The following is a 57,671-nucleotide window of genomic DNA, read 5'->3' on the forward strand; positions in this document are numbered from 1 at the left end:
CAAGATGAGATTTCCCATAGCGTAAGCTAGTAAGATCCCTGAAAGATGATCAGGTTGATAGGTTCGAGGTGGAAGCATGGTGACATGTGGAGCTGACGAATACTAATAGATCGAGGACTTAACCATATAATATGTAGCAAATGTTATCTAGTTTTGAAGGAATATATATTAAAATTTCTTCTTGACATTTCGAAAGAAATGTTTATAATGATAAAAGTCTGGTAATGATGGCAGAGAGGTCACACCCGTTCCCATACCGAACACGGAAGTTAAGCTCTCTAGCGCCGATGGTAGTTGGGACCTTGTCCCTGTGAGAGTAGGACGTTGCCAGGCTAATATTATTCCGCAGTAGCTCAGTGGTAGAGCTATCGGCTGTTAACCGATCGGTCGTAGGTTCGAGTCCTACCTGCGGAGCCATTATGCTTCCATAGCTCAGCTGGTAGAGCACTTCCATGGTAAGGAAGAGGTCACCGGTTCAAGCCCGGTTGGAAGCTTGGGAATAGGTTTAAAACTTTTTTGGCCCGTTGGTCAAGTGGTTAAGACACCGCCCTTTCACGGCGGTAACACGGGTTCGAATCCCGTACGGGTCACCACTTTTGGAGGATTAGCTCAGCTGGGAGAGCACCTGCCTTACAAGCAGGGGGTCGGCGGTTCGATCCCGTCATCCTCCACCATATATATTTAAAATGTCGGAGGGGTAGCGAAGTGGCTAAACGCGGCGGACTGTAAATCCGCTCCTTCGGGTTCGGCAGTTCGAATCTGCCCCCCTCCACCATTTTCTTTAAAATAACCTGAGAGGGTTTATTTTTTTGAAAAGATAACCATACTAGTAAATATTAATGGGCTATAGCCAAGCGGTAAGGCAACGGACTTTGACTCCGTCATGCGCTGGTTCGAATCCAGCTAGCCCAGCCATTTACGAGCCATTAGCTCAGTTGGTAGAGCATCTGACTTTTAATCAGAGGGTCGAAGGTTCGAGTCCTTCATGGCTCATCATTTTTGCGGAAGTAGTTCAGTGGTAGAATACAACCTTGCCAAGGTTGGGGTCGCGGGTTCGAATCCCGTCTTCCGCTTAATTAATAAGGGGCCTTAGCTCAGCTGGGAGAGCGCCTGCCTTGCACGCAGGAGGTCAGCGGTTCGATCCCGCTAGGCTCCATCTAAATAAAAAAGCTTATATCATACGATGTAAGCTTTTTTTGTGTTTAAAAAGACAACTTTTATACTTGTCGTTTAAAATGAAGAAAACGTAAAAATAAGGGATGGGGAGATAATTGTGAAAGTTGTTATTGCATCTGATTCATATAAAGAAAGCCTAAAAGCTATAGAAGTATGTGGAGCTATTGAAAGAGGTTTTAGAGCAATTTTTCCTAATGCAGAGTATGTGAAAATACCAATTGGAGATGGAGGAGAAGGGACGGTTGAATCACTTGTTGATGCTACAGGGGGGAGAATTATATCAATTAGTGTGACAGGACCGCTTAGAGAAGGTATACAAGCTTTTTATGGCATTTCTAAAGATAAAAAGACAGCGTTTATTGAAATGGCAGCAGCATCAGGATTACAGCACGTTCCAGTTGAAAAGCGCAACCCACTTATTACAACGACAAAAGGAACAGGAGAACTTATATTACATGCGCTAGATCAAGGAGTGGAGTACATAATTTTAGGACTTGGAGGAAGTGCTACAAATGATGGCGGGGCAGGTATGTTAGCGGCTTTAGGAGTAAGGTTTATAAATGGTAAGGGTGAAGTAATAGATCCATCTGGAGGCACATTACACTCGATTGTTACTATTGATTTTTCACGAATGGACCCACGCTTAAAGGGGGTAAAGATAGAAGCGGCATGTGATGTGGATAATCCATTAGTCGGAATGCAGGGAGCATCTTTCGTATTTGGGAGACAAAAGGGTGCAAATATAGAGATGATGAAAGAGCTAGATGAGAATTTACAACATTATGCGAATATGCTTAAACGATATGTATCTTTTGATGTATCTGAAATACCTGGTGCAGGGGCAGCGGGAGGAATGGGAGCGGCTGTTATTTCAGTGTTAAAGGGAGACTTGCGTAGGGGCATTGAAATTGTATTAGATTATACAAATTTCGATAAACATATAGAAGATGCACATCTTATTATAACTGGTGAAGGTAGAATAGATAAACAAACTGCATATGGAAAGGCTCCTGTGGGTGTTGCGGGGCGTGCAAAACGTTTTTCTGTGCCTGTAATTGCTATTGGAGGGTCTGTATCATCTGATTATTCAGCTGTGTACGAGAAAGGAATAGATGCGGTATTTAGTATCACAACGAGACCGATGACACTAGAAGAAGCATATAAAGTAGCAGAAGAAAATATTGAAATGACAACGAAGAATATTGCAACAGTATGGAAAATAGCATCAGAAAAACACTTCTAAATATAGGAGTGTTTTATTATTATTATTTAATAATAGTGATTGCGATTGTTTCATTAAGTTAACTTTATACATAGAATAGTCTTAAAATTTGGTTTTCAACGTGAATATAAGTGAATAAATTGTATATCCATACAGAAAAATGTCGAGTTGAGTCAGACTATATAAAAGATTTAAAATATTTAGTGAAGGCATAAAAGGGGGATACTATCTATGAAAAAAGAAATCTCAGTTATTGGAGTTCCAATGGATTTAGGACAGATGCGTCGTGGAGTTGATATGGGACCGAGCGCGATCCGTTATGCAGGGGTAATTGAAAGAATTGAAGAAATTGGATATGACGTTAAAGATATGGGAGATATATGTATAGAGAGAGAAAAAGAGATAGATGAAAATACAAAATTAAGAAACCTTACACAAGTTGCAACTGTATGTAATGAATTAGCAAGTAAGGTGGATCATATTATAGAAGAAGGTCGTTTTCCACTTGTATTAGGTGGTGACCATAGTATTGCTATCGGTACATTAGCTGGTGTAGCAAAACATTATAAAAACTTAGGCGTTATTTGGTATGATGCACACGGTGATTTAAATACAGAGGAAACTTCACCATCTGGAAATATTCATGGTATGTCACTTGCAGCAAGTTTAGGTTATGGACATTCTTCACTTGTAGATTTATACGGAGCATATCCAAAGGTGAAAAAAGAGAATGTCGTAATTATCGGTGCGCGTGCATTGGATGAAGGAGAAAAAGACTTCATTCGCAATGAAGGTATTAAAGTGTTCTCAATGCATGAAATTGATCGTATGGGGATGACGGCTGTGATGGAAGAAACAATCGCATATTTATCTCATACCGATGGTGTACACTTATCATTAGATTTAGATGGTCTTGATCCTCATGATGCACCAGGTGTTGGAACGCCTGTAATTGGCGGTCTATCTTATCGTGAAAGTCATTTGGCGATGGAAATGTTAGCAGAAGCTGATATTATCACATCTGCTGAATTTGTTGAGGTAAATACGATTTTAGATGAGAGAAATAGAACGGCAACAACAGCAGTTGCTTTAATGGGTTCTTTATTCGGTGAAAAACTAAAATAAATGTAAGAAAAGCAACTGAGAAGTTGCTTTTTTTATTTGAAAATAAGCGTATAATAATGATTTATATTATACTGTACAATAAAAATGTTTGACATCTTACCAATTTGAGCTAAAGGGGGTTGTTTGTAATTGTCGTTTGTTTCATGTATGGTATAATTAACTAGTTGTTGGAAATACATACAGATAGAGCATAAAACAATATTTCAATATATGGATAGAATTGCTCGTAAGTAGGAGGAAGGGATAGCATGCCTTTTGAAGATACGACCATTTTGAAATATCTTAGTACGGCATTAGATATTGCCATTGTATGGTTTATTATATATAAGCTAATTCTTATAATCCGAGGGACGAAAGCTGTTCAACTTTTAAAAGGGATTACAGTTATTATCGTCGTTAAGATGATCAGTATTTTCCTTGAATTGCGTACGCTATCTTGGCTAACTGAACAAGTATTAACGTGGGGATTTTTAGCCGTTATTATTATCTTTCAGCCAGAATTGCGAAGAGCACTTGAGCAGCTAGGGCGCGGGAGTTTATTTTCGCGTGTTGGAACGCATGAGGATGATGAACCTGAAATGGTTGCAACAGCGATAGCAAAAGCAACCGAATATATGGGGAAACGTAGAATTGGTGCATTAATTACTTTGTCAAAAGAGACCGGTATGGGTGATTATGTGGAAACGGGTATTCCGCTTAATGCAAACGTATCATCGGAATTACTTATTAATATTTTTATTCCAAATACACCTCTTCATGACGGAGCGGTAATTATGCAAGGAAGTACAATTAAAGCAGCAGCATGCTATCTTCCATTATCAGAAAGTCCGTTTATTTCTAAAGAATTAGGAACTAGACATCGTGCTGCAATGGGAGTTAGTGAAGTTACTGATAGTATTACAGTAGTTGTGTCTGAAGAAACTGGTCAAATTTCTTTAACGAAAAATGGTAAGTTGCATCGTGATTTGAAGACAGAACAGCTGAAAGATATGTTATTAGCTGAATTTAGTGGAAACGAAAAAACGACTTCTTCGTCTTTATGGAATTGGAGGAGAAAGCGTCATGGATAAGTTAATGGAGAATCATTGGTTTTTAAAAGGGATCTCATTACTATTGGCGTGTATGCTTTTTATGTCAGCGACGTTAACTGAAAAAAATACGACATCAGGTATATTACCTTTTGCAAATGATACGAAAGAAACATTAACTAATTATGCTATTAATCTTAAGTATGATGAGGAGAAATATATTGTAAGTGGTATTCCGGCAGAGGGCGTTAAAGTAAAATTAGAAGGCCCAAAAGCATCAGTTGCTACAGCAAAAGCAAAAAAACAATTTGACATACCGGTTGATTTGCGAGATAGTCCAAAAGGAACTTATGAGATTTCTTTAAAAACGAACGGGCTTCCAGATGATGTGAAAGGAACAGTTCAGCCATCAACAATTAAAGTTACTCTTCATGAAAAGGCGAGAAAATATGTTCATGTAGATCTGAAATTATCAAATGAGGATCAGATGCCAGCGGGGGCTACTCTAGAAAAATCAAGCCTTAAACCGGATACTGTTGAGGTAGTTGGGACGAAAGAAGAAATTGAAAGCATTTCCTCTGCCAAAGCGTATGTTGATTTAAAAGGTGTTAATAAAACTGTTACAAAAACGCCCGAAGTTACATTATACAATAAAGAAGGAAAACGTTTAAATGTAAGAACAAGTCCATCTAAGATTAGTGTAACGTTGAATGTGGCAACGCAAACTACAGCCAATAATACTGAAAAAACTGTTCCTGTAACGTATACGAAGAAGGGGAGTTTAGCAGAAGGATTGGCGGTTACAAATATCAGTGTTGAACCGAGAGAAGTAACGATAGCTGGTCCAAAAGATATTTTGGATAATATACAATCGCTAGAGGGGGTCGAAGTAGATCTTAGTCAATTGACAGAGTCTACAACATTCGATGCCTCTGTTTTATTACCCAAGGGTGTAACAAGTGCAAAACCGAATCAAGTGAAGGTTTCGGTGGGAGTGCAAAAAACAAAACAAACGAAAACAAAAACGATTGATGGTATCCCAATCCAGAAAAATGGACTGTCTAAAGATGTTACTGCTCAGCTACTTTCGCCGCAAGATGGAAAGATAAGTGTTGATATTTCAGGAGAAGCAAGTATAGTAGATAAAATAACAGCTGCTCAAATAACAGCGGTAATTAATCTGCAAAATGTATCCTCAGGGACGAAAGATATTTCCATTCAAGTGAGCGGTCCTGGTAATATTTCAATAGAGCCAAAACAAAAAAGTGCTAAAGTTACTATTGTGAAGAAAGAAAAACCAGATAAAGAAGTACAGGGTAACGGTCAACAACCGGATTCAAATACGGATCAAGAAAATCAAAATGAGAAACCAAAAAATCCTGAACCTGATTCAGAAAAAGAACAGGAAAAGAATCAAAACCAAAATCAAAATCAAGATAAAGATAAAGAAACGAGTCAAGAACCAACAGTAGATAATCAAAAAGAGCAAGAAAAAGGAGCGAATCATAATGGGTAAATATTTTGGTACAGATGGAGTACGCGGAGTTGCAAATAAGGAGTTAACACCTGAATTAGCTTTCAAAATTGGACGTTTTGGTGGTTATGTATTAACAAAAGATACAGATCGTCCAAAAGTAATTATCGGTCGTGATACACGTGTATCTGGTCATATGTTAGAAGGAGCTTTAGTAGCAGGTCTATTATCAACTGGAGCAGAAGTAATGCGCCTTGGCGTTATTTCTACACCGGGCGTTGCTTATTTAACAAAAGCACTAGATGCACAAGCGGGTGTTATGATTTCTGCATCTCATAATCCAGTACAAGATAACGGTATTAAATTCTTTGGTTCAGACGGCTTTAAATTAACAGATGAGCAAGAAGCTGAGATTGAAGCTTTATTAGACAAAGAAGTTGATGAACTACCACGTCCGACAGGTACTAATCTTGGACAAGTGAGCGATTACTTTGAAGGTGGACAAAAATATTTACAGTACATTAAACAAACTGTTGAAGAAGATTTCTCTGGCCTACATATCGCTTTAGATTGTGCACATGGTGCAACTTCTTCTCTAGCTCCATACTTATTTGCAGACCTAGAAGCTGATATTTCAACAATGGGAACTTCTCCAAACGGTATGAATATTAATGAGGGTGTAGGATCTACACATCCAGAAGGCTTAGCTGAATTGGTAAAAGAAAAAGGTGCGGATATCGGACTTGCTTTTGATGGCGATGGCGACCGTTTAATTGCTGTAGACGAAAAAGGAAACATCGTTGACGGTGATCAAATTATGTTCATTTGTGCGAAATATATGAAAGAAACTGGTCAATTAAAACATAATACAGTTGTTTCAACTGTTATGAGTAACTTAGGTTTCTACAAGGCACTTGAAGCAAATAATATTACAAGTGATAAAACAGCAGTTGGTGACCGCTACGTTATGGAAGAAATGAAGCGTGGAGGTTACAATCTAGGTGGAGAACAATCAGGCCATATTATCTTACTTGATTACATTACAACTGGTGATGGAATGTTAAGTGCACTTCAACTTGTAAACATCATGAAAATGACGAAAAAGCCATTATCTGAGCTTGCAGGAGAAATGACGAAATTCCCACAATTGTTAGTAAACGTTCGTGTAACAGATAAAAAATTAGCATTAGAAAATGAAAAAATTAAAGAAATTATTCGTGTTGTAGAGGAAGAAATGAACGGTGATGGCCGTATTCTTGTTCGTCCATCTGGAACAGAGCCACTTATTCGTGTAATGGCAGAAGCACCAACACAAGAAGTTTGTGATGCATATGTACATCGCATTGTAGAAGTTGTGAAAGCTGAAGTTGGCGCTGAATAATTAGCTGAATTTATATGAAAAAGGAGCACAAAAAGTGCTCCTTTTTCATATGTTTTATAGACGATGAAAAAAATTTCATTGACGGTTTATCCATGTTTGTTATAAGATGGTCTTGTTCTTTTTCTCAAAGGAAATATTGTAAATTATAAAAGCGCCAGAACTACAAATAGTGTAGTTGACGAGGTGGGGTTTATCGAGATTTCGGCGGATGACTCCCGGTTGTTCATCACAACCGCAAGCTTTTACTTAAATCATTAAGGTGACTTAGTGGACAAAGGTGAAAGTGTGATGAGAGAAGAGGAACGGATGAAAACTAGCTGTATAAGTATATACGGACTTAAACCCAATCGAGAGGAAGGTGAAAGCCGTTACAAGCTTACAGGGCTAGCAATATGTAATCCGTTTTTTAGTATAAATAAAAATGGTATCGGACTATGTCGTTACATGTTCGCAGAGCAGTGTAAGCATTTGTAACGGCGACTAAACATGTGTGGAATCGTAGGATTTATTGGAGAGCAAGATGCAAAGGAAATTTTATTAAAAGGTTTAGAAAAGCTAGAATATCGTGGATATGATTCAGCAGGTATTGCAGTACAAGCAGAGAACGGTGTTGTTGTATACAAAGAAAAAGGCCGTATCGCAAAACTTCGTGAAATCGTAGATGAGAACGTAGCAGCAAGCGTGGGTATCGGACACACACGCTGGGCTACACACGGTGTTCCAAGTAAAGTAAACGCGCATCCGCATCAAAGTACATCAAAACGCTTTACATTAGTTCATAACGGTGTAATTGAAAACTATGAATTAGTGAAAAAGGAATATTTACAAGATGTAACGTTCGTAAGTGAAACAGATACAGAGGTTATCGTACAGCTTATGGAACAACAAGTGAGCACAGGATTAAGTGTAGAAGAAGCGTTCCGTAATACGCTATCTCTTTTACATGGCTCTTATGCAATCGGATTACTTGATGCTGAAAATCCAAACATGATTTATGTTGCTAAAAACAAAAGCCCGCTATTAGTAGGTGTTGGTGACAACTTTAATGTTGTGGCAAGCGACGCTATGGCGATGTTACAAGTTACAGATCAATTTATTGAGTTAATGGATAAAGAAATCGTAATCGTAACGAAAGAAAGTATTACAATTAAAAACTTACAAGGTGAAACGATTGAACGTGCACCGTTTACAGCGGAATTAGACGCAAGTGATATTGAAAAGGGAACATATCCTCATTTCATGCTTAAAGAAATCGATGAGCAACCACTTGTAATCCGTAATATAATTCAAAAGTATCAAGATGAAAATGGCGAAATTGAATTAAATCAAGACATCCGCAATGCGATCTTAGATAGCGATCGTATTTACATCATTGCATGTGGAACGAGTTATCATGCAGGTCTTGTTGGAAAACAATTTATCGAGAAGTTTGCAAAAATGCCAGTTGAAGTACACGTGGCAAGTGAATTCTCTTACAACATGCCATTATTAACAGAAAGACCATTCTTCATTTACATTTCACAAAGTGGTGAAACAGCTGATAGCCGTGCAGTACTTGTGCAAACAAATGAAATGGGCCATAAAGCATTAACAATTACAAACGTGCCTGGTTCTACGCTTTCTCGTGAAGCTGATTATACACTTCCGTTATACGCTGGACCAGAAATTGCAGTTGCATCAACGAAAGCTTACACAGCACAGCTTGCAGTACTTTCAATTTTAGCGGCTGATATTGCTAAAGCAAAAGGTGAAGTTCTTGATTTCGATTTAACACACGAACTAGGACTTGTAGCAAATGCAATGATAGAACTTTGTGATCAAAAAGAAGAAATGGACGCATTAGCAAAACAATTTTTAGCGACAACGCGTAACTGTTTCTTCATCGGACGTAGCGTAGACTTCTACGTAGGATTAGAAGGTGCGTTAAAACTAAAAGAAATCTCTTACATCCAAGCAGAAGGATTCGCTGGAGGAGAGTTAAAACACGGTACAATCGCTTTAATCGAAAATGGTACACCAGTTATCGCACTTGCTACACAAGAGCACGTAAACCTTGGAATTCGCGGCAACGTGAAAGAGGTAGTAGCACGCGGAGCTAACCCATGTATCATCTCAATGAAAGGCTTAGAAATGGAAGGAGACAGCTTCGTATTACCAGCTGTACACGAAGCGCTAGCACCGCTAGTAGCAGTTATTCCATTACAACTTATCTCATACTACGCAGCACTTCACCGCGAGTGTGACGTTGATAAGCCACGTAACTTAGCTAAGTCTGTTACTGTTGAGTAGGAGATTGGTAGGTTAATAAGTATAGTTATACGTTTGAAATAAATTAAAACTAAGAAAAAACTCTGTAAAAATCATTTTACAGAGTTTTTTTAGTTATTTATTGTTTTACATAACAAATTGTTACTTGTTCGTCTATGTGGAAAATCTGTAACACTTTACCATCTAAATTTTTAACCTCATATGATGAATAAATAGGTCTTTCCAATTTCACTTCTTGACCATTTTGAGTTCCTTTTTCCACCATTAGCGTTAACTGATGGGAAGAAACGTCTGCTTGGTATGTTCCTGTTAAGTAATTATCTTTATTTGGATAAGAACCATTTGCATATGTTTCAAATGTCTTATCTGCTTTTAGGACTAACGTAGTTTTGACTCCGTCTCCGTAATCAATACCCCAATTACCTACAAGCTCTGTACCGTCTTTATAGTTGTTCTGTACATTCTTAAACTTAGCGGAATCCTCGTCTGGTGTATCAATTTTTCCTTTGAATATACCAGTTTTATCTTGGGTACTGTATGTTTTAACTGTATTACCACTAGATAAACTCGGTGAGTTAGAAGAACTAGTACCACTTGTTGTAGAAGTAGTTGTTGAACCACCCTTAGCTTCCGCTTTTAACTTATTAAATACAGGTTTCCAAATGCGTTTTGCTTCATCTAATTTATTGTTTGCTTTATCTATGATTGCATCATCCGTATCTTTAAGTGTTTTAGAGTAATCAAATAACTTCGATACTTCTTTGAAAGATTCTTTTAACTTTTGAACAGCTTTTACAATTTCCTTATGATCTTCCTTGTATTTTCCTGGTGCATCTATACGCTCTATTTTATTAAATACTTTATCTAAGTCTTTAATACTATCTCGTACCTCTTCATTTGACTTACTTCCCTTTTTATTATCCCTCACAGAAGCATCATAGTAATCTAGACGTCTTAATAAGTCTTCTTCAATGTCTACCATAAGTTGTGGGTAATCCTCAGGCAAAACCATAATCATCTTAACATCTTTACTTTCTTCTTTTGAGTTAGTTGATTTTTCCTTTGTTTCAGATGATTTACCTTCTGTCTTAGTTTCTTTACTTTCTTGTTTACCAGATTCAGCATTTGTTTTTTCTTTTTCTCCAAATAAATTTGTTACACTACAAGCTGACATAGAAACTACTAATCCAGATGCTAGTAAAATTTTACCTGTACTCTTTTTGAAATTCTTCATATGATTTTTCAATTCTCCCTTTCAAAACATAAAATAGATGTGCTTTAGCCCCTTTAAAACTAAAAAACATACCCCTTCTATATTTATTTTATAATACCTTTCTATGTATAATATTTTACAATTAATTACAGATACGGTCAAAATTTATCTTAGTTTAACGATGTTCACAAAAAAGATGCGAAGCTTTATTCCTTCAAGTAAAGATTCTAAGTGAGTTTTGATTAAAATTTTTTTATAAAAATCTCATACTTAGTTAAAAAGAGTGATTCTATTTTGATCAATCGTTTTTTCAAAATGAATTTTTTTGTTGTTAAATAAAGATTTGTGACTTCATTTTTATCAAATTTTATTCCAAACCAATATATAGTTATAGCTTTAAAATAAATTTACAAATTTGTATCTAAAAGGGGTGTTTTTGTGTCGAAAAAGAACATTTAGAATTGGTAAGTGGATAGAACTCCATAAATTAAAGTTTTACTTTATCGACTTCACTTTTACTTATCTGAATTTTCCGTTATCATTTTAAGTATTCGTGAACAATTTCCTTTATTACGGCAAAAAGAGACGAGAGATTTATGGACATTTCAAGGGGGGATATTGATGAAAGTGAATGAAAAAACATATCTAAGTATAGAAGAGATTATTTCATTGCCAACCGTATCAAGTACAAACATAAGTGATGATGGTAAAAACGTAGCATTTGTTAAGAAGACGGCTGATTGGAAAGACAATACATATAGGAATCATGTATGGATATATGAAAAAGATAAGAAGCAGAGTTACCCATTATCAAATGGTGATATAGATAGTACACACCCATTATGGTCTCCAGATGCTAGGTGTATCGCATATCTTAGTCCAGTTGGTGATGGGAAAAATCAGATATTTGTTAAGTCACTAGATGGTTATAGAGAGGTTCAAATTACCGATGAGAAAGAAGGAGTCAGTACATTCAAATGGGGTCCTACTGGCAAGGGTCTTTATTATGTTACGCAGTCAAAAGAATGTGAGGAGATAAAGAAATGTAAGGATCTATATGGAGATTTTCAACATATAGGTAAGGAACACCAGAATAATTGTTTATATTACATTGAAATAGAGAAGGTGATACAAAGTGATACAGATGAACACGAGAACAGAGTTGTTTATCAATTAACGGATGGTAAGGATTTTCATATCCATGAATTTGATATTTCAAATGATGGTAAAAAGGTTGTATTTATGGCGACACCAAGCTCAAATATGGCAGATTATATAAATGGAGATCTATACATACTCCATATTAAAGCTGGAGAGCTACAAAAGCTGAATGTGGATAAGTTGTTGGGAGGGAGTGTTTGCTTTTCTCCTGACGGCAGTGAAATATGTTACACAGCAAGCATAAGAGAGAAGGGTTACTATAGAAACCATATACAAGATAGTACGTTAGAGATATATGATATAAATACCGGAGAGCTAATTCAACCTTTAACAGATTTTGATAGTACGGTTATGCCATTACAGTGGGCAGCTAAAGGGGTTTTAATTAGGTGGCAGAATAAAACGAATTATCTTATTGGATTGCTAGCCGAAGATGGCACTGTGGAAATATTAAGCGAAAAAGTAGATGGCTTTATAATGGATGCTTCTATAACAAAGGATGGCAAACATATATCCTACAATAAGGCTATAACAAATGAAACCTTTGAAATCTATTTAGACGATAAAAAAATAACGGATGAAAATAGCTTTTTCAAAGGGAAACTTAGAAGTAACAGGGAAATCATCTCATGGAAAAGTAGCGATGGTCTTGAAATAGAAGGTGTTTTATCAACGCCAGTAGAGTTGGACACTAATAAAAAATATCCTTTATTAGTAGTAATTCACGGCGGTCCGGCTTGGGCATCTTTTCCGATATTTTCAGACTGCTTCAATGAGAAATATCCGATTGAACAGTTTGTTGAAAAAGGCTTTATCGTTTTAGAACCAAATTACAGAGGAAGTTCAGGTTATGGTAATGAATTTTTAAAAGCTAACTATAGAAAACAGGGGATTGCTGACTACGATGATGTTATATCTGGAGTGGATGAACTAGTAGAAAAAGGGATGGTAGACAAGGATAGAGTAGGAGTTATGGGATGGAGCAACGGTGGATATGTATCAGCTTTCTGTTCTACGTTTAGTAGTCGGTTTAAAGCTATTTCAGTTGGCGGTGGAATAACTAACTGGAGTACCCATTATGTAAATACAGATATACCTTACTTTATTAGAATGTATTTAGGAAATACTCCATGGAATGATCCAGAGATATATACGAAGACATCACCTATGACGTATATTAAATCAGCTTGTACGCCTACCTTAATTCAACATGGGGAAAAGGATGCAAGAATTCCAATTACAAATGCATATGATCTATATCAAGGATTAATGGATATGGAAGTTGATACAGAATTAATTATATTTAAAGGAATGGCATATAGTTCTGACCAACCAGGAGTTCATGTGGCTATTATGAAGCAGAACTTGATGTGGTTTTCACACTATATTCTTGGAGAGAGTATGGAGGGTTTTAGGACTTTGTAAGGGATGTTTGTACAAGACATAAGGTTGAAACGGTCTTCATATTGAGATGATTTATTATAAAATATATACTTAAACTACTATCAGTACATACATCAGGGAGGACTAATATGACAGGAAATAAAAATGACTTACTAGTAGAAAAACGTGAAGAGTTATTGAAAGTATTGCAAGCTCGTTTTGAGAAAAACATGAACCGCCATGAAGGTCTTGAATGGGCTAAAGTTGAAGCGAAGCTGACTACTAATAATGAAAAAATGTGGTCACTTAACGAAATGGAAGTAACTGGTGGTGAACCGGATGTTGTTGGTTATGATGAAGAAAAGGACGAATATACTTTCTATGATTGTTCAAAGGAGAGTCCTAAAGGCCGCAGAAGTCTTTGTTATGATCTTGAAGCGTTAGAATCAAGAAAAAAACATAAACCAGAAAATAACGCTATTGATGTGGCGGCCGCTATGGGTATTGAGTTATTAACGGAAGAACAATATCGAGAGTTACAAAAACTTGGAGATTTTGATATGAAATCATCGAGTTGGGTACAAACACCTTCAGATATTAGAGAGCTTGGTGGTGCTCTATTTTGCGATTATCGCTTTGGCCATGTTTTCGTGTACCACAATGGAGCAGACTCTTACTATGCTGCCAGAGGTTTTCGTGGCTCGTTAAAAGTTTAAATTAGGAGAAATAAGAAAAAGAGCCTATATTCAGGCTCTTTTTCTTATTTATATTTTAAAAGTAAACTGTTACTACGCAGTTTTACTTAATTTATATGTTCCGTGGTTGTTTTTACGGAAAAGTTTAGGGAAAACATAGCCATCTAATCCAATACGTCCAGCGTTCTGCCCTGCAACTAAAATGAACATAGTCAAAATAAGCAGGTTTGGGTTTACACTAACAGTTCCACTTAATAAAAATGAAAGATTCATTATGATTCCGAAAAATGCAGCTGTTTTTGTTAATCCGCCTAAAATTAAACCTAGACCTACTAAAATTTCTCCCCATTGAACTAAAAAGCTAAATAGGTCTGCGTTTGGAAGGACAAAATGTTGAAGAAAATCTGCCCACCAACTTTGTACTGCAGGGTGGTCACCTGATGCTTGAGCAATAGCACCCTTTAGAAAGCCACTTGCGTCAAAAGATTGTCCGAAGACTTTGCCTATCCCAGCAGCGAGCCATGTATACCCTATGTAAAGCCGTAAAAGTAATAATATGAAAGTAGCACGTTTATCAGTTCTTAAAAAATTGATAACCATTGAAATCCCTCCAATATTGTATTTACAAGTTTATTATATATCCATTGTGAATAAATTCACAATGGATATAATGTGAACAAGTTTATGATTTTTTATTTGTAAAATTGTACATAAAGCATTTTGAAATTTATTTTTGGAAGGTGAAGAATAAATGTGGTATGGGAGCTATCTATTTTAGTAGAGAGCTCCCATAGTAAACAGATTCATGTAGTTTTTTTAGTGTATCTGGGCATTACGTATTATTTCTCTGGCTTTATATAAGGAACAACTTGCGCAGTCACCCCTACAGAAGCACCGCGAATAAAATCTTGGTTTTCTAATGCTTTAAAGTTTTCCGTTTTTCCTGTTAGCATAACACCTAAAATTTTCACTTGATCAAATGGTTTGTTTTTGTTTGCTTTTAAAAACTTCTGTATATCTTCGTCATGTCCATCGTCATCGTATTGATTAAGTGAATCAATGAACTCTTTGTACGCTTCTTTAGGAGACTTGTCTGGATTGAATCCGTAAACAGGCATACCAGCAGGTCCTTTACTTTCATCTCTGATTGGTGAGGTCATATATAGCCATACGATATTTAAGTTATCTGGTATTTTTGTTTGAACCTCTTTTAATGTATAGGGTTGATTGAAAGAGATGGCAACTTCGGCAACATAGTTGTTCATTTGTGAAACTTCACCTAATTCATTTTGCACACCATCGTGATAATCTTTAATAGCCGGATTATAAAATGTCGCAAATTTATTCTTTGTTTGTTTATCATACTCATAGAAATTTGTATCTGACCAATAAAAGCCAGGTGTTAACTCATTGAAGTCAATATGAGTCAGGAACCAACCATAAGAACTTGTTAATGTGTTCCATGGGACTACATAACCGTTAATGTTTTTGGAACGGTTTGATATAATATTGCCGCCAAACATAGATGAATTACTTGTTACTTGAGAATCAATTTGTACATTCGGTTCTGCAATTGCGTTATGTAAAAAGAGATGTTCGTGAAGTTTCGTAGAGCTTTTCGCTGCGAAGTAATTGCCAACTTTATAAATGATAGGGATAAGCATCATGACAACGATAATAGAGGTAATGATGATTTTAAGCAACTGTTTCCTTTTAGCCTTTTTTAAAGCATCTTTTAAAGAAGTATCCATTAATTTTTTCCTCCTACTTTAGAATGAATTGTCTTACGTGCACGATGTAATTTTTGTTTGACGCTGTTTACTTGAATATCTAGTATTAGAGCGATTTCTTCGTATGTAAAATTGTAATAATATTTTAAAAAGAAGGCTTCTTTATATTCTAATTTTATATCTTTTAATAAATAGAAAATCTCATCTTTATTTAAAACTGTATCCAATTCTCGGTCTGTATATTGAAGTTTTGAATAGATTTCTTCAGTTAAGCAGATGTTTTGCTGTTCTTTTTTGCGTTTTAAATCAATGTATTCATTTAATGCGACTCTGAAAAACCATGGACGTATGTTACTCTCGGTTAGATTATCTAGCAATGTGTATACTTTATAGAAGGTATTTTGGATGATGTCTTCTGCATCTTCTTTTATAGCCCCTTTCGCTAGTAGTAGTTTGAACACTTCCTCCCCTAGATTGATAAGATAGGAGGTAAATATATTTTCTTTTCCCATCACTTTTCCTCCCTACACTTATACAACGAATAGGTAATGATAAATGTATACACTTAAATTTAAATTAGTTATTCACTATGGTTTATAGTACACGGTACTTTATAAATAGGAGTGGTTCTTTTATTTTTTGAAATATTAAATCTTTAGTGCTAAAATAAAATTTGGAGATATATGTAAAGGAGACAAAGACTCAATATGTGGATGAACTTGTAATGATTAGAAACTAGATAGATGAATTTTGCTCTCATAAGCGAGGGTTTATTTAGTCATCTGTAAATCATTCAAGGAATGCATATTTGGATTGTACATCCCTTTTATAAGGATAGGTGCCTATTTTATGTATCTGTCTTTTTTTTGGGAAAGTTTATATCTCTTATATAAAATATGCGTCCTTTAAACTTGGAGGAGTATATGATGAACCAATTAAAAAATAAAGTAGCAGTTATTACAGGGGTAAGTCGTCTAGATGGTATAGGCGCAGCGGTTTGTAAAGAATTAGCTGAATCAGGATACGATATATTTTTTACGTATTGGACAGCTTACGATAAAGAGATGCCTTGGGGCGTTGATAAAAATGAACAAATACAATTAAAAGAAGAGTTACTAAAAAACGGTGTTAAAGTCTCAAGTATGGAGTTAGATTTAACTCAGAATGATGCACCGAAAGAGCTTATAAATAAAGTTACTGAACAATTAGGGTACCCTCATATATTAATTAATAATGCAGCATATTCTACGAATAATGATTTCTCTACGTTGACTGCTGAAGAATTAGATAAGCATTATATGGTGAATATTCGTGCGACTACATTGCTCAGTAGTCAATTTGCCCGAGGATTTGATAAAAAATCTGGTGGTAGAATTGTGAATATGACTTCGGGGCAATTTCAAGGTCCTATGGTAGGAGAACTAGCGTATGCAACAACGAAGGGAGCTATTGATGCTCTTACTAGTACGTTGTCAGCAGAGGTAGCTCATTTAGGAATAACAGTGAATGCAATTAATCCAGGACCAACTGATACAGGATGGATGACTGAAGAGATAAAACAAGGGTTAAAGCCGATGTTTCCTTTTGGCAGAATTGGTGAGCCAAAGGATGCAGCTAGACTCATTAAATTTTTAGTAAGTGAAGAAGCTGAGTGGATTACTGGGCAAGTTATTCATTCAGAAGGTGGATTTAAAAGATAAAAAAGAAGGTATCTCACCTTAGTGAGATACCTTCTTTTTTAATCTTTCTTCAACCTTCGTGCAATACCATTCCCTAAAGACTGTAATCCTTGAACGAGGATAATTAAAATAAAGACAGTTGCATACATTACTTCAGGTTCATAGCGTAAATGTCCGAAGCGATATGCTAAGTCCCCTAGCCCACCAGCGCCTACAAGACCAGCCATTGCTGTTGCGCCGATTAAGCCAATCGTTGCAATTGTTAATCCAAGTACAAGGGAGGGACGAGCTTCTTTCACCATAACGTGCCAAATAATTTTTATAGTAGAAACGCCCATCGCTTGATAGGCTTCAATAACGCCGCGATCTACTTCTAATAAAGCAGTTTCCATTAATCGTGCAATATAAGGGGCCGTGAATACGACAAGCGGTACGATTACGCCTTGTACACCAATGGAGGTTCCCATTAGAAACTTTGTAAAAGGTAAAATGAAGAATAATAGAATGATAAATGGAAGAGAGCGAATGATATTAATAATTGTATTAAGAATTGGGTAAATGATTTTATTTTCGTGCTGCCCACCAGGTCTTGTTAAAACAAGTGTGACACCAAGTGGTAGTGCAATAAGGATAGAGATGAATAGTGAAATAGATGTCATTTGAAATGTTTGAATGGTTGCTTCCCATATGACTTTACCCCATTCATCCAAAAAGGACTTGTTTCCCATAATCTGTTCTACCCCCTTCTACGATGATTCCTTGCTCTTGTAAAAATGATAAAGCGTGGTTGATTTCATTTTGTTCCCCTTGCATATGAATGACAAGTTTCCCGTATGCCTCATGTTTTAACTGTGTAATATTACCGGATAAAATATTTGGATACACTTGGAAACGTTTTGTAGCGATAGCTAACGCTGGTTCACCAGAAGAATTTCCTATAAATGAAAGTGTTACGATTTCTCCGGTTCTTTGTAGTTCTTTTTGTACTTCAGCTGGGATTTTTGCTGCAAATGCACTATTTACAAATTTCTTCGTTGTTACATGTTGTGGGTTTGTGAAGATCTCCTTCACAGTCCCGCTTTCAATTACTGCTCCATGTTCCATAACAGCAACTCGGTCGCATATACGTTGGATGACATTCATTTCATGTGTAATTAATAAAATTGTAATCCCGATTTCCTCATTAATCTTTAATAATAGGTCAAGAATAGAATCAGTTGTTTCTGGATCTAAAGCACTCGTTGCTTCGTCGCTTAATAACACTTCCGGTTCATGTGATAGTGCACGTGCAATGGCAACACGTTGTTTCTGGCCACCAGAAAGTTCACTCGGATAGGCATCTTTTCGATTAAAAAGATCGACAATACGTAAATACTTTTCTACCCTTTTTTCAATTTCTAATTTTGGAACGCCAGCAAGGCGTAACGGTAATGCGATATTTTCATAAACGGTAACAGTTTTGAGCAAATTGAATCCTTGAAAAATCATCCCGATTTTTTGTCTCGCTTTTGCTAGTTCTTTTGTAGACAGTGTTGTTAAATCTTGCTCGTTTACAATAATATTTCCTGTCGTTGGTTTTTCTAATAAATTTACACAGCGAATTAATGTACTTTTGCCAGCGCCACTATATCCAATGATTCCAAATACTTCGCCCTTTTTTACTTGGAGGGAAGTGGACTTAAGAGCTTCCACATTCCCCTTTTTTGTTGTAAATACTTTGGATACATTTTTTAATTCAATCATTATCGTCAGCTCCTACCAAGACGGTAAAACAGAACCATCAAATTTTTTCTCGATAAATTCTTTTACTTCTTTAGATTGATAAGCTTTCTTTAATTTATTTACAACAACATCATCTTTATTTTCAGTACGAACAACGACCCAGTTCACATAAGGCGAATCTTTGCCTTCACGGAAAATGGAATCTTTCGCAGGGCTTAATTTTGCACCTAATGCAAAGTTTGTATTAATTGCAGCTGCTTTTACTTCACTTAGTTGTGTTGGTAATTGAGATGCCTCTAACTCAACAATCTTTAATTTTTTTGGATTTTCAATTACATCTTTCGCAGTCGCTTTTTCTGTCGCTTTTGGATCCACTTTTAAAACCCCTGCTTTTTCAAATAACTTTAAAGCACGAAGTTCATTCGTTGGGTCATTTGGGACAGCGATTGCGTCGCCCTCTTTTAATTCTTTTACATCTTTTATGTCTTTAGAATAGACGCCCATAGGGAATGTTACTGTTGAAAATACTTCGGTTAATTTCATATTACGTTCAGCTTTAAATACGTCTAAATATGATTTCGTTTGATAGCTATTTACATCAAGGCTTTTTTCATCGAGGGATACGTTTGGTGCTACATAATCATTAAATACTTTTATATCAATTTCGAGACCATCTTTCGCTGCCACTTCTTTTACCTTTTCAAAAATCTGCTCATGCGGCCCGCCTGTTACACCGACAGTAATCTTTTTCTCATCTAACGCTTTTACTTGTTTATCTGAACCTGCGCTACATGCGCCTAATAATAGTACCGCTCCGCTTACAATGCTTAATAATACTTTCTTCATCTATGATTCCCCCTTCATATACGTTCCAAAATAAAAAGCACCTCTCAAAATAAGAGAGGTGCCGAATAGACGAAATAGGTTCCTCTCTTATCTTCCAAAACGAAAACTCGTTTTGCAGGAATTAGCACCTTAGCTTATACGTCATAAGCTCGGTTGCCGGGCATCATCGGGCCAGTCCCTCCGCCACTCTTGATAAGAGTATGTGTATGTAGTTTTTTAGTATGGTACTAATAGTAAATCTTACAAAAAGAATTGTCAATATTGTTTTCTGAATATATTTTATTTTAAGGTAATCGAAATGTTTCCTTTTTTATGCCCTTTTTCCACATACATATGAGCTTCAGCAATTTCTTCTAATCGGTAAGTTCTATCAATAACAGGTTTTAAATGTTCTGTTTCAGTTAGTCTTTTTAGTAGAATCATATCCTCTTTACTTACTTTTGCCATCATTCCATTCACAGATACATATTTTCCATTAGGCGCTAATACTTGTTTACAAAGGGATTTTTTATGCTTCCCAACTGCATCAAATATAATATCGTAACGCTCGCGCCGCTTAGTAAAATCTTCTTTCGTATAATCAATCACTTTATCCGCTCCTAAAGATTGCACTAGTTCAAAATTTGAATTACTACAAACAGCTGTAACGATCGCACCAAAATATTTAGCGAGTTGTATGGCAGCTGTTCCTACTGATCCAGAGGCACCATATATGAGAACTTGTTGCCCCTTTTTTATTCGGCCTTTTCTCAGAAAATGCAACGCTGAAGTTCCACCAAAAGGAATAACTGCCGCTTCTTCATACGTTACATTGGTAGGTTTTAATGTTATTAATCCACTTTCATGCACGCATGTGTATTCGGCATAACCACCAAGATTTAGTTCTGTTAATGCAAAAATTTGATCTCCTTTTTTAAATTGAGTTACATCTGTCCCGATCTCCTCTATCTCTCCTGCTAATTCTACGCCAAGTATAGGGTTTCTCGGTTTTCTAAGTCCTAATATAAGTCGCATAGGAATCCAAAATAATAGAGGGCTATTAAATCCGCGTATTCTACAATCTCCAGTCGATACACTTGTTGCGTGAATTTTAACTAATACTTCGTTCTTTTTAGGTATAGGTTTCTCTATATTTTGAAGCTGAAGAACGTTAGGTGGTCCATACTGTGTGCAAATGATCGCCTTCATAATGTCCTCCTGAAATGAGTTGTCTTTATTTACATCATATTTAAGATCTTTATTAAACATGTCGCTATATAGTGAGTATAGATTAAAAATTATATAGATTTCATAGGAAAAGAGGTGATATTATTTTGGGAAAGGGGGCAACAGTATGAAAAAAATTATTTTTGTTTCAAGTTTAGTACTTGCAATCAGTCTAGGGGTAGGGTGTAGTAATGAGAAAACAGCAAAGACGGATGAGCCGAAAAAAGAATCCGTTCAAAAAGAAAAGGAATTAACGGCGAAAGATGTTTTCAAGAAAACGAATGAAGCTTTTAAAAATGAAGAACATGTAACGATGACATATGGTGTAGGGGTAAAAGCTGAGGGAACAGAGATGGATATATTAAAGGCTAAGATGCAATTAGAGCCAAAGACAAAGAATTCTCGTTCTGAAATGAATATTTCCGGTACAGATGTTGTAGTGTATACTGTGGATGGTAAAGTTGCTGGTGAGGTAAAAAACCCTAATACAGGAGAAGTTGTAACCGTACCAGAGGAGCAATTAAACGCTGGTGGAATGAAAGCGACTCAAGATATTATAGATAAATTAGAAGTACCGGAAGTAGTTTTAGATAAAATGAAGCTGGAGAAAAGCGGAGATAAATATAAACTGAAATTTACATTAAAAGGGCAAGAAACAGAAAGTATGTTAACTAGCATGGATGAAACGCAGAAGAAAATGTTACAAGCACAAAATGCGAAGATAGAAGAAGTGGATGCAGAATATATCATTACAAAAGATTTTAAATATGAATCAGCAAAGATAGACATGATTATGAGTAGCAATGGCAAGGATAAAGCACACATTATTACGAACGCAAAATATACGTCGTATGAAAAGTTTGACCCAATACAATTGCCAGCAGCAAAGTAACAGTTTTGATAAGGAGGGACCTAAAATAAGGTCCCTCTTTTTTGTATTCTTTCTTCATAGGAAAATAGGTACAATATAAAGAGGAAAAGATGTAGAAGAGGAGAGTGTCATTTGAAAAAAGGAAAGATAGCGGCGGTCATTGTTGCATATACGGTTTTGCTTGCAACGTCTGTACATACGTATAAAAAACAAATTGATCATCCTATTATGAGTGATGTAGGTAAATTGCTTCCGACAAAAATAAAACGTGTTGAAAGTGCTACGGAAGAGCGCTCGTTAATAAAATTAGTGCGAGATGCAAAAGTTTCAGGAGAGAAAATTTCCATTGCAGGCATGCAACATAGCCAAGGAGGACAGACATATTATCCAAATGGCACGATGCTCGATATGAAAGGATATAATAAAATATTAGAATTTGATCCAGAGAAGAAGCAGATTACAGTTCAAAGTGGTGTCACGTGGAATGATATTCAGAAGAAAATAAATCCATATGGCCTTGCGGTACAGGTCATGCAGTCTCAAAATATTTTTACTGTTGGTGGTTCATTAAGTGTAAATGTACACGGGCGTGATATTCGTCATGAGGCACTAATTGATACAGTAGATTCATTTAGATTGTTAATGGCAGATGGTACGGTACGTAATGTAAGTAGAGAAGAAAATGCAGAGTTATTTCCATATGTCATTGGGGGTTACGGTTTATTTGGAGTTATTTTAGATGTGACGCTGAAGTTAACAGATGATGAATTATATGAAATGCACACGAGAATGATAGATTATAAAGAATACGTATCTTATTTCAAAGAGAAAGTGAAAAGAGATGAAAATGTTCGTATGCACTTAGCGCGTATTTCTGTTGCTCCAAATTCATTTTTAAAAGAGATGTATGTGACAGATTATACTTTGGCACAAAATCAAAATATGAGAGAAGAGTACAGTGAATTAAAGGAAGAAAATATTATAGCGGTACCGAAATTTTTACTTGGGTTATCACGTTATAGTGATTGGGGAAAGAATACGTTTTGGGATATACAAAGAGGTTATTTTGAACGTACAGATGGAAAGTATGAGACGCGTAATAATGTTATGAGATCAGATAGTGCTTTTATGGAATATGAAAATCCAAATAGGACCGAAGTGTTACAAGAATACTTTGTGCCTATAGATGCTTTCACGGAGTATATAGATGATTTACGTAACGTATTAAATGAAGAAGAGTTTAATTTACTCAACATTACGATTCGTTACGTGGAAAAGAATGAAAATGCAGTTTTGTCCTATGCGAAAGATGATATGTTTGCGCTGGTTCTTTTGATTAACCAGGGACGCTCAGAGAGTGAGATAAAGAAAACAGAGGATGTCATTCGGAAGATGATTGATGTTACTTTAAAGCATAACGGTAGTTACTATTTGCCGTACTATTCTTATCCAACGAAAGAGCAGTTAAAGAGGGCATATCCTCGTATTGAAGAATTTCTCAAGAAAAAGAAGGAAGTAGATTCAGAAGAGAGATTTGTGAATTTATTTTATAGGGAGTATACGAAATGACATATAGAAGATTTCTGGCTTCGCAAAGTATCATCATGATGGCAGGAAGTATGGTATTTCCTTTTTATATATTATTGCTTCGAAACATTGGAAATAGCTTCTCGCAATTTGGCTGGGCGTATGGCTTATTTGCTTTAACATCAGCACTTGTATATCCACTAGTGGGAAAGATATCTGATCAAGTAGGTGATAAAAAATTATTAATCATATACGCTTGGTCCATGGCAATCTTAATGCTTTGCTTTCCGATTGCCACGGAAGTATGGCATGTGTATATTCTTCAAATTGTAATGGGAGTTTTAGGTGCTGTGCAGCGTAATACTGAGAAGACTTCATTAGCACGAAAGGTTGCGCAGGAAAAGGCTGGTTATGAGATTGGAAAATACCATGTGTGGACATCCATTGGCGGAGCAGTAGCGGTTATTGCCACGGGATATTTAGTAGATTTCTTTACGATTGGTACAATTTTTTATATTGCATCTATTCTATATGTAGTGAGCGGGATTGTATTAAGTAGTAAAAAAATATAACTATTCCTATTTTCACCTTAATACCCTTTATTTGTTATACTAAAAGGGAATACAAAAGAAAAGGGGACAGTGCCTTTGATGAAATTTGTAGTTTTAGCTATTCTTACTTTGTTTTTGATTCCATGGACAAGAAGTAGTAGTAAGCTTCGAGCAGTGGATAAGAAGGGAGATAAGAAGGTTGTAAAGGGTAAGAAATCATCTATTTTAGTTATTCCTGTTTTATTTTGGATAGGTATTGCAATCTATGAATACTTTTGGCTAATTGATGATCGGGTAGACTCGATTCTTACTCATTATTCTGTTGCAGTAGCAATTTTAATTGGGCTTGTTTTATTTTCACAAGATCAAATAGGGAAATTAGAAGGTACATTAAAAGGACTTCTAATGTTTATTTTACTCGCAAGTTACGGCTACTTTGGTTATTTGCACGATATAGTAATCTCGCAAAAGAAATATGATTCTGTTGTTAAGGTAGAGAAAGATATTTCAGAGCCATTTACTGAAAATGACCAGCCGTTTACAGTGCCGCCAAAGACAGCGGAGAATAAGATGAAAAAAGTATTTGGTGATATTCCGAAAGTAGCTTATTTTGAGCTAGGAGAATTAACGCCACAAATGGTAAACGGCGAAGCTTTATATGTAGCGCCGATTGAAGTTTCAGGATTTTTTAAAGCGCGTAAAGCTGAGACAATTCCAGGGTATGTAACGATGTCAGGTACGAATCCTGATGCGGAAGCGAAACTGCACCTCGGTTATAAAATGAAATATGTGCCAAGCATGTTTTTTGGTAATAATTTAGAGCGTGTGGTAAGGCAAGCAGAACCAAATTTAATCTTTAAAGGAAAACCTAAATTTGAGGTTGATGATAAAGGAAAACCATATTATACAATGACGTATGGTGAATTTATTTCAGGAAGATCTGGATTTGAGGTAGAAGGTGTTGTCGTAGTAGATGCACAAACAGGTGAAGTGAAAAGATATGATAAAGGAAAGGCACCTAAATTTGTTGATGGTGTATTAAATCATGAGACTGCATCTACGTTAAATACGTACTTTGGTAAATATATTCACGGATTTTGGAATACGAAATTCTCACAAACAGATATGAAAATTCCGACTGAGTGGGGAACGAAAGAAGGCGTGACCCCGATCTTTGGTAAAGATGGAACACTGTATTATTTTACAGACTTTACTTCTCCAAAAGAAGGAGTAGATTCAGCCCTAGGCTATTCATTAGTAGATGCACGCACAGGCAAGCTATATTACTATAATGGACAAGAAGTAAAGGGGATTATGGATGGTTCAGCAGCTACAGAAGTAGTAGATAATTCCTTTAAGAGAGAGAAATGGCATGGGACAATGCCTGTCATTTATAACGTATACGGTAAACCAGCTTGGATTATTCCGGTTGTTGATGACGGAGGCCTAGTACGTGCACATACAGTTGTATATGCTGCTAATGCAAAAATATTTGCGACAGGTTCTTCGCAGAAAGAAGCGCTTGAGAATTATAAAAACGTAATGAGCGGTAATGGTGATACATTTAGACCAACCTCAACAGGAAAAGAAGCGCAAAAAGAAGGTATTGTACAACGTGTATATAAAGAAAAATCAGGTGAAAATACAATCGTGTACGTACTTTTAGAGAATGAACAAAAGGTATTTATGATACCGGTGAAGAAATTCCCATATGCTATGTTTACAGAAGTAGGAGACCCAATTCAAATTACATATTTAGATACGGGAGAGATGATGTCCTCAGTATCTAAATTTACGAATAGCAATGTGAAAAAGTAAAGCGATAGAATTTCTATCGCTTTTTTTACATTATGAAAGAGGAAAACGCGCTGTACTTGACGTATGTTTATGATGTAACTATAATTGTTACGATTCAGTTTGTATAGGAAAGGGTGAATTGAAAAAGTGAATGAAGTTAATCACGAAATATATAAACCTGTAAAGGCAAACAGGTTATGGATGATTCTTGTATTAGGAACACTTACGGCGATTGGACCATTATCTATTGATATGTATTTGCCTTCATTACCGAAGTTAACGGATGATTTGCAAACAGGTGCATCCCTCGCGCAGCTTACATTAACAGCTTGTTTGCTTGGGCTGTCAGTAGGACAATTATTTGTTGGCTCAATTAGTGATATTTACGGAAGACGCAAACCTCTTATTATTGCTCTTATTATTTATGTTGCTTCTTCTTTACTTTGTGCTGTTGCGCCATCTATTTGGACATTAGTGTTATTGCGCTTCCTACAAGGAGCTTCAGGATCAGCCGGGATTGTTATATCACGTGCGATGGTACGTGATATGTATTCAGGTTCTGAAATGACGAAGTTTTTCTCACTGCTTATGTTAGTAAACGGAGCAGCACCTATTTTGGCACCGATTATTGGGGGGCAATTATTACAGTTTACAACGTGGCGCGGTGTTTTCATCGTTCTTGGAGCAATTAGTGTATTCATGTTAATCTCAGCTACTTTTGTATTGCGTGAAACATTACCTCCTGAAGAAAGAGAAACGGGTGGTTTGTCAGGGACTTTGGCGACGTACGGAAAATTGTTAAAGGACCGTCTGTTTATGGGATATGCATTGTCACAAGGATTAGTAACAGCGGCAATGTTTGCATACATTTCGGGCTCACCATTTGTGTTGCAGAACATATACGGAGCATCACCACAGCAATTTAGTTTATTCTTTGCGATTAACGGCATCGGTATTATTATTGCTAGTCAGGTAACGGGTCGTTTAGCGGGGAAAGTGAATGAGAAGACATTATTTGTTGCTGGTATTATTATCGCAGCTGTTGGTGGCCTATCTTTACTACTGACAATCGTACTAGGAATAGGTTTAATCGGTGTTTTATGTTCGTTATTCCTTGTCGTATCAAGTGTCGGGGTTGTATCAACAACTGGGTTTTCATTAGCGATGAGAAATCAGAAACAAGCTGCAGGAACAGCATCAGCTTTATTAGGCTTATTACAGTTCATTTCAGGAGCTCTTGTTGCGCCGCTAGTAGGTATCGGTGGAAGTAATACAGCATTACCGATGGGGGTTGTTATTGCGCTTTGTGAAGTAGGAGCAGTGTTATGTTATCTATTTATGGCCAGAAGAAGTGAGAAGCAGTTTGAACTGCAGCAAAAACAAAATTTAGAGGCTTAACAAAAAAGAACTGATTCAAAGGGAATGTTTGAATCAGTTCTTTTTTTCATTTCTTTGAAATACCTCATACATATTATTCATGATCGTATCATATAAAACAGCAAGTTTATCCCACACCCAGCGATTACTATCGACTTCTTTTTCCCCACAGTCGATAATATCGGTATGGTCAGTAATTTTATACGCTTTTTTAACGATAATAGGAGCAATCTTCGGTATACGTGGGATTTCCTTTAAGGTATCTGCAAAGTTTCCAATGTAGACATGACCGATGATTTCGATTGTTAATGATTTATCCGATATATTGAGCACGGTATGAAATTGATTTGTATGTTGTTGTTTTAAATATTGAGCTAACTTAAATGGAGCATGCTTCTTCTTTAATACGCGGCGAAGGCTCTCTGTATTTTCGATATGAAGTGATTTTTCGCGAATAAGGACACGAATATCTTCTCCCATAAAAAGTATTGTGTTGTACATAGATGATTCTCCTTAAAACCTTACATATGTTTGCGTTATGCATATGTAAGTCTAGCATGGTTTGTTCTTTATGTGTGCTTACAGTTTTGTAAGATAATATGAAGCGACCTCCTAGATTATCAAGTCAGGGATTTTAACCCATAATAATGAATGAAAACATTATGAATGGGGTTATACCCTATGATAATAGGAGGCCACTATGGAAAATATAATCTATATTGGGATGGATGTCCACAAGGAAAGTTTTAGCTTATGTGCACTACACGGAACAACTGGGGAAATTGTAAGAGAAGCACGATGTGCTTCAAATGTATCTCTCGTAAAAAAATTCGTTGAGAAACTGAAAACAAAATATGGTGAAGATATAAAAATTAAAGCTGGATATGAGGCTGGTTGTTTAGGGTATTCACTTCATAATCTTCTTGAACAAAATGGAATTGATTGTGATATTTTAGCTCCCACAACAATGTACAGTTCATCAAAAAATAAAATGGTTAAAAATGATAAATTCGATGCCAAAATGATTGCTCTTAATTTAGCAAATGGCACCTATAAAGAAGTATATGTTCCAGAAGAAGAGGATGTTGCCGTGAAAGAGTATATCCGCATGTTAGGTGATTTTAAAACATCTTTGAAAAAAATAAAACAACAGATAAAAGCATTCCTTTTAAGGCATGGCTATGTGTATGAAGGGAAATCAAGCTGGACAATCGCTTATATGAAATGGTTAAAGAATCTTGATCTACAAGGATTATTCAAAGAAACGTTAGGCGAATACCTATTACAGTATGATGTTCTAGTCGATAAAATTGAGCGGTTCAGTCTGAGATTAGAAGAATTATCTCATCGTGAAAGGTACGAAGAACCAATCGCAAATTTAAGATGCTTAAAAGGTATAGATACAACATCGGCAATGACTGTTCATGTGGAAATTGCAGACTTCACTCGTTTTCCCACGGCTAAAGCATTTATGGCTTATGTAGGATTGACACCAAGCGAAAGCTCAAGTGGAGAAAAAATCAGTCGACGTTCGATTACAAAACAAGGAAATTCGACCGTTAGGTCTACTCTTGTAGAATGTGCAAATGCGTTGGTAAAAGGAACAATCGGATTAAAATCGAAGCGAGTGAAAGCAAGACAAAAAGGGCAACGAAGCGAAGTGATTGCTTATGCGGATCAGGCTGTAGAAAGGTTACAAAGAAAATATTATCGCATGATATATCAAGGGAAACCTAGAAATGTTGCCGTTACAGCTATCGCAAGAGAACTGGGGTGTTTTATATGGGGATTAGAAACAGGTAAAATTCACCGAAAATAAAGAGGGAAGGATATGAAGTTGATTGATTCATTCATAGTTAGAAACCAAAGGTATCAATTGATGGCATAGATGAGCTTCAGAGATAGTGAATTACAGGTCTGGCTATCTATGACTCACCTCTTCTGGCATGGCTGAAATTCTGATAAACAAGCTATTTATTAGAATTTGAAAAGGTGTGATCCACGCAGTGAGATTATAAGAGCCTAACGACGAACCATTAACCTGAGGTAACCAATCCACGAATAACAGAGTGGTTAACTGTCGATAGATCTTATTTCTGAAGCTTTTGTATGCCATCAAGAAAAATATTATGGGTGAAAAACTATTGACAAAGGTCACTTCATAACAGGTGAGTAGTAAAGCATTGCAAAAGTTATTTGTATAAAGTGACGATACTGTGACAAACATGTTGGTATATATATTACGATGTCGTCTTAAGTGTAAAAAGTAGGGCGTTCTCGGTATAATAACAAGTGGAGATAAAAGAAACTATAATGAGTAATAGCTGTAGATAAAAGGAGAAGAAGAGATGAAGAAGGTTTTGGGTATTGCTGTAATGGGAAGTATGCTCCTTCTAGCAGGGTGTAATGGAAATAAAGATACGAAAGAAAAGGTAGAGCAATCTACTGAACAAACAGAAGAGATGAAAGAATACCGTGCAGTACATGAAAAATACGATATAAAAATCAATAAAGAAATTAATAAAGCACTGCAGTTATTTGAAGTGGCAAAAGAAAAGGGCGGTAAGGAAATAACGAATGCTACATATAAAGAAGATGTGCAAAAGGTAACAACTAGCATGTTAGAAGATATTGATCATATACGTAAAGAAATTCGTGTTCCAAAATCGAAAGAGCAAGAACATGAGGTATATGTTGGTTTCTTGAATGAATCAGAACAAGCAATGAAAAAATTACAGAAGTTAGCTAAAGAAGAAGATTCATCGTTGATTCGTGATATAGAAATTAATTTTGCAACAGCATCGACATACTATAAACGTTTTCAAGCAGAAACGAAAAAATAACCTTGCCTATGCAAGGTTATTTTTTCTTCTTGCCATCTCCATCTTCATCCTCGGATACTAATATCTTCTGTTCTTCGTGAAATTCGGAAATAGTTTGCCCGGTAATATTATCGAAAGGGGTATAAAAAGAAGTGATACTTTTCTTTTTGATGAAGAGTTTGTAGAAGCCGATGATGACAAGTATAACGATTGTTAAGGGTAATCCTATAGTAGCTAGAAGTAAGGGGTCCATCTTATAACTCCTTTCATATCTTTTTTTATTATAAGCGAAATACGATATAGATAAATAAAAGTATTAAAAACTGATTTTTCTAAATATATCCAATTTGATTGACTTTTCATTTTTTCAGAATTATAATTCGAAATATACAATTTGAACCAAATAATAATATAGCAATTTACTTATCCAGAGAGGTAGAGGGACTGGCCCTATGACACCTCAGCAGCGGGTTCTGTAATAGGAACACCGTGCTAATTCCAGCAAGCAAGTCTTGAAAGATAAGTGATGGGCCTTTGTTTATTAAGCCTTGATCTTATTTTTTAAGATCAAGGCTTTTTGTATTCTAAAAAGAGAAAAGGGAGTAATGGAAAAAGTACGTTTATAAAACTAAGTAAATATATGTGTTTAGGGGGTTATTGGGGTGTATGTAATTAAAAAATTATCAGTTATGGTGTTCACGCTATGGGTTATTACGACGGTGACATTTCTAATTATGCATATTATTCCGGGGGATCCATTTTCATCAGATGCAAAAATCTTTCCTGAAGAAGTGATCCAAAACATGAGAGCGAAGTATCACCTTGATGAACCGTTATGGAATCAATATGTTGCTTATTTAGACGGCGTAGTTCATTTTGATTTTGGTGAATCTGTTCAATCAACCGGGCAAGGTGTATCAGAAATTATAACAACTGGTTTTGGTCCATCAGCAATTATTGGTTTACAAGCACTTATTATTTCATTGCTAGTCGGAATTGCTGCAGGTACATTTGCTGCTCTCTATCATGGGAAGGTAATTGATTACGGTGTAAGTTTACTTGCCATCCTCGGTATTTCTATTCCGAGCTTTATTTTAGCACCACTATTTATACAAGTATTGGCTATTCAATTCGAGCTCTTACCAGTAGCTGCTTGGGGTACATTTGAACATACGGTATTGCCATCCTTTGCATTAGCGTTAGGACCAATCGCAGTGATTACAAGATTTGTTCGCTCTAATATGATCGAAGTACTGCAGAGTGATTATATTAAGTTAGCGAGAGCGAAAGGTATACCGATTAAGAAGATTATTATAAGACATGCTCTTCGAAATGCAATTGTTCCGGTACTTACATTTGTTGGACCATTAATGGCGGGACTTTTAACAGGTACTTTCGTTATTGAAAAGATTTTTTCAATTCCTGGTCTCGGAAAATATTTTGTAGATAGTATTTTTAATCGAGATTATCCAGTGATTATGGGAACAACCATTTTTTATAGTGCACTTTTAATTGTATGTATTTTTATTACAGATATTATTCATCGTATTGTTGATCCACGTATTCGTTCTATTACGTAAGGAGGGGGATGTTTAGATGGGAGCTTATGAAATTAATGACCAGTTATTAACAAATGAAGAGAAGAAAGAATTAACGATAAATAAAGATCAGCAAAAGATTAGCCGAAAGAAAGAAGTGTTTCGTAAGTTTGTATCGAATCCAATCGCAGTTTTAGGATCAGTGACGTTATTACTCATTATTGTTTTCTCACTTGTTGGTGAAAGTTTAACGCCATTTACTGCGAGTGAACAAGTAAAAGAGGCAACAAACTTACCACCTAGTAGTGAGCATTGGTTCGGAACAGATGATTTGGGAAGAGATATATGGGCACGTACTTGGGCTGGCGGGAAAATTTCATTAACAGTTGGATTAGTGGCAGCTGCTCTTGATATAGGACTTGGTGTGCTAATCGGAGGATTTAGTGGATATGTGAGAGGGCGCAATCGCCTTGGGACATTAATTGATGAGTGGATTATACGAGGAATCGAAGTGTTATACGGTATCCCGTATTTATTAATTGTTATTTTACTATTAATTGTTATGAAACCAGGTCTTTTTACCATTATCATCGCCCTTGCATTAACAGGATGGATTGGTATGGCACGTCTCGTTAGGGCGCAAGTCTTATCTTTAAAACAAAGAGAGTTTGTTATTGCAGCGGAGCGATTAGGTACATCCCATATGAAAATTATATACGGGCATTTAATTCCGAACTTAACGGGCATTATTATCGTAAATTTATCATTTACAATTCCCGCAGCTATTTTCTCAGAATCATTTTTAAGCTTTATCGGACTAGGAGTGCAATCACCGGCAGCAAGCTGGGGGACGATGACGAATGATGCACTTGGGACATTATTGAGTGGAGAATGGTGGCAGCTATTCTTCCCAGCAATCATGATTGCGCTCATTATGTTCGCATTTAATGCGATTGGTGATGGTTTACAAGATGCAATTGATCCAAAAATCGTAAAACGGAATCGAAAGGAGAAAAAACATGGGACAGCTCTTATCTTTAGAAAACGTAACGTTAGCCGTTGAAAAAGAGAATAGTAACCAAGCAATTGTTAAGCATGTTTCCTTTTCTATTAGCGAAGGTGAAATAGTTGCACTTGTAGGAGAAAGTGGTTCAGGGAAAAGTGTTACAGCACAATCTATTATCGGCTTAAATCAAGAATCAATTCATATTGATGATGGAAATATATCTTTTGAATCAAAGGAATTAACGAATCTACAAGAATCAGAATGGAATCAAATTCGAGGGAAAGATATTTCGTTTATCTTTCAAGACCCACTTTCATCTTTAAATCCGACGATGAAGGTGGGAAGGCAAATTACAGAGGTGATTTTGCAACACGAAAAGAAATCGAAAAAAGAAGCAAAAGAAATTGCGATTAACTTATTAAATGATTTAGGGATACATGAAGCAGAGAAACGCTTTGAACAGTACCCACATCAATTAAGCGGAGGCATGAGGCAACGTATTTGTTTAGCAATCGCATTTGCCTGCCACCCCAAACTCGTTATTGCGGATGAACCTACGACAGCATTAGATGTAACAATTCAAAAGCAAATTATGGAGTTATTAAAGGAAAGAAAGGAAAAGCAAAATACGAGTATTTTACTAATTACGCACGATTTAGCACTTGTACGTGAAGTAGCGGATCGAGTAGTTGTGATGTATGGAGGACGTGTTGTTGAAAAAGGAACGATAGAGGAAGTGATAGGTTCCCCTAAACATCCATACACAAAAAGCTTATTACAAGCAATTCCGAATATGGATGATTCTGAAAAAGTATTACGTGCAATAGAAGGGACGACACCTTCCATTGAGACGTTAAATAGCTTTGGTTGTCCTTTTGTAAATCGTTGTCCAGTAGCGATAAAAGAATGTATTCATCGTTTCCCAGAGAGAACAACATATTCCAAGGAGCATAGTTCACATTGCTGGCAACATGTTCTGGAGCATAATAAAGCGAAATCAAAAGAGAAGGTGAATGCCTCATGACGACAGATTTAATTACTGTAAAGCAAGTAACGAAAACGTATGGAAGTAAAAATAAAGAAATCGCAGCGTTAAAAGACATATCACTTTCTATCCCGAAAGGAACAACGCTTGGCATTATTGGAGAAAGTGGTTCAGGAAAAACAACACTTGGTAAGCTCATAGCTGGGATTGAGAGCCCAACGTCTGGTGAAATTGATTATAACGGTCAAGTCGTTCACAAGTTGAAGGCAACTCATAAACGTGATTTCTTACAGAAAGTACAGTTTATTTTTCAAGATTCCACAGCAGCATTAAATCCGCGCTGGAAAGTACGCGATAGCGTAACGGAAGGCTATATTTCATTTGGTTTAGGTGATAAAGGATTGAAAGATAAAGTAGCAGGTGATGCGCTAGAGCGTGTTGGGTTAGATAGACGATATATTGATCGCTATCCGCACGAATTTAGCGGAGGACAACGTCAACGAATTGCTATTGCAAGAGCGTTATTGTGTGAGCCGGAAGTATTAATTCTTGATGAACCAATTTCGGCATTAGATGTTTCGCTTCAAATCCAAATTGTGCACTTGCTGCAAAAAATTCAAAAGGAACAAGGTTATACATATTTATTTATCGCGCACGATTTACCGATGGTTCACTATTTATGTGAAAAAGTAGCTGTCTTATACAAAGGAGAACTTGTTGAATTTGGAAATACGGACGAAGTATTCCGTAATCCACAACATTCTTATACAAAAACACTATTGGCATCAACACCAAAAATTTCAGGTTAAAGGAGAATGTAGGATGAAGAAGTTTTTACTGTTTGTCATTATGACTGTTTTAGCAATTACTTCTGTCGCTTGCGGTAAGAAAGAGACACAAAAGGCGAGTGCTGGTAAGGGAGAAGGAGATCGATTAGTAACGAATATTGGTAGCGATCCATATACACTTGATTCCGCTATTGCGACAGATAGTACTTCAGGTTATGTAATTGGACATTTATTCTCAAGCTTATATACGCAAGATAGTGATGGAAAATATCAAAATGAATTAGCAGAGAAAGAAGAAGTAAATGCTGATGGAACTGAGTATACAATTCATTTAAAGAAAGATATTAAATGGTCAGATGGTTCTCCTATTACAGCAAATGATTTTGAATTTGCGTGGAAGCGATTATTAAATCCGAAAACGGGTTCTATGAATGCGACAGAAATGTATTTTATTAAAGGGGCAGAGGCATACAATACTGGAAAAGGTGAAGAAGGACAAGTTGGTATTCAAGTTGTTGATCCTCAAACATTAAAGGTAACACTTGAGCACCCAGTGTCTTCCATTAAACAAAAATTAGCAAGCTCATTATTCATTCCATTATCAAAAAAATCAATTGATGATAATAATAAATTAAAAACAGATCCAAAAGAGTTAATTACGAACGGACCATTCACATTAAAAGAATGGAAGCATAATCAGGCTATTACGGTACAAAAAAATAAAGAATACTATGATAAAAAGGTAACATTAAAAGAAATTGAGTTTCGTATTATTCCAGATTCTAAAACAGCGTACCAATTATACAAATCAAAAGAATTAGATTTACTAAGTAGTTTACCGCAAGAAATGATTGAGAAAGAAAAAGGAAATAAAGAATATAAACGTGTTGCAGGATTTTCATCTTATATTTATTCGTTTAACGTAGAAAAAGAGCCGTTCACAAATGCGAAAGTACGTAAAGCATTCTCATTAGCAGTTGATCGTAAGTTTATTGTTGAAAAACTGTATAAAAACAATGCACAAGAAGCAAATGCATTCGTTCCAGAAGGAGCAAAAACACAAAGTGGGCGTGATTTCCGTAAAGAAAAAGGTGGTTACGTTAAATTTGATCCAGCAGAAGCGAAAAAATTATTAGAAGAAGGTATGAAAGAACAAGGCTGGTCTACATTACCTGAAGTAACATTAAAATTCACTACAGATACACAACATAAAAAAGTAGCAGAAGCAATGCAAGAAATGTTTAAGAAAAATCTTGGCGTAGATATTAAATTAGAAAATAAAGAGTGGAAGAGTTACATCGACACATATAAGCAAAGTGATTTCCAATTAGCTTATATGGGATGGGGCGGTTCTCTATTAGACCCAATTACTAAATTAGATTTATATGCAGGTGATGGTCCAAACAATTATGCAAAATGGCATAATAAAGAATTTGATGCTTTAGTGAAGGAAGCAGAAGTAGAACAAAATGAAGATAAGCGTTTTGATTTATTGCATAAAGCGGAAGATATTATGTTTACAGATTCACCATTAATTCCAATTATATTCCCGTCGGATTCCTATTTACAAAAACAAACGGTATCTGGACTTCAATATTATGTTGGATCTAAACCAGATTTAAGATATGCAAAAATAAAGAAGTAGGCAACCGCCTACTTCTTTATTTTATTTCTCTTTTATATTCTTTTTTCGTTCCATCAGAGAAGACAACTTCTAAATCGAATTTTTGATAGTCTTTATCAAGTTTGAACACGTTCACTACTTGATCGATTACTTCTTGATCAGGAGTATCTTTATCAAATTTTAATTCTTGTAGAAGTGGGCTTAATTTTGTGATAGCCTCGTCTCCTGTTAATTTTACATCTGCTTTATGATCTTCAATTTTTGCTTCCATTTTCTTGTCAGCTGCTACATTTTTATAGTCTGCTTCGTAGTCTTTCTTTGTATCTTGGTAGTCTGCCTTTAAATCGAATTCATTGAAGTTTAGTTTTAAATCTGCAGGAGCCTCATTTTTTGCTTCTTCAGTCGTCTTTTTATTAGAAGTTGTGTCTTCTTTGGCAGGAGCTTTACATCCTGTTAATGCAGGTACTAGCATAAGAGCTAATAAAACTGATAGTAGAATTCTCATTATAAATTCCTCCTTATGTAAATTCGTTCTATACAAGTTTTTCCCAAAAACATGTAATTATGTATGTGTTGAAAATAAATTATTATCCTGCAGTCACAAGGACTAATCCGCAATTTAAATCAAAAACGATTTGTATGTATATGGTAAATTGAAGTTGTGAGGGAGGGGCTAAAATGCATGAAGAATATAAAGAGATAATAAAAAAATCAATTGAATATATAGAGAATCACTTACATGAGGAGCTTACAACAGAAAGAGTGGCATCCCACAGTGCAGTATCGATGTACCATTTTCATCGCATCTTTCAAAGATATGTTGGGATGAGTGTAACAGATTATATTCGAAAGAGAAGGTTAACTCATGCTGCGCAAGTTTTAGTGTCAACGGAGAGAGCTGTTATTGATATTGCAGTGCAATACGGTTTTTCCTCACAAGAGGCATTTACGAGAGCTTTTAAAAGAATGTTTCAATTGCCACCAAAGAAATATCGAAAGTACTTTCAGTCATTTTATATAGAAAGAGAGGGTGTTTCAATGCAAAAAGGTATACCGAAAGGATGGATCTTAAGTGGAAGTCATCCTGCTGAATATGAGATGGGTTTAGATTATGAAGTTGTCCATCAAGGAAAAGTATCTGCATACATAAAAGCAAAAGAGAATGTTACGCATGGAGGATTTTCAACATTAATGCAAATGTTCCGAGCGGATAAATATGTAGGGAAGAGATTACGTTTTACAGCATTTATTAAGAGTGAAAATGTAAGAGATTGGGCAGGATTGTGGATGCGAGTAGATGGAAAAGATACAGAACCGCTCGCTATGGATAATATGCAAAATCGCCCCATTAAAAATACGAATAACTGGCAATCGTACTCGGTTGTATTAGATATAAAAGAAGAAGCACTTGGTATTGCATTTGGTGTTTTATTATCAGGAGAAGGTTGTGTGTGGCTAGATAGTATTCGATTTGATGAAGTAGATGAAAAAATCCCTTCAACAGATTTGGCAGAGAACTTTTATGAAACACTTTTAGAAGATCCGGTGAATCTACAGTTTGAAGAAGTAGAAAAATAAAAACAAGGAGAAAAGATATGCTCAAATATGTAAAACTAATAAGTATTAGTTTAGTAATATCGTCTTGTATTATGGGAATTAATTATTTAGTTAGCTATCTTTGGTCAGGGCATATACCTTCTTTGACGTGGAGAACATATTTGATGTTTGTGTTTATATTTATGATGAGTTTTGGTTCAATGCAAAAAGAAGGAAAAGAGGATTATTGACAATAGTCTTTTTCGCCTTTCTTTCATTAACACAAATGGTTGTAACTGTGCCACATGAAATGCTTTCTAAAACATATCAAACAATTAGTGAATTATTTCCTGCAACATATGCAGCGAATGGCTATTATACAATAATATTTGGAGGAGTTAGTTTAGAGAGAAATATTATTTCATTATTAGTTATTGTATTGGTTACACAATCAGTAGCAGTGATGACTTTAGCTATAAAAGGAATGGTAAAGGGAAGAAGAAGCTCTGTAGTTAAAGAAGTATAAAATAAAAAGGTATCCTCGGTGGGATACCTTTTTATTAGCACTTATTATTTTGTAACTTCTGTCCACTTGTAGTTAAACTCACCACCGAAGTCAGTTGTTACAAGTCCTTTAATGAAAGAGCGTTGTAAGTAAGAACGGCCTTGTTGGTATAAAGGAGCGACAGCGCCGTCTTGTAATAGAATTTTTTCAGCTTGCTTCATTGCTTCAAAGCGTGCTTTTTCATCGCCAGCTAAATCTGTTTTCACTTTATGAATTAGCTCATCGTACTCTTTGTTAGAGTATTTATCGAAGTTATAAGCACTATCTGTTGTAAATAAATCTAAGAATGTAATTGGATCAGCGAAGTCAGGGCCCCAGCCGTCAATACCAATTTCATAGTCACCACTTAATAGTAGTTTTAGCTGTTGTTTACGTGGTTGTGGTTTTAAATTCACTGTTAATCCATCTAGGTTCTTTTCTAATTCACCTTTTAAATATTCACCAGTCTTTTTAGCTAAAGCATTGTCACTTGTTAATAGTTCGATTGTTACTTTGTCAGTACCAAGTTCTTGTTTTGCTTTTTTCCAGTTTTCTTTCGCTGTTTTCACATCATCCTTGACTAGATTTCCATTTTCTTTACGGAAGTCATTGCCTTCTGGGCTCTTTGCAAATTTCGCAGGAACCATTCCTTCAGCTGGAACAGCGCCGTTATTTAAGATTGTTTCTACGTAAGCTTTTTTATTCATTGCGCCGTTAATAGCAAGGCGTGCATGTTGATTTTTTAATGTTTCATTTTTCTGATTTAATCGTAAGAATTGAATACCGACTTCAGCGCGTTCTTTGAAGTTTGGATCGCTCTTATATTTATCAACAAACTCTGCAGTTAAAGCAACACGATCAATTTGTCCTGAATCATATAAGTTCACTTCTGTAGACTTATCTTTAACGACATTGAAGTTGATTTCTTCTAATTTTACAGTTTTAGCATCCCAATAGTTAGGATTTTTCTTCAATTGGAAGCTTTGTTCATGTTTCCAGTTATCTAATGTGAAAGCACCGTTATAAATTAAATGATTTGTTTCTAAACCATATTTATCGCCTTGAGACTTTAAGTACTCTTCATTAATTGGTAAGAATGTTGAGAATGTAGTTAAGCTTAAGAAGTAGGGAACAGGACGGTCTAGTTGTACTTCTAACGTTTTATCATCAACAGCTTTGACCCCTAGTTGATCAATTGGCAATTGTTTTTGGTTTATTTGTTTCGCATTCTTTATATCGAAGAATAAGAATGCGTATTCAGCTGCTGTATCAGGATTTACGGCACGTTGCCAAGCGAAGGCAAAGTCCTTTGCTGTAACAGGAGTACCGTTTGACCATTTTGAATCACGGAGATGGAATGTATATTTTGTTTTATCGGGACTAATGTCAACCGACTCAGCGACACCAGGAACCGGTTTATTATCTTCTCCCATTGCATATAGCCCTTCAAAAACATTACGCATTACGTTCATGGATTCCCCATCCGTTGCTTTTGCAACATCCATTGTTGGAATTTCTGAAGCGAATGATAAGTTAATTGCCTGTTTATCAGGTGCTTTCGCTCCGCTTGCATTATCTTTATTCCCCCCGCAAGCAGTTAGTAATAGACTTGCCCCTAAAACAGATGCAACAACAGGTGCAACTTTTTTCTTCATTGTTCGTTCCTCCCTAAATGTGTTGTTCGTAACGTCATAATGTCCGTGTCTTGAAGTAGCTATAGAAGGAGATAAAACCTATTATAAATATTTGTTTATAGGTAATCAGGTGTTCTATATGTATATACATGTGGAACTATAATCTATCGTTATATGTTTCAACGTAGTAGACATTATATTTTGATGGTGAAATATTTTGTTTCTTTGATTATTTAGAATATTAACACTGAAAAGAGCTATATGTCAATAATAAAAATAGATTGTTAATTTCTCAGAATAATATATTAAAAAAGCAGATTCTCATGTGTGAGAGAACCTATTTTTAATATATTTTGCTAAAAAAACAATTGGTGTGGGCTAATAATAAGTGGGGATGAAGAAACCCCCACTTATTAAAGTTTCACTTTATTTTTCAATTTTTGCCCACTTGAAGTTTAATTGACCTGCAAAGTCTACTTGCACAATTCCTTTCACATAAGAACGTTCTAAATAAGATTCGCCTTTTTGGTAAAGAGGAGCGATAACAGAGTCTTTAAATAATATTTTCTCGGATGCTAGTAATGCTTCCCAGCGAGCTTTTTCATCACCAGCTAAAGTTGTTTTCACTTTTGCTATTGTTTCATCGAATTCCTTATTAGAGTAATGATCTAAGTTATAAGGGTTATTCGTTGTAAATAGCTCAAGGAATGTAATTGGATCCGCAAAGTCAGGGCTCCAGCCATCAATTCCGATTTCGTAGTCACCTTTTAATAAAAGCGAAACTTGTTGCTTACGCGGCTGAGGTTTTATATTTACTGTTAATCCATCTAGATTCTTTTCTAGTTGTCCTTTTAAGAATTCACCAGTTTTCTTATCAAGGTCAGCATCACTCGTTAATAATTCTAATGTTATCTTTTCAGAACCAAGCTCTTGTTTAGCTTTTTTCCATAACTCTTGTGCAGATTTTGTATCAACTTTTGTTAAATCGCCGTTTGCAGTACGGAAGTCTTTTCCTTCAGGTCCTTTTGCAAAGTTTTTTGGAACGAGACCAAATGTTGGTGTAGAGCCATCATTTAATAACGTATTTACAAAGGATTTTCTATCAATTGTTTGATCAATTGCTTGGCGTGCAGAAACGTTTTGAAGTACTTTGTTTTGTTGATTCATACGTAAAAATTGTACGCCTACGTTTGGACGTTCTTTAAAGTTAGCATCCTTTTTATATTTATCGACGAAGTCAGATGTTAGTTTTATACGATCTAATTGTTTTGACTCGAATAAATTTACTTCTGTTGATTTTTCTTTTACGACATTAAAATTGATTTCTTCTAGTTTGACAGTATCTTTATCCCAATAGGTAGGGTTCTTCTTAAATTTAAAGCTTTGTTCGTGCTTCCAATCGCTTAGTGTAAAAGCTCCATTGTACAAGATTGTATTATCTTCTAAAGCGTACTTATCACCTTGTACTTTAAAGAATTCCTCATTAATTGGTAGAAATGTTGGGAACGCTGTTAAGCTAATAAAATAAGGAACAGGACGCTCTAATTCTACCTCAAACGTATGGTCATCAACTGCTTTTACACCAAGTTGGTCGGCTGGAAGTTCTTTGTTGTTAATTTTTGTTGCGTTTTTAATATCAAAGAATAAAAATGCATATTCAGAGGCTGTTGCTGGATCTACGGCACGTTGCCAAGCGAACACAAAATCTTTAGCTGTAACAGGAGTGCCGTTTGACCATTTTGAATCTCGCAAATGGAATGTGTATTTCGTTTTATCGCCACTTACTTCATGAGTTTTTGCAACACCAGGAACAGGTTTGTTACCTTCACCAAGATTATACAAACCTTCAAATACGTTTCTCATTACTTGACCAGAATCAGTATCTGTAGCACGAGCCGTATCCATTGTTCGTATTTCAGTAGGTGAAGATAAGTTTAAAACCTGTTTACTAGGTGCCTCGTCTTTTGCATTTGCTCCGCTTGCTTCGTTTTTATAACTACCGCAACCAGTTAATAAAATACTTACTCCTACAACTGATGCAATATCGGGTACAAACTTCTTTTTCATTTGATTTTCCTCCTAAATAATTAAGTTTGGATGATGATGAGGGAAATGAAAAATAAAAAATCCCTCTTTTCATATTGAGAAAGAGGGATTTTTACGTACAAGTTATGCACCCGTATATAAACGAAGTCCCTCATTCTATCTTTCAAGCATAAAGCTTGCAGGAAGTGGCACAGTATTCAAAATGAACCTGTTGCCGAGGTTTCAAAGGGCCAGTCCCTCCACCTCTCTTGATACAATGAGTAAACGAATAAATTTTATTAATTTTTGTGTTTCTTTGATAATTCAAAATCTTACACCTTGAATAATGAAGTGTCAACTAAATGAAATATAGTTTAAATTTTCAGTTTTCTTAAATGAAAAAACCACTGCATATGGCAGTGGTTTTTCTACTAGAAGTTAAAGTTATCTGGATCTGGACCAACGCGACGATCTTCATTTAAAGCTTGAATTGATTTCATATCATCAGCACTTAATTCAAAGTCGAAGATGTTTGCATTTTCAATAATGCGATGTTCTTTAATTGATTTGGGAATTGTTACAACTTCGTTTTGTAAATCCCAACGTAAAATAATTTGCGCAGTTGATTTATTATATTTTGTCGCAATTTCTTGTAACGTTGGATTATCTAGTAGTTGTCCTTGCATTAATGGTGACCAAGCTTCAAGCTGGATATTATGTTCTTTACAGAATGCATGTAACTCTTCTTGTGCTAAACGTGGGTGGTATTCCACTTGGTTGACCATTGGCTTAATTTCAGCAATTTCAAATACGTCTTGTAAGTGGTGAATGTGGAAATTACTCACACCGATAGCGCGAACACGGCCATCTTTATAAAGTGTTTCTAATGCTTTCCATGATTCAGTATATTTCCCTTTTACAGGCCAATGTACTAAATATAAATCTAAATATTCTAGACCTAATTTCTCTAATGTAGTTTCAAATGCTTGAAGCGTTGTTTCATATCCTTGATCGCTATTCCATACTTTTGAGGTAATAAATAATTCTTCACGTGAAACACCGGATTCACGAATCGCTTGCCCAACGCCTTCTTCATTTTGATAGATTGCTGCAGTATCGATGCTGCGGTAGCCATTTTTAATTGCTGCTTTTACAGAATCAATTACTTCTGAACCATCTTCTACTTTAAAAACACCTAAACCAAACCAAGGCATTTTTACACCGTTATGTAATGTTGTATAGTCTTTTAAACTTGTTAAAATCATATTATTTCCCCCTAGCTTTTTTGTTTGTTGCTTCTACTGCTTTTTGAATTGCCTCTGAAAAATTATATTCGTATAAAGTTTTGAGACCTTCAGCTGTGGAACCACCTGGCGTTGTTACTTGTTCGCGAAGGTTAGCTGGATTTTGCGTTTGTTCAAGCATAGAAGCAGAGCCAGAAATCATTTGAATGACAAGATGTTTTGCGGTTTCTTCATCAACTCCATAACTTTTTGTTGCTTCAATTAAGCTTTCAGCAAAGTAATAAAGGAAGGCTGGTGCACTTCCAGTAACTGCAGTAAGCTGATGAACTTCTTCCTCAGTACAAAGTTGCGAAGTACCAATACCTTTTAAAAGTAGTTGCAGGGTTTCTTGATGTATCTCGTTTACTGATTGTCCCATTGTATATAAGGAGATAGACTTTCCAATTTCAGCAGCTGTATTAGGCATAATCCAAGCAACAGGCGTGCCTTTTGGGAGTCTAGCTTCTAAATAAGATGGTCCAATGCCAGCTGCTACTGTTACGACTAGTTGATTTGATATTAACGGAGATAGCTCAGCTAATAACTCTTCATGAGCCGAAGGTGGCATTGCTAAAACAACCGTATCAACAGATGTAACATGCTGTTTCCAATCTGTTGTAGTAGACACATTATATTGATGTTGTAACTGTTTTAGCTTTTCTATGTTGCTTCGGTTAGAGACGATAATTTCTTCGATGTACTCTTTGCTTGTTTTAAGTAATCCGGAAAATATAGCTTCTGCCATACGACCGGCACCAATAAATAAAATTCGATGTTTAGTTAGCATATCCTTTATTCCTTTCTAGTAGAGATATGTTATAAAAACGATATCATCTTTAAGAGAATTTTGTAAAAAGAAAAGACTTACCGTAGATGGAATGGATAATGAGAAGGCGGAAATTCATGGTAAAGGAAAGAGCTATTCCTTATACTGGTGATAGGGAATTTATTACACATCTGGGGAGAGATAAATATGGTTAGAAGTCCACTTTTTTTACTTGTTTCTAGTATTATTTGTGTATTAGTTGGATTGTATATTCAATCGAGTTATATTGAAATTTTCGCATCAATTATGGGAATCATTAATGTTTGGTTATTAGCGAGAGAAAAAGTATCCAACTCTTTATTTGGCATGATTACTGTTGCGGTATTTCTATACATTTTTATTACACAAGGTTTATATGCAATGGCAGTATTAGCCGCTTTTCAATTTATATTTAATGTATATGGTTGGTATTATTGGATTGCACGAAGTGGGGAGGGCGAGGTAAAAGCAACAGTTCGTTTAGATTTGAAAGGGTGGACTTTTTATATAAGTTTTATGTAACTACTCAGCCACCTTTCGGTGTCTTTTTTAAATTTTACTAGTTTCATATGCCTCCCATTTGTAAATACTGAGTATATCAAACAGGGGAGGTGAATCTTATGGTCGATCGAAAAATTATTTTAGATACATATAAAAAAGGACCTGAAGCTGTTATTTCTTTATTTGAAGAAACATTTTCTAAGTTAGAAAAACGTATACAAGAACTAGAAAATGCTTCAAAAAAAAACTCCAAAAATAGTCATAAGCCACCTTCTACAGATGGTTTGGGTAAGCCCGTTACAAAAAGTTTGCGCAAACCGTCTCATCGTCAAACGGGTGGCCAGTTGGGCCACAAGGGACATACTCTTGGTTTGACAGCGACTCCAGATCATACGATTACACATTCTCCTACATATTGTACTTGTTGTCATACTTCCTTGAACCACGAGCCTGTAAAAGGGTATCGCATTCGCCAAGTGTATGACTTACCACCTATTCAGATCGAAGTGACAGAACATAAAGTAGAACAGAAAGAATGCCCACATTGCCATTCTATCCAAGAAGCCCAATTTCCTTCGACAGTATCTCGTCCTGTTCAATATGGTCCAAATATAAAAAGACTGATTCCCTATTTAACGCATTATCAATGCATTTCTTTGAAGCGAACAAAAGAATTCTTTCAGGATTGTTTTGGACATTCTATAAGCGAAGGAACCCTGGTAAATCATACACAGGCTTTCGCTTCTCAATTGCAGCCATTCATAAAAGAAGTAAAGGAAAAGATTCTGCAGTCTCCTGTTGTCCATTTTGATGAAACTGGTATGCGTGTAGAAAACAAAACACAATGGTTACATACTGCCAGTACACCGGAGGTGACATTGCAACATATTCATCAAAAACGTGGAAAAGAAGCAATGGATGCTGGAGAAATCTTGCCATCTTTTTCTGGAATTGCGATGCATGATGGTTGGAAATCGTATGATGCGTATACAGATTGTCGTCACGTTTTATGTAATGCCCATCTCTTACGAGATTTACAAGGAATTATAGATAGTACTGGAGAACAATGGGCACAACAGATGCAGAAATTTCTAACGCAAGCGTTGACGATGAAAAAGCAATCCGAAGGTACCATGCCAAAAGCGACGCAAAAGAATCTGTTTATTATGTATCAATCCATATTGAAAGAACAACAGATTCTTTCCACGAAACAAAAGAAGAAAGGAAAGCAGACGCCTTCTCAAAATTTATGGAATCGCTTCGTCAAGTATTCTGACAGAATTCTAGCGTTTTTAGAACATCCAGCCATTCCATTTGATAACAATCAAGCAGAACGGGATATTCGGATGACGAAAGTAAAACAGAAAGTGTCTGGGACTTTCCGAAGTAAGAAAGGCGCAGAATCTTTTTGTCAGATACGAAGCTTTATGAGTACCATGAAAAAACAAAAACAATCGGTCTTACAAGCGATAAACCAAGTCATAGAAACTAGAACGGTTCCTTGGAATAACACGACTTCATAAGAGAATTTCTCTATTTGGCATAGATTCTTTCTCTGATTGGAGTATTTTCTTTTCATGTTTTCGAATCGGAAACATGTATTTGGCCTGTTTTTTTATTTGAAGAAGCTGAGTAGTTACAGTTTTATTTTAGTTGCTTGGATTGGTTGGGGTTATTATCAAGTCCGTTATTTAGAGTCAACAAGTCCATATTTAGACGCTTTAAATGCCGTATTGGGACTAGTGGCTCAATTTATGTTAAGTCGAAAAATATTAGAAAACTGGCATTTATGGATTTTATATAACGTAGTTAGCATTGTAATTTATATTTCTACTGGTTTATACGTCATGCTAATATTAGCTATTATTAATCTCTTTATATGTGTAGCTGGTTTGCTAGAGTGGAAGAGCAATTATAAGGGGCAAGAACATACAAATAATTATATCTAGAAAATAATTAGAATTAAAAAACCCCTGAAGTACATATGCTTCAGGGGTTTACTAATAGAATATAAGATTATGCTTTTGTCATACCAAGTAATACAGCGCCGCCGATAATTAAAACACTACCTAGTGCAATAAAGATCAATTGACGTTTTGTTTTCTTTTCACCTAAGAATACAATCGCACCGAATGTTGAGATAACGATTCCAGTTTGAGATAATGGGAAGCTTGTTGCTACTCCAACACGTGGTAATGAAAGAAGTAAGAATAAGTTTCCAGTTCCCCATAGTAAACCAGACAAAGCATTACGGATTGCATATTTGTTAAATGGTTTATGTTTAGACGTCAGTACAACCGCACCAACAAACATACCAACTGCTTGTGGTAAAATAGCAGACCAACCATCGATATTATACCAACGAATAATAATTACATATACAAGATAGCCGAAAGTAGAAACAATTAAAGTAAGAAGTCCTTTTTTCAATTGTCCAGGTGGCTGAGCATTTTCTTTATCATCTAATGATGTGAATACAACACCAACTACGATTAATAGGATTGCAATCGTTCCCAGAATGATCGTTGTAGTAGTAGTCCACTCACGGAAAGCGATAACCCCAAAGATAGAAGTTGCAACAAGTTGCATACCAGTAGAAATCGTTACAGTAGTTGAAACGCCTAGTTTTTCAACTGTTTTTAATTGGTTTACTTGTCCTAAAGCCCAGAATAAACCTGAAATAAAACCAACAATTAAGATTGTCATTGTTAAAGCTGGTTGAGTAAATACATACATAATTGTTGCGAAGAATAGAGCACCGATTGTCATACCTACCGTTTGGCTATATGCACCACCGCCCATTTTTACGCTTACTAATAAGATGTTTCCCCATGCAATTGCAGGAAGAAGCGCTAATAAAATGTCCATTACAAGACTCCCTTCGGTTTGCTATACCAATATAGTTACATATCGTTCTAACGATCGGTAATGCCCCACTAATAGAGTAGAAGATTACCGATCGCTAAAACAGGATGAAGAATTCACGATATAAATGCGTTTTCATTTCTTCATTTTTTGAAACACCTCCATATAATAACAGGAAATTGCCTATTTTAGAAAGTGAATTCAAATAAAATGTATATTTTAATAAGAGGTAAAATTCAGTTATTTCCCGGTGGTATATTTTATTTCCTAAGAAATAAAGAAGCAGCTTCGAAAAAAGCTGCTTTAAGAGTTAGTAATTCTTTTATTAATAAGTTGAATACATAGTAGAAATACGAGTGACATACCGATAGTAATAACTACAAGTGTCCATGCGAGTTGCATATTACTTGCATCAATAGCCATGTAAATTGCAGTTGGGATTGTCTGTGTTTTACCAGGAATGTTCCCGGCAAACATAAGTGTAGCACCAAATTCACCGAGCGCACGGACAAAGCTCAAAATCATCCCGCTTAGTAAGGCAGGAAATGCGAGCGGAAGTGTAACGTGCAGAAAAACTTGATATTCACTTGCGCCAAGGTCACGAGCACTTTCTTCAATTTGTACATTTGCGATAGAAAATCCCGTTTTCGCTGATTGGTACATAAGAGGAAATGCAACAACTGTAGAAGCAATGATCGCAGCAGTAGATGTGAACATAATAGACTGCTGAAATAATGATTCAACCCACTTTCCGATCGGGCTGTTGTTTCCAAAGATGATAATGAGAAAGAAGCCGATAACAGTTGGTGGAAGTACCATTGGTAATAAAAATATGGTTTCTAATAGTACTTTATATCGCCATGAGGAGCGAGCTAGTGCTCGCCCGACAATTGTCCCTAAAATTGTAACGAGAATAGTGGCGCATGCAGCTACTCTTAAAGATAGAAAGACAGGCGATAAAATAGCATCAATGCTCATAGTAATTACGACAGGACTGTAAATCCATATTTTTTAAAGATAGATTGTGCATCTTTTGACTGCAAATACTCATAAAATGAAGTCGCCTCTTTCTTATGTTTAGATTCCTTTATAACACCTAAAGGATAGTGGATTGGCTCATGAGAAGTAGCTGCTGCTGTCTCACCAATCTTTACTTTATCCGAAATGAGAGCATCTGTTTTGTATACGATACCAGCATCGACATTCCCTGTTTCTACATATGTTAACACTTGGCGAACATCTTTTGTAAATACGACTTTATTTTGAACATCATTCCAAAGGTTTTCGTGTGTTAGAGAAGCCTTTGCATATTTGCCAGCAGGTACAGATTCAGGTGTACCAAGTGCAATTTTTTTTATTTTTTCATCTTTTAAATCTTGAATTTTTGTAAGAGAACTATCTTTTGGGACGACTAGAACGAGTTCGTTTCCAAGGAGATTTTTCCCCTCTTTTTCATTAATGAATCCTTTTTTTACAAGGGTTTGGAATTTATCTTCTGCTGCTGAGAAGAATAAATCAGCAGGTGCACCTTGTTCAATTTGTTGTTGAAGTGCTCCAGAAGCACCGAAGTTAAAAGAAAGTTTGATATTTGGCTCTTTTTCTTTATATTGTTTTTCGATTTCTTTTAATGCATCTTGTAAGCTTGCAGCAGCTGAGATAGTCAGTTCAACTGTTTTATCCTCTTTAGCAGCTGACTTTGTATGCTTTTCCCCACTTGTACAAGCAGCGCTAAATATAAGAAGGAAAGAAAGTATAAGTGCCCCGATGGAACGTAATATAAATTTATTCATAAAAAAATCCCCTTTCATTTTGACACATCTAATTATAACTAAATATAACTAAATATAACTAGTTATAATTGAATATAATTTGAACATATGTCTATTTTTAAAAAATAGGAGAAATATTCTTTTCTTTGTTACAATGAAAGGAGAAAGTGAGGAATCGTCTATGGATCATCATTCCTACACAACGGAAGAAGTAGCAAAGCGATTAAAAGTATCAAAATTAACTGTATACGACTTAATTAAAAAAGGAGAACTTCCTTCTTATAGAGTTGGTAGACAGATGCGCATTGATGCAGCAGATTTAGATCAATATATAAAGCAAATGAAAACAGGGAAAGTACAAGTTAATCCTGTGAAAAACGATGATAGTAGTATCTTGAACACGTGTATTATTAGTGGTCAAGAACTAACGTTAGATATGTTAGCTAAACGTATAGAAAATCGTTTGCCAAGTTCTAATGTTTTAAGAGCGTATCAAGGTAGCTTAACGAGTTTAGTGAAAATGTATCAAGGAGAAGGAAGTATCGTTAGTTTGCATTTGTTTGATGGTGAAACGGGTACATATAATATTCCTTACGTAAAACGTATTTTAGTAGGACAGCCATGTCTTATGATTAATTTATTGTCCAGAAATGTAGGGTTTTATGTTCAAAAAGGAAATCCGAAGAAAATAAAGACATGGGCTGACATATCCGGGTCCACTATAAAGTTTGTGAATCGAGAAAAGGGTTCTGGTATTAGAGTGTTAGTGGATGAACAATTACGAATCCGAAAATTAAATAAAGCTGATATTAGTGGATATGAATGGGAAGAATCGAATCATCTTGGTGTTGCCACGCAAGTTGCAAATGGAAAAGCTGATGTAGGAGTAGGTTCAGAAAAGTTTTCGCAAATTGTAAATGTGGACTTTATTCCAATCATGAAAGAACAGTATGATTTAGTAATTTTGAAGAATAAAGAAAATGAAGAGCTGATTGAAGTTGTGAAAGACATTCTGCAATCGGAAGAATTTCATAATGAATTAAATGCGATTGGCGGATATGATATTACGAAAACAGGTCAAATTGTATATGAAATAAAGTGAAACTTTAATCAGTGTGGGGGTTCTTCATCCCCCATTGATTATTAGCCTTCACCAATCGGACTTTAATGGGCAGCCCGACCCCCACCTAACTTCTTTGCTTTCGCTGAATTTTGAGGAGGGGGTCTTACTGCCCATTAAAGCGGGACAAACTAAAAAGCTGCTTGTCTATAAGACGAGCAGCTTTTTCTATATATAAAGGGGTTTGGGGAAACAAAGTGTTAAATAAGACCTTGAGCAAGTGTATAAATGAAAGCCGTAAGAAGAGTAGCTCCACTTGCAAGTCCGATAAAGTCTGATTTGTTGAAAGTAATGTTGTTCATTATAATCTCTCCTTATTTGTTTAATGTAGTTGCAACAGCTTTTGCATCGACAAGTGCGGATAGCACCATGCCCATTGTATTTAAAAATTTATTTGATTTCATATTGTTCATCATGCGTATCCGCTCCTTTTCGAATAGTTGTTGCCCTGCTTATGTCTTAATTATAGGGAATATGGATACTTCCAACTATCGAATTAGCTTACGAAAGACTTACACTTTTGTAAGAAAAAAAGACATTCATGTAAGAATGTCTTTCACAGCATATTGATATGATGATGGTCTTCAATTGTTTTTAAAAAACTACGCATTGAATTCGTCATATAGCTATCTTTACGGCGTATGAAAACCGTTGAAATACTGCCGTATTTTTCAGGGATTGCATGACAATGGACCTTACCTGCTTTAGAAAGATGATGGACAGCAGACTGTGGTACGAGTGTAATTCCGAGACCGAGTGCAACACTGTTTAATATTGTCTCTAATATATTGAATTCCATAATTCTTTTTGGTAGCAAACCTTCGTCTTTAAGCCAACGTTCTAGTTTGGAGCGGTATCCACATCCTTGGTTAAAAACGAGTAGAGGCGTTGTTGTAAATTCTTCTATATGAAAGGCTTTATTTTGTGTTATAAGCATTAATTTCTCTGTACTAACATTGTATTGTTCGATTAGTGGATGTTTAATAGGACCTGATATAAAGGCGCCATCTAATTGATGATCAAGTACTTCTCTAATTAATTCTTCTGTTAGACCCGCTTGTAATGATAAATCGACATTCGGATAGCTTTTATAGTAAGAAGATAAAATGGTAGGCAGTGTACTTACTGTTTCGACTGTACCGATTTTTAATATACCAGAAGGTGTTTCGCTATCTAAAAATACTTGTTTTAGTTCGTCGACATCTTGCAAAATTTTACCAACATAAACGAGCATTTTTCTTCCTTCAGCTGTTAAAGTCATTCCTCGTTTATGGCGGTAAAAGAGTGGGGTTTTTAATTCGTTTTCTAGTTGTTTAATACGTGCAGTTACATTTGATTGTACATAATTTAATTCCTTTGCTGCGCTACTTACACTACCCTGATCGGCAACGCTTTTAAAGATTTGTAAGTCTCTTAATTCCATTTTGTAATCCCCCTTGATGTTAACTATCATTATAAATGATAGTTAACATCATTTTGAATCATTTTACGTGATATATTTTTTCTTTTACAATTCTCTTTGTGCAAATAGAAAGAAACGGGGGATTGCGGTGAGAAGAGGTCAAATGATAATAGGGGCTTTGGCGTGTTTAATTGCGAGTATGTCATGGGGAGCGATGTTTCCAGTTGCTGATCATGCGCTAGAATACATAGATCCATTTTATTTTTCGCTTATTCGCTATGGAGCAGTGGCGATAATGCTGATTGTATTGTTGTTAGTGAAAGAAGGAAAACAGGCATTTTGTTTAGAGGGAAGAGGAAAGTTACTCGTCTTTTTTGGAACGATGGCATTTACAGTATATAATGTCCTCATATTTTTAGGGCAAATGTTAATGGGTAAGTCGGGTGTAATGGTAGCTTCCATTATGGAAGCACTTATGCCGATGATTTCTATTGGTATTTTATGGGGATATAAGCATATAAAACCGAAGAAGTATATGATAACGAGTATGGTTATTGCTTTTGTAGGAGCTGTGTTTGTTATTACAAAAGGTGACATGAGTTTCTTTGTAACATTGAAAGATAATATGTTCCCATTAGCATTTATATTTATTGGTGTTGTAGGGTGGGTTATTTATACGATGGGTGGTCAAACTTGTAGTGATTGGTCAACATTACGTTATTCTACGTTGACGTGTGTATTCGGTACGACTGTTACAGCGATTATAACGGTAATTATTACGTCGCTTGGATATATTTCAGTTCCAAGTATGGGAACGATTTCTATTGTGAAATATGATTTGTTATTCATGATGACATTGCCAGGTATTGTAGCGCTACTTGCTTGGAACTATGGTGTGAAAATTTTATCATCCATTAATGGGATTTTATTTATTAATTTTGTACCAATTACGACTTTAGCTATTATGATGATGCAAGGGTATCAAATCACAATGTTTGATATTATAGGGACTGTACTTGTTATTGCAGCGCTTATTCGCAATAACGTTTGCCAGAGAAAAGAAGAAAATATAAATAAGAGAGTTTTACAAGAAGAACAATTACGTCAAGCTGTTTAATAGGCAAATGGAGGATTTCACATGTTAGAAAGTTTATTGTTTTTCTTCGCCGTCGGAGTTGCCTGTGAGCTTGCAGCAATTAATCGAAATGGTCGTAAAAAGATAAAACAACAAGCTGAGCTGATACAGCTTTTAAAAGAATTGAAAGAAAGAAAAAATTAAAAAGACGACCGGGCATAGACGGTCGTCTTTTTCTATATAAAGGGGAAAGGGGACACAAAGTTATACAAGCGTAGCAGCGTAAATGAAAGCAGTAAGAAGAAGAGAGCCGCTAGCTAATCCTAAAAAATCTAATTTGTTAAAAGTAATGTTATTCATAATACATTCTCCTTACTTGTTTAATGCAGAAGCAACAGCTTTTGCATCGAAAAGAGCCGATAATACCATGCCCATTGTATTTAAGAAATTGTTCGTTTTCATTTTGTTCATCATATTGATCCACTCCTTTTCGAATAATTGTTGCCCTGTTTCTGACTTAATTGTATGAAATATAGTAAGAAGTAACTATCGAATTAGCTTACAAGAAAATTACACTTTTGTAAGAATTGAAATTTAACAATTCATCCTTAATTTTATTACCAACTCCTAAAACTTAGTGTTATAATTATTATAAGAATATGATTATACTTCGGATGTTTAGAAAGGAACGAAATAAATGTATAAACCAATTACATTTTTGTTGAAATATATATTTAAAACAGCTGGGAAAGTAGAAGTACAAGGAAGAGAAAAGCTACCAGAAGGTGGACCCTATGTTGTTGCATGTACACATACAAGTTTTATGGATGTATTAATGTTAGCTACAGGGATGTATCCAACTCAAATTCATTACATGGCCAAAAAAGAATTATTTGAAGGGAAATTCAAAAATTGGTTCTTTAAAAATGTAAATGCATTCCCTGTAGATCGTGCGAATCCAGGACCAAGTACACTTAAAATTCCATCACGTTTATTAAAAGAAGGAAAGGTAGTAGGGATTTTTCCGAGTGGAACAAGATCAGCGGAAGATGTTTCATTAAAAGCGGGTGCTGTGACAATTGCGATGCGTTCCAATGTTCCGTTAGTACCAGCAGCTTATGTTGGTCCATCAAGTGTAAAAGAATTAATAAAGGGGAAAAAGGCACAATTGATTTTTGGAGATCCAATTCAAATTGAGGCTGGAGAACAAATAGATCGAAAAACCGCTATGAAAATGATGACGGATCAATTAAATGAGAAGTTTGAGGAGTTAAAAGAAGCTTTGCAATCAAATCAAAAATAAGAAAAGACGACCGGGCATAGACGGTCGTCTTTTCTATTTCTATTTATAATAAAGGGGTAAAGGGGACACAAAGTTATACAAGCGTAGCGGCGTAAATAAAAGTAGTAAGAAGAATCGAGCCACTAGCTAGTCCTAAAAAATCTAATTTGTTAAAAGTGATGTTATTCATAATACATTCTCCTTACTTGTTTAATGTAGAAGCAACAGCTTTTGCGTCGATAAGAGCGGAAAATACCATGCCCATTGTATGTAAGAAATTGTTCGTTTTTATTTTGTTCATCATATTAATCCGCTCCTTTTCGAATAGTTGTTACCTTGTTTCTGACTTAATTGTATGAAATGTTGCGGAAAGTCACTATCGAATTAGCTTACAGAAAAATTACACTTTTGTAAGAGAAACGAATGAAGGTGTAATGATAAGAAGATTTGACATATGTTCATGAGATTTATTAAGTTAAAGGTAGAGATAATATGAAGTGACCTCCTAGATTATCAAGTCAGGGATTTTAACCCATAATAATGAATGAAAACATTATGAATGGGGTTATACCCTATGATAATAGGAGGCCACTATGGAAAATATAATATATATTGGGATGGATGTCCACAAGGAAAGTTTTAGCTTATGTGCACTACACGGAACAACTGGGGAAATTGTAAGAGAAGCACGATGTGCTTCAAATGTATCTCTCGTAAAAAAATTCGTTGAGAAACTGAAAACAAAATATGGTGAAGATATAAAAATTAAAGCTGGATATGAGGCTGGTTGTTTAGGGTATTCACTTCATAATCTTCTTGAACAAAATGGAATTGATTGTGATATTTTAGCTCCCACAACAATGTACAGTTCATCAAAAAACAAAATGGTGAAAAATGATAAATTCGATGCCAAAATGATTGCTCTTAATTTAGCAAATGGCACCTATAAAGAAGTATATGTTCCAGAAGAAGAGGATGTTGCCGTGAAAGAGTATATCCGCATGTTAGGTGATTTTAAAACATCTTTGAAAAAAATAAAACAACAGATAAAAGCATTCCTTTTAAGACATGGCTATGTGTATGAAGGGAAATCAAGCTGGACAATCGCTTATATGAAATGGTTAAAGAATCTTGATCTACAAGGATTATTCAAAGAAACGTTAGGCGAATACCTATTACAGTATGATGTTCTAGTCGATAAAATTGAGCGGTTCAGTTTGAGATTAGAAGAATTATCTCATCGTGAAAGGTACGAAGAACCAATCGCAAAGTTAAGATGCTTAAAAGGTATAGATACAACATCGGCAATGACTGTTCATGTGGAAATTGCAGACTTCACTCGTTTTCCCACGGCTAAAGCATTTATGGCTTATGTAGGATTGACGCCAAGCGAAAGCTCAAGTGGAGAGAAAATCAGTCGACGTTCGATTACAAAACAAGGAAATTCGACCGTTAGGTCTACTCTTGTAGAATGTGCAAATGCGTTGGTAAAAGGAGCAATCGGATTAAAATCGAAGCGAGTGAAAGCAAGACAAAAAGGGCAACGAAGCGAAGTGATTGCTTATGCGGATCAGGCTGTAGAAAGGTTACAAAGAAAATATTATCGCATGATATATCAAGGGAAGCCTAGAAATGTTGCCGTTACAGCTATCGCAAGAGAACTGGGGTGTTTTATATGGGGATTAGAAACAGGTAAAATTCACCGAAAATAAAGAGGGAAGGATATGAAGTTGATTGATTCATAGTTAGAAATCAAAGGTATCAATTGATGGCATAGATGAGCTTCAGAGATAGTGAATTACAGGTCTGGCTATCTATGACTCACCTCTTCTGGCATGGCTGAAATTCTGATAAACAAGCTATTTATTAGAATTTGAAAAGGTGTGATCCACGCAGTGAGATTATAAGAGCCTAACGACGAACCATTAACCTGAGGTAACCAATCCACGAATAACAGAGTGGTTAACTGTCGATAGATCTTATTTCTGAAGCTTTTGTATGCCATCAAGAAAAATATTATGGGTGAAAAACTATTGACAAAGGTCACTTCATAACAGGTGAGTGTATGGCTAATATTAAAGATATTGCAAAAATGGCGGGAGTTTCAGTTACGACTGTTTCGAGAGTGTTGAATGATCACCCATATGTAAGTGAAGAAAAAAGAAAAGCGGTTATAGAGATAGTTGAGAAATTGAATTACTCGCAAAACGCAAATGCTGTTCATTTATCAAAAGGAAAAACGAATATTGTTGGTGTGATTTTACCGTATATTAATCATCCGTGTTTTGATGCGATGGTGAGCGGAATGATGGAGACTGCGTTAGCGCATAATTACAGGGTGCTACTTTGCCAAACGAATTATAATAAAAAAGAAGAAATGAAAAGTTTACATATGTTAAAAACAAAACAATTGGATGGTCTTATTATTTGTTCACGTGCAAATGATTGGGAAACGATAGAACCGTATGCTTCTTACGGCGCAATAATTGCTTGTGAAGACAATGATATTTCAAACATCTCAAGTGTATATACGAATCATTCAGCGGCCTTTCAATTAGGAATGGATTATTTGATTGAGAAAGGTTATAAAAAAATTGGTTATTGTACGGGAAGAAAATTAGGGCCGAGTAGTCAAAAGCGTTTTGATGTTTATAAACAGCAATTGCAATCTATAGACGAAGAGGTTAATGAAGAATGGATTTTTACAGAATGTTTTACACTAGAAGATGGTGTAAAAGTGGCTCATAAGTTAAAAGAGATGCAGGATCTTCCTGAAGCATTAATAGTAGCAGGTGATGAAGTTGCGATTGGGGTTATGACAGAGGTTGAAAAATTAGGGATTCAAGTTCCTGAGGATTTAGCGATTATTGGCTTTGATAATCAACCTATCTCGCAAGTGTTACAATTGACAACTATTGATCAAAATTTAAAGGAGATAGGGAAAACTGCTTTTGAAATGTTGCATAGAAAAGTGAATGACGAGAGTTCTGAACAAGAAAAGCTGGAAATTCCATACGAACTTGTGGAACGCTCTACAGTTTAATCGTAATCCGTTATGTGTATAATCGCATAACGGATTATTTTTTTGAAATATCTTTGACAGGAAACGCGTTTCATACTTTATAAAGGAGTTAAACCGGTCTGTAATAATCCATGGATTCTTTTCAAGTGTTAATGCAGTGAATAGAATTTGGAGGAATATGCATGAATGAACTTTTATCGAGTATGAAAAAGTATGTAGATGATGATGAAAAGATTCTGGCTTTTGTGGTAGGGATATTTGAGAAGGATAATTTTATATTATCGTATCAACATGGGGTTTTTGTTGCCACTACTAGACGTCTCCTTTTTTACGGGAAATTTCCGTACTATTCTTCAACATTTAAAGAGTATTCATATTTGTATATAGATAGCATAGATTTTCATCCGTATTTTGAATTTACTTGTAGTCATGAAACCATTCGCGCTAAGTATATTCAGAAAGGGAATGTGGAGCGATTTGTCCGTGCAGTTAGAGCAAATATGAATAATTAATCAACCCTCTGTTTAAACATAATATTTCAATTTTCAAGAGGGAAAATGCGGAATAAAAACCACTTCTAAACCTCTAGGAGATAGTGATACAATGTCAAATG

General features: G+C 35.6%; 56 protein-coding genes, 9 tRNA genes, 2 rRNA genes, 1 pseudogene and 3 riboswitches (1 of these 71 only partly in view). Of the genes and pseudogenes, 46 read left to right on the forward strand and 22 right to left on the reverse strand.

Annotated elements, in window-relative coordinates; genetic code table 11:
• The 18 genes from MHH55_RS29090 to glmS all read left to right on the forward strand — a co-directional run.
• Nucleotides 1-126: ribosomal RNA gene (locus MHH55_RS29090) — 23S ribosomal RNA — on the forward strand (it extends 2,796 nt beyond the left edge of the window).
• A gap of 91 nt (nt 127-217) precedes the next feature.
• Nucleotides 218-333 (forward strand): 5S ribosomal RNA (rrf, locus tag MHH55_RS29095).
• A gap of 9 nt (nt 334-342) precedes the next feature.
• Nucleotides 343-417 (forward strand) — tRNA-Asn (locus MHH55_RS29100).
• Nucleotides 418-421: 4 nt separating this feature from the next.
• Nucleotides 422-494: transfer RNA gene (locus tag MHH55_RS29105), tRNA-Thr, on the forward strand.
• Between the two features lie 24 nt (nt 495-518).
• Nucleotides 519-593, forward strand: a tRNA-Glu gene (locus tag MHH55_RS29110).
• Nucleotides 594-598: 5 nt separating this feature from the next.
• Nucleotides 599-674: transfer RNA gene (locus tag MHH55_RS29115), tRNA-Val, on the forward strand.
• Nucleotides 675-691: 17 nt separating this feature from the next.
• Nucleotides 692-775, forward strand: a tRNA-Tyr gene (locus MHH55_RS29120).
• A 65-nt stretch (nt 776-840) separates the two neighbouring features.
• Nucleotides 841-915 (forward strand) — tRNA-Gln (locus tag MHH55_RS29125).
• 5 nt (nt 916-920) lie between these two features.
• Nucleotides 921-993, forward strand: a tRNA-Lys gene (locus MHH55_RS29130).
• An 8-nt stretch (nt 994-1,001) separates the two neighbouring features.
• Nucleotides 1,002-1,073 (forward strand) — tRNA-Gly (locus tag MHH55_RS29135).
• A gap of 10 nt (nt 1,074-1,083) precedes the next feature.
• Nucleotides 1,084-1,156 (forward strand) — tRNA-Ala (locus MHH55_RS29140).
• Between the two features lie 117 nt (nt 1,157-1,273).
• Nucleotides 1,274-2,419 (forward strand): glycerate kinase, encoded by a 1,146-nt coding sequence (locus tag MHH55_RS29145; RefSeq protein ID WP_000869587.1) that lies wholly within the window; start codon nt 1,274-1,276, stop codon nt 2,417-2,419.
• 210 nt (nt 2,420-2,629) lie between these two features.
• Complete coding sequence (gene rocF, locus MHH55_RS29150) at nt 2,630-3,523, forward strand: arginase (protein WP_000711563.1); 894 nt, start codon at nt 2,630-2,632, stop codon at nt 3,521-3,523.
• A 248-nt stretch (nt 3,524-3,771) separates the two neighbouring features.
• A complete protein-coding gene (cdaA, locus tag MHH55_RS29155) occupies nt 3,772-4,593 on the forward strand; it encodes a diadenylate cyclase CdaA (RefSeq protein ID WP_001115697.1) in 822 nt (273 codons plus the stop codon).
• Nucleotides 4,586-6,067, forward strand: a complete 1,482-nt coding sequence (locus tag MHH55_RS29160) for a CdaR family protein (protein ID WP_000359601.1) — start codon at nt 4,586-4,588, stop codon at nt 6,065-6,067. Before cdaA ends, MHH55_RS29160 begins: the two co-directional genes overlap by 8 nt.
• Nucleotides 6,060-7,406, forward strand: a complete 1,347-nt coding sequence (gene glmM / locus MHH55_RS29165; RefSeq protein WP_000521476.1) for a phosphoglucosamine mutase — start codon at nt 6,060-6,062, stop codon at nt 7,404-7,406. Before MHH55_RS29160 ends, glmM begins: the two co-directional genes overlap by 8 nt.
• A 288-nt stretch (nt 7,407-7,694) precedes the next feature.
• The gene (locus tag MHH55_RS29170) at nt 7,695-7,880 is read left to right on the forward strand and encodes a hypothetical protein (RefSeq protein WP_001206405.1); all 186 of its coding nucleotides are present in this window, start codon (nt 7,695-7,697) and stop codon (nt 7,878-7,880) included.
• 12 nt (nt 7,881-7,892) lie between these two features.
• Nucleotides 7,893-9,695 (forward strand): glutamine--fructose-6-phosphate transaminase (isomerizing), encoded by a 1,803-nt coding sequence (gene glmS / locus MHH55_RS29175; protein WP_000334163.1) that lies wholly within the window; start codon nt 7,893-7,895, stop codon nt 9,693-9,695.
• Between the two features lie 97 nt (nt 9,696-9,792).
• On the opposite strand, the gene MHH55_RS29180 is transcribed toward glmS, so the two are convergent.
• Complete coding sequence (locus MHH55_RS29180) at nt 9,793-10,920, reverse strand: DUF3994 domain-containing protein (protein WP_074553711.1); 1,128 nt, start codon at nt 10,918-10,920, stop codon at nt 9,793-9,795.
• Nucleotides 10,921-11,508: 588 nt separating this feature from the next.
• Here MHH55_RS29180 and MHH55_RS29185 point away from each other — a divergent pair.
• Together MHH55_RS29185 and MHH55_RS29190 are read left to right on the forward strand one after the other, a co-directional pair.
• Nucleotides 11,509-13,473, forward strand: coding sequence for a prolyl oligopeptidase family serine peptidase (locus tag MHH55_RS29185; RefSeq protein WP_139362462.1), 1,965 nt, complete (start codon nt 11,509-11,511; stop codon nt 13,471-13,473).
• 107 nt (nt 13,474-13,580) lie between these two features.
• On the forward strand, nt 13,581-14,147 hold the full coding sequence (locus MHH55_RS29190) for a DUF4256 domain-containing protein (protein ID WP_048538436.1): 567 nt from the start codon (nt 13,581-13,583) through the stop codon (nt 14,145-14,147).
• Between the two features lie 72 nt (nt 14,148-14,219).
• Here the strand turns inward: MHH55_RS29190 and MHH55_RS29195 are convergent, their stop codons facing one another.
• From MHH55_RS29195 to MHH55_RS29205, 3 genes are all read right to left on the reverse strand, one after another.
• A complete protein-coding gene (locus MHH55_RS29195) occupies nt 14,220-14,726 on the reverse strand; it encodes a DoxX family membrane protein (RefSeq protein ID WP_000236367.1) in 507 nt (168 codons plus the stop codon).
• A gap of 239 nt (nt 14,727-14,965) precedes the next feature.
• Nucleotides 14,966-15,877: a sigma factor regulator N-terminal domain-containing protein gene (locus MHH55_RS29200; protein WP_006920121.1), complete on the reverse strand. Its 912-nt coding sequence runs from the start codon at nt 15,875-15,877 to the stop codon at nt 14,966-14,968.
• The gene (locus MHH55_RS29205) at nt 15,877-16,368 is read right to left on the reverse strand and encodes an RNA polymerase sigma factor (protein ID WP_048538437.1); all 492 of its coding nucleotides are present in this window, start codon (nt 16,366-16,368) and stop codon (nt 15,877-15,879) included. The genes MHH55_RS29200 and MHH55_RS29205 overlap by 1 nt, the downstream gene beginning before the upstream one ends.
• Before the next feature lie 411 nt (nt 16,369-16,779).
• On the opposite strand from MHH55_RS29205, the gene MHH55_RS29210 reads away from it, so the two are divergent.
• A complete protein-coding gene (locus tag MHH55_RS29210) occupies nt 16,780-17,556 on the forward strand; it encodes an SDR family oxidoreductase (protein ID WP_002182367.1) in 777 nt (258 codons plus the stop codon).
• Nucleotides 17,557-17,594: 38 nt separating this feature from the next.
• Here the strand turns inward: MHH55_RS29210 and MHH55_RS29215 are convergent, their stop codons facing one another.
• The 4 genes from MHH55_RS29215 to MHH55_RS29230 all read right to left on the reverse strand — a co-directional run bounded on the left by MHH55_RS29215 (nt 17,595) and on the right by MHH55_RS29230 (nt 21,291).
• Nucleotides 17,595-18,263, reverse strand: coding sequence for a methionine ABC transporter permease (locus MHH55_RS29215; RefSeq protein WP_000527136.1), 669 nt, complete (start codon nt 18,261-18,263; stop codon nt 17,595-17,597).
• On the reverse strand, nt 18,238-19,278 hold the full coding sequence (locus MHH55_RS29220) for a methionine ABC transporter ATP-binding protein (protein WP_000571355.1): 1,041 nt from the start codon (nt 19,276-19,278) through the stop codon (nt 18,238-18,240). The genes MHH55_RS29215 and MHH55_RS29220 overlap by 26 nt, the downstream gene beginning before the upstream one ends.
• Before the next feature lie 12 nt (nt 19,279-19,290).
• A complete protein-coding gene (locus tag MHH55_RS29225; protein WP_000756980.1) occupies nt 19,291-20,103 on the reverse strand; it encodes a MetQ/NlpA family ABC transporter substrate-binding protein in 813 nt (270 codons plus the stop codon).
• Between the two features lie 84 nt (nt 20,104-20,187).
• A riboswitch (SAM riboswitch) is annotated at nt 20,188-20,302 on the reverse strand.
• 80 nt (nt 20,303-20,382) lie between these two features.
• Nucleotides 20,383-21,291 carry an NAD(P)-dependent alcohol dehydrogenase gene (locus MHH55_RS29230; protein ID WP_025690511.1) on the reverse strand — a complete coding sequence of 303 codons (909 nt, stop codon included), beginning with the start codon at nt 21,289-21,291 and terminating at the stop codon, nt 20,383-20,385.
• A gap of 145 nt (nt 21,292-21,436) precedes the next feature.
• On the opposite strand from MHH55_RS29230, the gene MHH55_RS29235 reads away from it, so the two are divergent.
• The 5 genes from MHH55_RS29235 (at nt 21,437) to MHH55_RS29255 (ending at nt 27,453) form a co-directional block, all read left to right on the forward strand.
• Entirely contained in the window at nt 21,437-22,201 is a 765-nt protein-coding gene (locus MHH55_RS29235; protein WP_000720094.1) for a DUF6612 family protein, read from the forward strand.
• A 111-nt stretch (nt 22,202-22,312) separates the two neighbouring features.
• A complete protein-coding gene (locus MHH55_RS29240) occupies nt 22,313-23,749 on the forward strand; it encodes an FAD-binding oxidoreductase (protein WP_000715436.1) in 1,437 nt (478 codons plus the stop codon).
• On the forward strand, nt 23,746-24,279 hold the full coding sequence (locus MHH55_RS29245; protein ID WP_078186937.1) for an MFS transporter: 534 nt from the start codon (nt 23,746-23,748) through the stop codon (nt 24,277-24,279). Before MHH55_RS29240 ends, MHH55_RS29245 begins: the two co-directional genes overlap by 4 nt.
• Nucleotides 24,280-24,357: 78 nt before the next feature.
• Nucleotides 24,358-26,076, forward strand: a complete 1,719-nt coding sequence (locus MHH55_RS29250) for a DUF3981 domain-containing protein (protein ID WP_078186936.1) — start codon at nt 24,358-24,360, stop codon at nt 26,074-26,076.
• A 117-nt stretch (nt 26,077-26,193) separates the two neighbouring features.
• A complete protein-coding gene (locus MHH55_RS29255; RefSeq protein ID WP_224200803.1) occupies nt 26,194-27,453 on the forward strand; it encodes a multidrug effflux MFS transporter in 1,260 nt (419 codons plus the stop codon).
• A gap of 33 nt (nt 27,454-27,486) precedes the next feature.
• On the opposite strand, the gene MHH55_RS29260 is transcribed toward MHH55_RS29255, so the two are convergent.
• Nucleotides 27,487-27,933, reverse strand: a complete 447-nt coding sequence (locus MHH55_RS29260) for a hypothetical protein (protein ID WP_078186935.1) — start codon at nt 27,931-27,933, stop codon at nt 27,487-27,489.
• A 199-nt stretch (nt 27,934-28,132) separates the two neighbouring features.
• Here MHH55_RS29260 and MHH55_RS29265 point away from each other — a divergent pair, with 199 nt between their 5' ends.
• Complete coding sequence (locus MHH55_RS29265) at nt 28,133-29,251, forward strand: IS110 family transposase (protein ID WP_340880263.1); 1,119 nt, start codon at nt 28,133-28,135, stop codon at nt 29,249-29,251.
• Between the two features lie 529 nt (nt 29,252-29,780).
• Nucleotides 29,781-30,275: a hypothetical protein gene (locus MHH55_RS29270; protein ID WP_000756541.1), complete on the forward strand. Its 495-nt coding sequence runs from the start codon at nt 29,781-29,783 to the stop codon at nt 30,273-30,275.
• Between the two features lie 16 nt (nt 30,276-30,291).
• Here MHH55_RS29270 and MHH55_RS29275 read toward each other — a convergent pair whose 3' ends face one another.
• The gene (locus MHH55_RS29275) at nt 30,292-30,507 is read right to left on the reverse strand and encodes a DUF3951 domain-containing protein (RefSeq protein ID WP_000371388.1); all 216 of its coding nucleotides are present in this window, start codon (nt 30,505-30,507) and stop codon (nt 30,292-30,294) included.
• Nucleotides 30,508-30,674: 167 nt separating this feature from the next.
• Nucleotides 30,675-30,780: riboswitch (SAM riboswitch) on the forward strand.
• A 136-nt stretch (nt 30,781-30,916) separates the two neighbouring features.
• Between MHH55_RS29275 and MHH55_RS29280 the strand changes: the two genes are divergently transcribed.
• The 5 genes from MHH55_RS29280 to MHH55_RS29300 are packed head-to-tail and all read left to right on the forward strand — an operon-like array spanning nt 30,917 to nt 36,216.
• The gene (locus MHH55_RS29280) at nt 30,917-31,834 is read left to right on the forward strand and encodes an ABC transporter permease (RefSeq protein WP_078187350.1); all 918 of its coding nucleotides are present in this window, start codon (nt 30,917-30,919) and stop codon (nt 31,832-31,834) included.
• A gap of 16 nt (nt 31,835-31,850) precedes the next feature.
• Nucleotides 31,851-32,855, forward strand: coding sequence for an ABC transporter permease (locus MHH55_RS29285; RefSeq protein WP_000501525.1), 1,005 nt, complete (start codon nt 31,851-31,853; stop codon nt 32,853-32,855).
• Nucleotides 32,812-33,822, forward strand: coding sequence for an ABC transporter ATP-binding protein (locus MHH55_RS29290; RefSeq protein WP_000531264.1), 1,011 nt, complete (start codon nt 32,812-32,814; stop codon nt 33,820-33,822). The genes MHH55_RS29285 and MHH55_RS29290 overlap by 44 nt, the downstream gene beginning before the upstream one ends.
• Nucleotides 33,819-34,592, forward strand: a complete 774-nt coding sequence (locus MHH55_RS29295) for an ABC transporter ATP-binding protein (protein ID WP_000205673.1) — start codon at nt 33,819-33,821, stop codon at nt 34,590-34,592. The genes MHH55_RS29290 and MHH55_RS29295 overlap by 4 nt, the downstream gene beginning before the upstream one ends.
• A gap of 13 nt (nt 34,593-34,605) precedes the next feature.
• Nucleotides 34,606-36,216: a peptide ABC transporter substrate-binding protein gene (locus MHH55_RS29300; RefSeq protein WP_025690493.1), complete on the forward strand. Its 1,611-nt coding sequence runs from the start codon at nt 34,606-34,608 to the stop codon at nt 36,214-36,216.
• A 16-nt stretch (nt 36,217-36,232) separates the two neighbouring features.
• On the opposite strand, the gene MHH55_RS29305 is transcribed toward MHH55_RS29300, so the two are convergent.
• The gene (locus MHH55_RS29305) at nt 36,233-36,700 is read right to left on the reverse strand and encodes a YusW family protein (RefSeq protein WP_001221552.1); all 468 of its coding nucleotides are present in this window, start codon (nt 36,698-36,700) and stop codon (nt 36,233-36,235) included.
• Nucleotides 36,701-36,873: 173 nt separating this feature from the next.
• On the opposite strand from MHH55_RS29305, the gene MHH55_RS29310 reads away from it, so the two are divergent.
• Genes MHH55_RS29310 through MHH55_RS29320 form a run of 3 tightly spaced genes read left to right on the forward strand, consistent with a single transcriptional unit; the run spans nt 36,874 to nt 38,257 of the window.
• Nucleotides 36,874-37,773 (forward strand): helix-turn-helix transcriptional regulator, encoded by a 900-nt coding sequence (locus tag MHH55_RS29310; RefSeq protein WP_000544202.1) that lies wholly within the window; start codon nt 36,874-36,876, stop codon nt 37,771-37,773.
• Between the two features lie 17 nt (nt 37,774-37,790).
• On the forward strand, nt 37,791-37,982 hold the full coding sequence (locus tag MHH55_RS29315) for a hypothetical protein (RefSeq protein WP_000922547.1): 192 nt from the start codon (nt 37,791-37,793) through the stop codon (nt 37,980-37,982).
• Nucleotides 37,979-38,257: a hypothetical protein gene (locus tag MHH55_RS29320; RefSeq protein ID WP_000156944.1), complete on the forward strand. Its 279-nt coding sequence runs from the start codon at nt 37,979-37,981 to the stop codon at nt 38,255-38,257. The genes MHH55_RS29315 and MHH55_RS29320 overlap by 4 nt, the downstream gene beginning before the upstream one ends.
• Nucleotides 38,258-38,301: 44 nt before the next feature.
• Here MHH55_RS29320 and MHH55_RS29325 read toward each other — a convergent pair whose 3' ends face one another.
• From MHH55_RS29325 to proC, 4 genes are all read right to left on the reverse strand, one after another.
• Nucleotides 38,302-39,930: a peptide ABC transporter substrate-binding protein gene (locus tag MHH55_RS29325; RefSeq protein WP_078187349.1), complete on the reverse strand. Its 1,629-nt coding sequence runs from the start codon at nt 39,928-39,930 to the stop codon at nt 38,302-38,304.
• Between the two features lie 405 nt (nt 39,931-40,335).
• Nucleotides 40,336-41,976, reverse strand: coding sequence for a peptide ABC transporter substrate-binding protein (locus MHH55_RS29330; protein ID WP_078187348.1), 1,641 nt, complete (start codon nt 41,974-41,976; stop codon nt 40,336-40,338).
• A gap of 132 nt (nt 41,977-42,108) precedes the next feature.
• Nucleotides 42,109-42,213: riboswitch (SAM riboswitch) on the reverse strand.
• Between the two features lie 152 nt (nt 42,214-42,365).
• Nucleotides 42,366-43,199, reverse strand: a complete 834-nt coding sequence (locus MHH55_RS29335; protein WP_078187347.1) for an aldo/keto reductase — start codon at nt 43,197-43,199, stop codon at nt 42,366-42,368.
• 1 nt (nt 43,200) lies between these two features.
• Nucleotides 43,201-44,004, reverse strand: coding sequence for a pyrroline-5-carboxylate reductase (proC, locus tag MHH55_RS29340; protein ID WP_000956251.1), 804 nt, complete (start codon nt 44,002-44,004; stop codon nt 43,201-43,203).
• Between the two features lie 186 nt (nt 44,005-44,190).
• Here proC and pnuC (MHH55_RS29345) point away from each other — a divergent pair.
• From pnuC (MHH55_RS29345) to pnuC (MHH55_RS29355), 3 genes and pseudogenes are all read left to right on the forward strand, one after another.
• Nucleotides 44,191-44,541, forward strand: a pseudogene (gene pnuC, locus MHH55_RS29345) (nicotinamide riboside transporter PnuC); the annotation flags it as partial.
• Between the two features lie 101 nt (nt 44,542-44,642).
• Entirely contained in the window at nt 44,643-46,046 is a 1,404-nt protein-coding gene (tnpC, locus tag MHH55_RS29350) for an IS66 family transposase (protein WP_100910632.1), read from the forward strand.
• Between the two features lie 54 nt (nt 46,047-46,100).
• A complete protein-coding gene (pnuC, locus tag MHH55_RS29355; RefSeq protein ID WP_303047671.1) occupies nt 46,101-46,472 on the forward strand; it encodes a nicotinamide riboside transporter PnuC in 372 nt (123 codons plus the stop codon).
• A 67-nt stretch (nt 46,473-46,539) separates the two neighbouring features.
• On the opposite strand, the gene MHH55_RS29360 is transcribed toward pnuC (MHH55_RS29355), so the two are convergent.
• The 3 genes from MHH55_RS29360 to modA form a co-directional block, all read right to left on the reverse strand.
• Nucleotides 46,540-47,391, reverse strand: a complete 852-nt coding sequence (locus MHH55_RS29360; protein ID WP_000353544.1) for a GRP family sugar transporter — start codon at nt 47,389-47,391, stop codon at nt 46,540-46,542.
• A gap of 300 nt (nt 47,392-47,691) precedes the next feature.
• The gene (modB, locus tag MHH55_RS29365; protein WP_000020526.1) at nt 47,692-48,366 is read right to left on the reverse strand and encodes a molybdate ABC transporter permease subunit; all 675 of its coding nucleotides are present in this window, start codon (nt 48,364-48,366) and stop codon (nt 47,692-47,694) included.
• Nucleotides 48,367-48,371: 5 nt separating this feature from the next.
• A complete protein-coding gene (modA, locus tag MHH55_RS29370; RefSeq protein ID WP_001031841.1) occupies nt 48,372-49,178 on the reverse strand; it encodes a molybdate ABC transporter substrate-binding protein in 807 nt (268 codons plus the stop codon).
• Nucleotides 49,179-49,338: 160 nt separating this feature from the next.
• Here modA and MHH55_RS29375 point away from each other — a divergent pair, with 160 nt between their 5' ends.
• The gene (locus MHH55_RS29375) at nt 49,339-50,259 is read left to right on the forward strand and encodes a substrate-binding domain-containing protein (protein ID WP_033684624.1); all 921 of its coding nucleotides are present in this window, start codon (nt 49,339-49,341) and stop codon (nt 50,257-50,259) included.
• A gap of 218 nt (nt 50,260-50,477) precedes the next feature.
• Here the strand turns inward: MHH55_RS29375 and MHH55_RS29380 are convergent, their stop codons facing one another.
• On the reverse strand, nt 50,478-50,579 hold the full coding sequence (locus tag MHH55_RS29380) for a DUF3948 family protein (protein WP_001060017.1): 102 nt from the start codon (nt 50,577-50,579) through the stop codon (nt 50,478-50,480).
• A gap of 254 nt (nt 50,580-50,833) precedes the next feature.
• Nucleotides 50,834-51,700, reverse strand: a complete 867-nt coding sequence (locus tag MHH55_RS29385; protein WP_078187717.1) for a LysR family transcriptional regulator — start codon at nt 51,698-51,700, stop codon at nt 50,834-50,836.
• 127 nt (nt 51,701-51,827) lie between these two features.
• On the opposite strand from MHH55_RS29385, the gene MHH55_RS29390 reads away from it, so the two are divergent.
• Nucleotides 51,828-52,796: an EamA family transporter gene (locus MHH55_RS29390; RefSeq protein WP_139362530.1), complete on the forward strand. Its 969-nt coding sequence runs from the start codon at nt 51,828-51,830 to the stop codon at nt 52,794-52,796.
• Nucleotides 52,797-52,817: 21 nt separating this feature from the next.
• Entirely contained in the window at nt 52,818-52,958 is a 141-nt protein-coding gene (locus tag MHH55_RS29395; protein WP_000894065.1) for a YrzO family protein, read from the forward strand.
• A 60-nt stretch (nt 52,959-53,018) separates the two neighbouring features.
• On the opposite strand, the gene MHH55_RS29400 is transcribed toward MHH55_RS29395, so the two are convergent.
• Nucleotides 53,019-53,114, reverse strand: a complete 96-nt coding sequence (locus MHH55_RS29400; RefSeq protein WP_001060007.1) for a DUF3948 family protein — start codon at nt 53,112-53,114, stop codon at nt 53,019-53,021.
• Between the two features lie 337 nt (nt 53,115-53,451).
• Here MHH55_RS29400 and MHH55_RS29405 point away from each other — a divergent pair, with 337 nt between their 5' ends.
• A complete protein-coding gene (locus tag MHH55_RS29405) occupies nt 53,452-54,057 on the forward strand; it encodes a lysophospholipid acyltransferase family protein (protein ID WP_000277778.1) in 606 nt (201 codons plus the stop codon).
• Between the two features lie 73 nt (nt 54,058-54,130).
• Here MHH55_RS29405 and MHH55_RS29410 read toward each other — a convergent pair whose 3' ends face one another.
• A complete protein-coding gene (locus MHH55_RS29410) occupies nt 54,131-54,226 on the reverse strand; it encodes a DUF3948 family protein (RefSeq protein WP_073530339.1) in 96 nt (31 codons plus the stop codon).
• Between the two features lie 403 nt (nt 54,227-54,629).
• On the opposite strand from MHH55_RS29410, the gene MHH55_RS29415 reads away from it, so the two are divergent.
• The 3 genes from MHH55_RS29415 (at nt 54,630) to MHH55_RS29425 (ending at nt 57,570) form a co-directional block, all read left to right on the forward strand.
• Entirely contained in the window at nt 54,630-55,748 is a 1,119-nt protein-coding gene (locus MHH55_RS29415) for an IS110 family transposase (protein WP_277548338.1), read from the forward strand.
• A 353-nt stretch (nt 55,749-56,101) separates the two neighbouring features.
• A complete protein-coding gene (locus MHH55_RS29420; protein ID WP_001273903.1) occupies nt 56,102-57,079 on the forward strand; it encodes a LacI family DNA-binding transcriptional regulator in 978 nt (325 codons plus the stop codon).
• A gap of 161 nt (nt 57,080-57,240) precedes the next feature.
• Entirely contained in the window at nt 57,241-57,570 is a 330-nt protein-coding gene (locus tag MHH55_RS29425) for a PH domain-containing protein (protein ID WP_001004246.1), read from the forward strand.
• The last annotated feature ends 101 nt before the right edge of the window (nt 57,571-57,671 follow it).

This window comes from Bacillus sp. FSL K6-2944 (assembly GCF_038005385.1).
In the GTDB taxonomy this organism is placed as follows: Bacteria; Bacillota; Bacilli; order Bacillales; family Bacillaceae_G; genus Bacillus_A; species Bacillus_A cereus.

Bases quoted from the DNA above. Each gene is read 5' to 3' on its own strand.
- rocF (WP_000711563.1), top strand. From the start codon at position 2,630: ATGAAAAAAGAAATCTCAGTTATTGGAGTTCCAATGGATTTAGGACAG.
- cdaA (WP_001115697.1), top strand. From the start codon at position 3,772: ATGCCTTTTGAAGATACGACCATTTTGAAATATCTTAGTACGGCATTA.
- MHH55_RS29160 (WP_000359601.1), top strand. From the start codon at position 4,586: ATGGATAAGTTAATGGAGAATCATTGGTTTTTAAAAGGGATCTCATTA.
- glmM (WP_000521476.1), top strand. From the start codon at position 6,060: ATGGGTAAATATTTTGGTACAGATGGAGTACGCGGAGTTGCAAATAAG.
- MHH55_RS29170 (WP_001206405.1), top strand. From the start codon at position 7,695: ATGAGAGAAGAGGAACGGATGAAAACTAGCTGTATAAGTATATACGGA.
- glmS (WP_000334163.1), top strand. From the start codon at position 7,893: ATGTGTGGAATCGTAGGATTTATTGGAGAGCAAGATGCAAAGGAAATT.
- MHH55_RS29185 (WP_139362462.1), top strand. From the start codon at position 11,509: ATGAAAGTGAATGAAAAAACATATCTAAGTATAGAAGAGATTATTTCA.
- MHH55_RS29190 (WP_048538436.1), top strand. From the start codon at position 13,581: ATGACAGGAAATAAAAATGACTTACTAGTAGAAAAACGTGAAGAGTTA.
- MHH55_RS29195 (WP_000236367.1), bottom strand. From the start codon at position 14,726: ATGGTTATCAATTTTTTAAGAACTGATAAACGTGCTACTTTCATATTA.
- MHH55_RS29200 (WP_006920121.1), bottom strand. From the start codon at position 15,877: ATGGATACTTCTTTAAAAGATGCTTTAAAAAAGGCTAAAAGGAAACAG.
- MHH55_RS29205 (WP_048538437.1), bottom strand. From the start codon at position 16,368: ATGGGAAAAGAAAATATATTTACCTCCTATCTTATCAATCTAGGGGAG.
- MHH55_RS29210 (WP_002182367.1), top strand. From the start codon at position 16,780: ATGATGAACCAATTAAAAAATAAAGTAGCAGTTATTACAGGGGTAAGT.
- MHH55_RS29215 (WP_000527136.1), bottom strand. From the start codon at position 18,263: ATGGGAAACAAGTCCTTTTTGGATGAATGGGGTAAAGTCATATGGGAA.
- MHH55_RS29220 (WP_000571355.1), bottom strand. From the start codon at position 19,278: ATGATTGAATTAAAAAATGTATCCAAAGTATTTACAACAAAAAAGGGG.
- MHH55_RS29225 (WP_000756980.1), bottom strand. From the start codon at position 20,103: ATGAAGAAAGTATTATTAAGCATTGTAAGCGGAGCGGTACTATTATTA.
- MHH55_RS29230 (WP_025690511.1), bottom strand. From the start codon at position 21,291: ATGAAGGCGATCATTTGCACACAGTATGGACCACCTAACGTTCTTCAG.
- MHH55_RS29235 (WP_000720094.1), top strand. From the start codon at position 21,437: ATGAAAAAAATTATTTTTGTTTCAAGTTTAGTACTTGCAATCAGTCTA.
- MHH55_RS29245 (WP_078186937.1), top strand. From the start codon at position 23,746: ATGACATATAGAAGATTTCTGGCTTCGCAAAGTATCATCATGATGGCA.
- MHH55_RS29250 (WP_078186936.1), top strand. From the start codon at position 24,358: ATGAAATTTGTAGTTTTAGCTATTCTTACTTTGTTTTTGATTCCATGG.
- MHH55_RS29260 (WP_078186935.1), bottom strand. From the start codon at position 27,933: ATGTACAACACAATACTTTTTATGGGAGAAGATATTCGTGTCCTTATT.
- MHH55_RS29265 (WP_340880263.1), top strand. From the start codon at position 28,133: ATGGAAAATATAATCTATATTGGGATGGATGTCCACAAGGAAAGTTTT.
- MHH55_RS29270 (WP_000756541.1), top strand. From the start codon at position 29,781: ATGAAGAAGGTTTTGGGTATTGCTGTAATGGGAAGTATGCTCCTTCTA.
- MHH55_RS29275 (WP_000371388.1), bottom strand. From the start codon at position 30,507: ATGGACCCCTTACTTCTAGCTACTATAGGATTACCCTTAACAATCGTT.
- MHH55_RS29285 (WP_000501525.1), top strand. From the start codon at position 31,851: ATGGGAGCTTATGAAATTAATGACCAGTTATTAACAAATGAAGAGAAG.
- MHH55_RS29290 (WP_000531264.1), top strand. From the start codon at position 32,812: ATGGGACAGCTCTTATCTTTAGAAAACGTAACGTTAGCCGTTGAAAAA.
- MHH55_RS29295 (WP_000205673.1), top strand. From the start codon at position 33,819: ATGACGACAGATTTAATTACTGTAAAGCAAGTAACGAAAACGTATGGA.
- MHH55_RS29300 (WP_025690493.1), top strand. From the start codon at position 34,606: ATGAAGAAGTTTTTACTGTTTGTCATTATGACTGTTTTAGCAATTACT.
- MHH55_RS29305 (WP_001221552.1), bottom strand. From the start codon at position 36,700: ATGAGAATTCTACTATCAGTTTTATTAGCTCTTATGCTAGTACCTGCA.
- MHH55_RS29310 (WP_000544202.1), top strand. From the start codon at position 36,874: ATGCATGAAGAATATAAAGAGATAATAAAAAAATCAATTGAATATATA.
- MHH55_RS29315 (WP_000922547.1), top strand. From the start codon at position 37,791: ATGCTCAAATATGTAAAACTAATAAGTATTAGTTTAGTAATATCGTCT.
- MHH55_RS29325 (WP_078187349.1), bottom strand. From the start codon at position 39,930: ATGAAGAAAAAAGTTGCACCTGTTGTTGCATCTGTTTTAGGGGCAAGT.
- MHH55_RS29330 (WP_078187348.1), bottom strand. From the start codon at position 41,976: ATGAAAAAGAAGTTTGTACCCGATATTGCATCAGTTGTAGGAGTAAGT.
- MHH55_RS29335 (WP_078187347.1), bottom strand. From the start codon at position 43,199: ATGATTTTAACAAGTTTAAAAGACTATACAACATTACATAACGGTGTA.
- proC (WP_000956251.1), bottom strand. From the start codon at position 44,004: ATGCTAACTAAACATCGAATTTTATTTATTGGTGCCGGTCGTATGGCA.
- tnpC (WP_100910632.1), top strand. From the start codon at position 44,643: ATGGTCGATCGAAAAATTATTTTAGATACATATAAAAAAGGACCTGAA.
- pnuC (WP_303047671.1), top strand. From the start codon at position 46,101: ATGTTTTCGAATCGGAAACATGTATTTGGCCTGTTTTTTTATTTGAAG.
- MHH55_RS29360 (WP_000353544.1), bottom strand. From the start codon at position 47,391: ATGGACATTTTATTAGCGCTTCTTCCTGCAATTGCATGGGGAAACATC.
- modB (WP_000020526.1), bottom strand. From the start codon at position 48,366: ATGAGCATTGATGCTATTTTATCGCCTGTCTTTCTATCTTTAAGAGTA.
- modA (WP_001031841.1), bottom strand. From the start codon at position 49,178: ATGAATAAATTTATATTACGTTCCATCGGGGCACTTATACTTTCTTTC.
- MHH55_RS29375 (WP_033684624.1), top strand. From the start codon at position 49,339: ATGGATCATCATTCCTACACAACGGAAGAAGTAGCAAAGCGATTAAAA.
- MHH55_RS29380 (WP_001060017.1), bottom strand. From the start codon at position 50,579: ATGAACAACATTACTTTCAACAAATCAGACTTTATCGGACTTGCAAGT.
- MHH55_RS29385 (WP_078187717.1), bottom strand. From the start codon at position 51,700: ATGGAATTAAGAGACTTACAAATCTTTAAAAGCGTTGCCGATCAGGGT.
- MHH55_RS29395 (WP_000894065.1), top strand. From the start codon at position 52,818: ATGTTAGAAAGTTTATTGTTTTTCTTCGCCGTCGGAGTTGCCTGTGAG.
- MHH55_RS29400 (WP_001060007.1), bottom strand. From the start codon at position 53,114: ATGAATAACATTACTTTTAACAAATTAGATTTTTTAGGATTAGCTAGC.
- MHH55_RS29405 (WP_000277778.1), top strand. From the start codon at position 53,452: ATGTATAAACCAATTACATTTTTGTTGAAATATATATTTAAAACAGCT.
- MHH55_RS29410 (WP_073530339.1), bottom strand. From the start codon at position 54,226: ATGAATAACATCACTTTTAACAAATTAGATTTTTTAGGACTAGCTAGT.
- MHH55_RS29415 (WP_277548338.1), top strand. From the start codon at position 54,630: ATGGAAAATATAATATATATTGGGATGGATGTCCACAAGGAAAGTTTT.
- MHH55_RS29420 (WP_001273903.1), top strand. From the start codon at position 56,102: ATGGCTAATATTAAAGATATTGCAAAAATGGCGGGAGTTTCAGTTACG.
- MHH55_RS29425 (WP_001004246.1), top strand. From the start codon at position 57,241: ATGAATGAACTTTTATCGAGTATGAAAAAGTATGTAGATGATGATGAA.